General features: G+C 28.9%; 75 protein-coding genes (2 of these 75 only partly in view). 31 read left to right on the top strand and 44 right to left on the bottom strand.

Going from position 1 to position 54,562, the window contains the following annotated elements:
• Positions 1 to 298: the 3' end of a diaminopimelate epimerase gene (dapF, locus tag METVI_RS0102320; RefSeq protein ID WP_004592442.1), read on the top strand. 563 nt of this gene lie to the left of the window's left edge; 298 of the gene's 861 nt are visible here — the last part of the coding sequence; the start codon falls outside the window, past its left edge; its stop codon occupies positions 296 to 298.
• 19 nt (positions 299 to 317) lie between these two features.
• Here dapF and sucD read toward each other — a convergent pair whose 3' ends face one another.
• Complete coding sequence (sucD, locus tag METVI_RS0102315; protein WP_004592443.1) at positions 318 to 1,187, bottom strand: succinate--CoA ligase subunit alpha; 870 nt, start codon at positions 1,185 to 1,187, stop codon at positions 318 to 320.
• Between the two features lie 69 nt (positions 1,188 to 1,256).
• On the opposite strand from sucD, the gene METVI_RS0102310 reads away from it, so the two are divergent.
• Complete coding sequence (locus METVI_RS0102310; protein WP_004592444.1) at positions 1,257 to 1,946, top strand: ZIP family metal transporter; 690 nt, start codon at positions 1,257 to 1,259, stop codon at positions 1,944 to 1,946.
• On the top strand, positions 1,946 to 3,139 hold the full coding sequence (gene trpB / locus METVI_RS0102305; RefSeq protein ID WP_004592445.1) for a tryptophan synthase subunit beta: 1,194 nt from the start codon (positions 1,946 to 1,948) through the stop codon (positions 3,137 to 3,139). The genes METVI_RS0102310 and trpB overlap by 1 nt, the downstream gene beginning before the upstream one ends.
• Positions 3,140 to 3,141: 2 nt before the next feature.
• On the opposite strand, the gene METVI_RS0102300 is transcribed toward trpB, so the two are convergent.
• The 4 genes from METVI_RS0102300 to METVI_RS0102285 form a co-directional block, all read right to left on the bottom strand.
• On the bottom strand, positions 3,142 to 4,392 hold the full coding sequence (locus METVI_RS0102300) for an ABC transporter substrate-binding protein (protein ID WP_017981000.1): 1,251 nt from the start codon (positions 4,390 to 4,392) through the stop codon (positions 3,142 to 3,144).
• Between the two features lie 86 nt (positions 4,393 to 4,478).
• On the bottom strand, positions 4,479 to 6,467 hold the full coding sequence (locus METVI_RS07135; RefSeq protein WP_017980999.1) for a cohesin domain-containing protein: 1,989 nt from the start codon (positions 6,465 to 6,467) through the stop codon (positions 4,479 to 4,481).
• Positions 6,464 to 7,243 carry a hypothetical protein gene (locus tag METVI_RS0102290; protein WP_017980998.1) on the bottom strand — a complete coding sequence of 260 codons (780 nt, stop codon included), beginning with the start codon at positions 7,241 to 7,243 and terminating at the stop codon, positions 6,464 to 6,466. The genes METVI_RS07135 and METVI_RS0102290 overlap by 4 nt, the downstream gene beginning before the upstream one ends.
• Positions 7,244 to 7,783, bottom strand: a complete 540-nt coding sequence (locus tag METVI_RS0102285; RefSeq protein ID WP_004594878.1) for a cohesin domain-containing protein — start codon at positions 7,781 to 7,783, stop codon at positions 7,244 to 7,246.
• Positions 7,784 to 7,888: 105 nt separating this feature from the next.
• Between METVI_RS0102285 and METVI_RS0102280 the strand changes: the two genes are divergently transcribed.
• The 3 genes from METVI_RS0102280 to ade all read left to right on the top strand — a co-directional run bounded on the left by METVI_RS0102280 (position 7,889) and on the right by ade (position 14,383).
• Positions 7,889 to 9,268 (top strand): ABC transporter substrate-binding protein, encoded by a 1,380-nt coding sequence (locus tag METVI_RS0102280; RefSeq protein ID WP_017980997.1) that lies wholly within the window; start codon positions 7,889 to 7,891, stop codon positions 9,266 to 9,268.
• Positions 9,269 to 9,377: 109 nt separating this feature from the next.
• Positions 9,378 to 12,668, top strand: a complete 3,291-nt coding sequence (locus METVI_RS0102275) for a CARDB domain-containing protein (protein ID WP_017980996.1) — start codon at positions 9,378 to 9,380, stop codon at positions 12,666 to 12,668.
• 77 nt (positions 12,669 to 12,745) lie between these two features.
• On the top strand, positions 12,746 to 14,383 hold the full coding sequence (gene ade / locus METVI_RS0102270) for an adenine deaminase (protein ID WP_004589984.1): 1,638 nt from the start codon (positions 12,746 to 12,748) through the stop codon (positions 14,381 to 14,383).
• Here ade and METVI_RS0102265 read toward each other — a convergent pair.
• The 8 genes from METVI_RS0102265 to METVI_RS0102230 are packed head-to-tail and all read right to left on the bottom strand — an operon-like array spanning position 14,363 to position 17,987.
• The gene (locus tag METVI_RS0102265) at positions 14,363 to 15,406 is read right to left on the bottom strand and encodes a radical SAM protein (RefSeq protein WP_004589983.1); all 1,044 of its coding nucleotides are present in this window, start codon (positions 15,404 to 15,406) and stop codon (positions 14,363 to 14,365) included. The two genes, ade and METVI_RS0102265, sit on opposite strands and share 21 nt — an antisense overlap.
• Positions 15,403 to 15,828: a DUF2666 domain-containing protein gene (locus METVI_RS0102260; RefSeq protein WP_004589982.1), complete on the bottom strand. Its 426-nt coding sequence runs from the start codon at positions 15,826 to 15,828 to the stop codon at positions 15,403 to 15,405. Before METVI_RS0102260 ends, METVI_RS0102265 begins: the two co-directional genes overlap by 4 nt.
• Before the next feature lie 45 nt (positions 15,829 to 15,873).
• Positions 15,874 to 16,092, bottom strand: coding sequence for a 50S ribosomal protein L18Ae (rpl18a, locus tag METVI_RS0102255; protein ID WP_004589981.1), 219 nt, complete (start codon positions 16,090 to 16,092; stop codon positions 15,874 to 15,876).
• Entirely contained in the window at positions 16,074 to 16,331 is a 258-nt protein-coding gene (locus METVI_RS0102250; RefSeq protein WP_004589980.1) for a KEOPS complex subunit Pcc1, read from the bottom strand. Before METVI_RS0102250 ends, rpl18a begins: the two co-directional genes overlap by 19 nt.
• Positions 16,331 to 16,843, bottom strand: a complete 513-nt coding sequence (locus METVI_RS0102245; RefSeq protein ID WP_004589979.1) for an rRNA maturation protein — start codon at positions 16,841 to 16,843, stop codon at positions 16,331 to 16,333. Before METVI_RS0102245 ends, METVI_RS0102250 begins: the two co-directional genes overlap by 1 nt.
• Positions 16,844 to 16,845: 2 nt before the next feature.
• The gene (locus tag METVI_RS0102240; protein WP_004589978.1) at positions 16,846 to 16,986 is read right to left on the bottom strand and encodes a DNA-directed RNA polymerase subunit P; all 141 of its coding nucleotides are present in this window, start codon (positions 16,984 to 16,986) and stop codon (positions 16,846 to 16,848) included.
• Between the two features lie 6 nt (positions 16,987 to 16,992).
• A complete protein-coding gene (gene rpl37A / locus METVI_RS0102235) occupies positions 16,993 to 17,268 on the bottom strand; it encodes a 50S ribosomal protein L37Ae (protein WP_004589977.1) in 276 nt (91 codons plus the stop codon).
• Between the two features lie 11 nt (positions 17,269 to 17,279).
• Complete coding sequence (locus METVI_RS0102230) at positions 17,280 to 17,987, bottom strand: ribosome assembly factor SBDS (protein WP_017980995.1); 708 nt, start codon at positions 17,985 to 17,987, stop codon at positions 17,280 to 17,282.
• 104 nt (positions 17,988 to 18,091) lie between these two features.
• Here METVI_RS0102230 and METVI_RS0102225 point away from each other — a divergent pair, with 104 nt between their 5' ends.
• From METVI_RS0102225 to METVI_RS0102195, 7 genes are read left to right on the top strand one after another with little or no spacing between them, the layout of a single operon-like run.
• A complete protein-coding gene (locus METVI_RS0102225) occupies positions 18,092 to 19,189 on the top strand; it encodes an amidohydrolase family protein (RefSeq protein WP_004589975.1) in 1,098 nt (365 codons plus the stop codon).
• A complete protein-coding gene (leuB, locus tag METVI_RS0102220; protein WP_004589974.1) occupies positions 19,182 to 20,180 on the top strand; it encodes a bifunctional 3-isopropylmalate/3-methylmalate dehydrogenase in 999 nt (332 codons plus the stop codon). The genes METVI_RS0102225 and leuB overlap by 8 nt, the downstream gene beginning before the upstream one ends.
• The gene (locus METVI_RS0102215) at positions 20,173 to 21,345 is read left to right on the top strand and encodes an aspartate aminotransferase family protein (protein ID WP_004589973.1); all 1,173 of its coding nucleotides are present in this window, start codon (positions 20,173 to 20,175) and stop codon (positions 21,343 to 21,345) included. Before leuB ends, METVI_RS0102215 begins: the two co-directional genes overlap by 8 nt.
• 7 nt (positions 21,346 to 21,352) lie before the next feature.
• A complete protein-coding gene (pstK, locus tag METVI_RS0102210) occupies positions 21,353 to 22,078 on the top strand; it encodes an L-seryl-tRNA(Sec) kinase (protein ID WP_017980994.1) in 726 nt (241 codons plus the stop codon).
• A 5-nt stretch (positions 22,079 to 22,083) separates the two neighbouring features.
• Positions 22,084 to 22,566, top strand: a complete 483-nt coding sequence (locus tag METVI_RS0102205; protein WP_004589971.1) for a multiprotein bridging factor aMBF1 — start codon at positions 22,084 to 22,086, stop codon at positions 22,564 to 22,566.
• A gap of 6 nt (positions 22,567 to 22,572) precedes the next feature.
• On the top strand, positions 22,573 to 23,319 hold the full coding sequence (locus METVI_RS0102200; protein ID WP_004589970.1) for a hypothetical protein: 747 nt from the start codon (positions 22,573 to 22,575) through the stop codon (positions 23,317 to 23,319).
• A gap of 1 nt (position 23,320) precedes the next feature.
• Positions 23,321 to 24,118 carry a sugar phosphate isomerase/epimerase family protein gene (locus tag METVI_RS0102195; protein WP_004589969.1) on the top strand — a complete coding sequence of 266 codons (798 nt, stop codon included), beginning with the start codon at positions 23,321 to 23,323 and terminating at the stop codon, positions 24,116 to 24,118.
• Here the strand turns inward: METVI_RS0102195 and METVI_RS0102190 are convergent.
• From METVI_RS0102190 to mobB, 20 genes are all read right to left on the bottom strand, one after another.
• Positions 24,111 to 24,707 (bottom strand): EMC3/TMCO1 family protein, encoded by a 597-nt coding sequence (locus METVI_RS0102190; RefSeq protein WP_004589968.1) that lies wholly within the window; start codon positions 24,705 to 24,707, stop codon positions 24,111 to 24,113. The two genes, METVI_RS0102195 and METVI_RS0102190, sit on opposite strands and share 8 nt — an antisense overlap.
• Positions 24,708 to 24,720: 13 nt before the next feature.
• Positions 24,721 to 25,296, bottom strand: a complete 576-nt coding sequence (locus tag METVI_RS0102185; RefSeq protein WP_017980993.1) for an adenylate kinase — start codon at positions 25,294 to 25,296, stop codon at positions 24,721 to 24,723.
• A 5-nt stretch (positions 25,297 to 25,301) separates the two neighbouring features.
• On the bottom strand, positions 25,302 to 26,615 hold the full coding sequence (gene secY, locus METVI_RS0102180; protein WP_040682706.1) for a preprotein translocase subunit SecY: 1,314 nt from the start codon (positions 26,613 to 26,615) through the stop codon (positions 25,302 to 25,304).
• A gap of 156 nt (positions 26,616 to 26,771) precedes the next feature.
• Complete coding sequence (locus tag METVI_RS0102170; protein WP_004589966.1) at positions 26,772 to 27,203, bottom strand: uL15 family ribosomal protein; 432 nt, start codon at positions 27,201 to 27,203, stop codon at positions 26,772 to 26,774.
• Between the two features lie 10 nt (positions 27,204 to 27,213).
• A complete protein-coding gene (rpmD, locus tag METVI_RS0102165; protein ID WP_004589965.1) occupies positions 27,214 to 27,678 on the bottom strand; it encodes a 50S ribosomal protein L30 in 465 nt (154 codons plus the stop codon).
• A 22-nt stretch (positions 27,679 to 27,700) separates the two neighbouring features.
• Positions 27,701 to 28,354 carry a 30S ribosomal protein S5 gene (rpsE, locus tag METVI_RS0102160; RefSeq protein ID WP_004589964.1) on the bottom strand — a complete coding sequence of 218 codons (654 nt, stop codon included), beginning with the start codon at positions 28,352 to 28,354 and terminating at the stop codon, positions 27,701 to 27,703.
• Positions 28,355 to 28,364: 10 nt separating this feature from the next.
• Complete coding sequence (locus tag METVI_RS0102155) at positions 28,365 to 28,952, bottom strand: 50S ribosomal protein L18 (protein ID WP_004589963.1); 588 nt, start codon at positions 28,950 to 28,952, stop codon at positions 28,365 to 28,367.
• A gap of 20 nt (positions 28,953 to 28,972) precedes the next feature.
• Positions 28,973 to 29,419, bottom strand: a complete 447-nt coding sequence (locus tag METVI_RS0102150; protein ID WP_017980991.1) for a 50S ribosomal protein L19e — start codon at positions 29,417 to 29,419, stop codon at positions 28,973 to 28,975.
• On the bottom strand, positions 29,385 to 29,831 hold the full coding sequence (locus tag METVI_RS0102145) for a 50S ribosomal protein L32e (RefSeq protein WP_004591415.1): 447 nt from the start codon (positions 29,829 to 29,831) through the stop codon (positions 29,385 to 29,387). The genes METVI_RS0102150 and METVI_RS0102145 overlap by 35 nt, the downstream gene beginning before the upstream one ends.
• Positions 29,832 to 29,844: 13 nt before the next feature.
• A complete protein-coding gene (locus tag METVI_RS0102140; RefSeq protein ID WP_004591413.1) occupies positions 29,845 to 30,399 on the bottom strand; it encodes a 50S ribosomal protein L6 in 555 nt (184 codons plus the stop codon).
• 9 nt (positions 30,400 to 30,408) lie between these two features.
• Positions 30,409 to 30,801 carry a 30S ribosomal protein S8 gene (locus METVI_RS0102135; protein WP_004591412.1) on the bottom strand — a complete coding sequence of 131 codons (393 nt, stop codon included), beginning with the start codon at positions 30,799 to 30,801 and terminating at the stop codon, positions 30,409 to 30,411.
• A gap of 22 nt (positions 30,802 to 30,823) precedes the next feature.
• Positions 30,824 to 30,985, bottom strand: a complete 162-nt coding sequence (locus tag METVI_RS0102130; protein ID WP_004591410.1) for a 30S ribosomal protein S14 — start codon at positions 30,983 to 30,985, stop codon at positions 30,824 to 30,826.
• A complete protein-coding gene (locus METVI_RS0102125; protein WP_004591408.1) occupies positions 30,985 to 31,545 on the bottom strand; it encodes a 50S ribosomal protein L5 in 561 nt (186 codons plus the stop codon). Before METVI_RS0102125 ends, METVI_RS0102130 begins: the two co-directional genes overlap by 1 nt.
• A gap of 10 nt (positions 31,546 to 31,555) precedes the next feature.
• Positions 31,556 to 32,290, bottom strand: coding sequence for a 30S ribosomal protein S4e (locus METVI_RS0102120; protein WP_004591406.1), 735 nt, complete (start codon positions 32,288 to 32,290; stop codon positions 31,556 to 31,558).
• A gap of 9 nt (positions 32,291 to 32,299) precedes the next feature.
• Positions 32,300 to 32,662 carry a 50S ribosomal protein L24 gene (rplX, locus tag METVI_RS0102115; RefSeq protein WP_004591404.1) on the bottom strand — a complete coding sequence of 121 codons (363 nt, stop codon included), beginning with the start codon at positions 32,660 to 32,662 and terminating at the stop codon, positions 32,300 to 32,302.
• 10 nt (positions 32,663 to 32,672) lie between these two features.
• Entirely contained in the window at positions 32,673 to 33,071 is a 399-nt protein-coding gene (locus METVI_RS0102110; protein ID WP_004591402.1) for a 50S ribosomal protein L14, read from the bottom strand.
• Positions 33,071 to 33,421 carry a 30S ribosomal protein S17 gene (locus tag METVI_RS0102105; RefSeq protein ID WP_004591400.1) on the bottom strand — a complete coding sequence of 117 codons (351 nt, stop codon included), beginning with the start codon at positions 33,419 to 33,421 and terminating at the stop codon, positions 33,071 to 33,073. The genes METVI_RS0102110 and METVI_RS0102105 overlap by 1 nt, the downstream gene beginning before the upstream one ends.
• A 72-nt stretch (positions 33,422 to 33,493) precedes the next feature.
• Positions 33,494 to 33,778 (bottom strand): ribonuclease P protein component 1, encoded by a 285-nt coding sequence (gene rnp1, locus METVI_RS0102100; protein WP_004591398.1) that lies wholly within the window; start codon positions 33,776 to 33,778, stop codon positions 33,494 to 33,496.
• Positions 33,779 to 33,853: 75 nt separating this feature from the next.
• Positions 33,854 to 34,162, bottom strand: a complete 309-nt coding sequence (gene yciH, locus METVI_RS0102095) for a stress response translation initiation inhibitor YciH (RefSeq protein WP_004591397.1) — start codon at positions 34,160 to 34,162, stop codon at positions 33,854 to 33,856.
• Positions 34,163 to 34,244: 82 nt separating this feature from the next.
• Positions 34,245 to 34,943 (bottom strand): molybdopterin-guanine dinucleotide biosynthesis protein B, encoded by a 699-nt coding sequence (gene mobB / locus METVI_RS0102090; RefSeq protein ID WP_004591395.1) that lies wholly within the window; start codon positions 34,941 to 34,943, stop codon positions 34,245 to 34,247.
• An 87-nt stretch (positions 34,944 to 35,030) separates the two neighbouring features.
• Here mobB and cfbA point away from each other — a divergent pair, with 87 nt between their 5' ends.
• Positions 35,031 to 35,438, top strand: coding sequence for a sirohydrochlorin nickelochelatase (gene cfbA / locus METVI_RS0102085; RefSeq protein WP_017980990.1), 408 nt, complete (start codon positions 35,031 to 35,033; stop codon positions 35,436 to 35,438).
• Here cfbA and METVI_RS0102080 read toward each other — a convergent pair.
• On the bottom strand, positions 35,413 to 36,153 hold the full coding sequence (locus METVI_RS0102080; protein WP_004591392.1) for a YkgJ family cysteine cluster protein: 741 nt from the start codon (positions 36,151 to 36,153) through the stop codon (positions 35,413 to 35,415). The genes cfbA and METVI_RS0102080 overlap by 26 nt on opposite strands.
• Before the next feature lie 61 nt (positions 36,154 to 36,214).
• On the opposite strand from METVI_RS0102080, the gene METVI_RS0102075 reads away from it, so the two are divergent.
• Both METVI_RS0102075 and purF read left to right on the top strand, forming a co-directional pair.
• Entirely contained in the window at positions 36,215 to 36,931 is a 717-nt protein-coding gene (locus METVI_RS0102075) for an ABC transporter permease (RefSeq protein WP_004591390.1), read from the top strand.
• Between the two features lie 12 nt (positions 36,932 to 36,943).
• Entirely contained in the window at positions 36,944 to 38,356 is a 1,413-nt protein-coding gene (gene purF, locus METVI_RS0102070; protein WP_017980989.1) for an amidophosphoribosyltransferase, read from the top strand.
• On the opposite strand, the gene METVI_RS0102065 is transcribed toward purF, so the two are convergent.
• Genes METVI_RS0102065 through METVI_RS0102055 form a run of 3 tightly spaced genes read right to left on the bottom strand, consistent with a single transcriptional unit; the run spans position 38,353 to position 39,798 of the window.
• The gene (locus METVI_RS0102065) at positions 38,353 to 38,628 is read right to left on the bottom strand and encodes an EMC6-like membrane protein (RefSeq protein WP_004591389.1); all 276 of its coding nucleotides are present in this window, start codon (positions 38,626 to 38,628) and stop codon (positions 38,353 to 38,355) included. The genes purF and METVI_RS0102065 overlap by 4 nt on opposite strands.
• A 5-nt stretch (positions 38,629 to 38,633) precedes the next feature.
• On the bottom strand, positions 38,634 to 38,873 hold the full coding sequence (locus METVI_RS0102060) for a hypothetical protein (protein ID WP_004591387.1): 240 nt from the start codon (positions 38,871 to 38,873) through the stop codon (positions 38,634 to 38,636).
• Between the two features lies 1 nt (position 38,874).
• Positions 38,875 to 39,798 carry a manganese-dependent inorganic pyrophosphatase gene (locus METVI_RS0102055; protein WP_004591383.1) on the bottom strand — a complete coding sequence of 308 codons (924 nt, stop codon included), beginning with the start codon at positions 39,796 to 39,798 and terminating at the stop codon, positions 38,875 to 38,877.
• A 93-nt stretch (positions 39,799 to 39,891) separates the two neighbouring features.
• On the opposite strand from METVI_RS0102055, the gene METVI_RS0102050 reads away from it, so the two are divergent.
• Entirely contained in the window at positions 39,892 to 40,083 is a 192-nt protein-coding gene (locus METVI_RS0102050) for a 4Fe-4S dicluster domain-containing protein (protein WP_004591381.1), read from the top strand.
• 3 nt (positions 40,084 to 40,086) lie between these two features.
• On the opposite strand, the gene METVI_RS0102045 is transcribed toward METVI_RS0102050, so the two are convergent.
• A complete protein-coding gene (locus METVI_RS0102045; RefSeq protein ID WP_004591379.1) occupies positions 40,087 to 40,326 on the bottom strand; it encodes a HypC/HybG/HupF family hydrogenase formation chaperone in 240 nt (79 codons plus the stop codon).
• Between the two features lie 70 nt (positions 40,327 to 40,396).
• Between METVI_RS0102045 and METVI_RS0102040 the strand changes: the two genes are divergently transcribed.
• From METVI_RS0102040 to METVI_RS0101990, 11 genes are all read left to right on the top strand, one after another.
• Positions 40,397 to 41,260: a damage-control phosphatase ARMT1 family protein gene (locus METVI_RS0102040; protein WP_004591378.1), complete on the top strand. Its 864-nt coding sequence runs from the start codon at positions 40,397 to 40,399 to the stop codon at positions 41,258 to 41,260.
• 32 nt (positions 41,261 to 41,292) lie between these two features.
• Complete coding sequence (locus tag METVI_RS0102035) at positions 41,293 to 41,718, top strand: Lrp/AsnC family transcriptional regulator (RefSeq protein WP_004591376.1); 426 nt, start codon at positions 41,293 to 41,295, stop codon at positions 41,716 to 41,718.
• 15 nt (positions 41,719 to 41,733) lie between these two features.
• Entirely contained in the window at positions 41,734 to 42,357 is a 624-nt protein-coding gene (locus METVI_RS0102030) for a DUF2067 family protein (protein WP_004591374.1), read from the top strand.
• Positions 42,326 to 42,616 (top strand): DNA-directed RNA polymerase subunit L, encoded by a 291-nt coding sequence (locus tag METVI_RS0102025; RefSeq protein ID WP_004591372.1) that lies wholly within the window; start codon positions 42,326 to 42,328, stop codon positions 42,614 to 42,616. Before METVI_RS0102030 ends, METVI_RS0102025 begins: the two co-directional genes overlap by 32 nt.
• A 59-nt stretch (positions 42,617 to 42,675) precedes the next feature.
• Positions 42,676 to 43,575: a formylmethanofuran--tetrahydromethanopterin N-formyltransferase gene (gene fhcD, locus METVI_RS0102020; protein ID WP_017980988.1), complete on the top strand. Its 900-nt coding sequence runs from the start codon at positions 42,676 to 42,678 to the stop codon at positions 43,573 to 43,575.
• 30 nt (positions 43,576 to 43,605) lie between these two features.
• Entirely contained in the window at positions 43,606 to 44,280 is a 675-nt protein-coding gene (locus tag METVI_RS0102015) for a hypothetical protein (protein WP_004591370.1), read from the top strand.
• Positions 44,281 to 44,471: 191 nt separating this feature from the next.
• Positions 44,472 to 44,975 (top strand): pyruvoyl-dependent arginine decarboxylase, encoded by a 504-nt coding sequence (locus METVI_RS0102010; protein WP_004591368.1) that lies wholly within the window; start codon positions 44,472 to 44,474, stop codon positions 44,973 to 44,975.
• A gap of 5 nt (positions 44,976 to 44,980) precedes the next feature.
• On the top strand, positions 44,981 to 45,352 hold the full coding sequence (gene speD / locus METVI_RS0102005) for an adenosylmethionine decarboxylase (RefSeq protein ID WP_004591365.1): 372 nt from the start codon (positions 44,981 to 44,983) through the stop codon (positions 45,350 to 45,352).
• Entirely contained in the window at positions 45,342 to 46,211 is an 870-nt protein-coding gene (speE, locus tag METVI_RS0102000; protein WP_004591363.1) for a spermidine synthase, read from the top strand. The genes speD and speE overlap by 11 nt, the downstream gene beginning before the upstream one ends.
• 66 nt (positions 46,212 to 46,277) lie before the next feature.
• Positions 46,278 to 46,916, top strand: a complete 639-nt coding sequence (gene psmB, locus METVI_RS0101995; RefSeq protein WP_004591362.1) for an archaeal proteasome endopeptidase complex subunit beta — start codon at positions 46,278 to 46,280, stop codon at positions 46,914 to 46,916.
• A 94-nt stretch (positions 46,917 to 47,010) separates the two neighbouring features.
• Entirely contained in the window at positions 47,011 to 48,915 is a 1,905-nt protein-coding gene (locus tag METVI_RS0101990) for a beta-CASP ribonuclease aCPSF1 (protein WP_004591360.1), read from the top strand.
• On the opposite strand, the gene METVI_RS0101985 is transcribed toward METVI_RS0101990, so the two are convergent.
• From METVI_RS0101985 to METVI_RS0101965, 5 genes are read right to left on the bottom strand one after another with little or no spacing between them, the layout of a single operon-like run.
• Positions 48,908 to 49,384 (bottom strand): DUF2115 domain-containing protein, encoded by a 477-nt coding sequence (locus tag METVI_RS0101985; protein WP_004591358.1) that lies wholly within the window; start codon positions 49,382 to 49,384, stop codon positions 48,908 to 48,910. The genes METVI_RS0101990 and METVI_RS0101985 overlap by 8 nt on opposite strands.
• Entirely contained in the window at positions 49,374 to 50,378 is a 1,005-nt protein-coding gene (locus METVI_RS0101980; protein ID WP_004591357.1) for a homoserine dehydrogenase, read from the bottom strand. Before METVI_RS0101980 ends, METVI_RS0101985 begins: the two co-directional genes overlap by 11 nt.
• A gap of 11 nt (positions 50,379 to 50,389) precedes the next feature.
• On the bottom strand, positions 50,390 to 50,866 hold the full coding sequence (locus METVI_RS0101975) for an ACT domain-containing protein (RefSeq protein WP_004591355.1): 477 nt from the start codon (positions 50,864 to 50,866) through the stop codon (positions 50,390 to 50,392).
• Between the two features lie 3 nt (positions 50,867 to 50,869).
• Entirely contained in the window at positions 50,870 to 51,382 is a 513-nt protein-coding gene (locus METVI_RS0101970; RefSeq protein WP_004591353.1) for a CDP-2,3-bis-(O-geranylgeranyl)-sn-glycerol synthase, read from the bottom strand.
• Complete coding sequence (locus tag METVI_RS0101965) at positions 51,379 to 51,924, bottom strand: 2-oxoacid:ferredoxin oxidoreductase subunit gamma (protein WP_004591351.1); 546 nt, start codon at positions 51,922 to 51,924, stop codon at positions 51,379 to 51,381. The genes METVI_RS0101970 and METVI_RS0101965 overlap by 4 nt, the downstream gene beginning before the upstream one ends.
• A 75-nt stretch (positions 51,925 to 51,999) precedes the next feature.
• Between METVI_RS0101965 and METVI_RS0101960 the strand changes: the two genes are divergently transcribed.
• A complete protein-coding gene (locus METVI_RS0101960) occupies positions 52,000 to 52,491 on the top strand; it encodes a hypothetical protein (protein ID WP_020486686.1) in 492 nt (163 codons plus the stop codon).
• Positions 52,492 to 52,493: 2 nt separating this feature from the next.
• On the opposite strand, the gene METVI_RS0101955 is transcribed toward METVI_RS0101960, so the two are convergent.
• Positions 52,494 to 52,697 (bottom strand): histone family protein, encoded by a 204-nt coding sequence (locus tag METVI_RS0101955; RefSeq protein WP_004591349.1) that lies wholly within the window; start codon positions 52,695 to 52,697, stop codon positions 52,494 to 52,496.
• A gap of 192 nt (positions 52,698 to 52,889) precedes the next feature.
• Between METVI_RS0101955 and METVI_RS0101950 the strand changes: the two genes are divergently transcribed.
• Positions 52,890 to 54,392, top strand: coding sequence for a radical SAM protein (locus METVI_RS0101950; protein ID WP_004591347.1), 1,503 nt, complete (start codon positions 52,890 to 52,892; stop codon positions 54,390 to 54,392).
• Positions 54,389 to 54,562 carry the 5' end (the start) of an NCS2 family permease gene (locus METVI_RS0101945; protein WP_004591345.1) on the top strand. It continues 1,131 nt past the right edge of the window, so only the first 174 of its 1,305 coding nucleotides appear in the window; it begins with the start codon at positions 54,389 to 54,391; the stop codon falls past the right edge of the window. The genes METVI_RS0101950 and METVI_RS0101945 overlap by 4 nt, the downstream gene beginning before the upstream one ends.

Here is a 54,562-nt window from a genome sequence, read left to right as displayed (position 1 = left end):
AGAAGAAATAGAACACCATAATCTTTTCCCTGAGAGAATAAATGTACATTTTGTTAAGACAATAAATAATAATGAGATTAAGATAATAACATGGGAAAGAGGTGTTGGCTATACAATGGCCTGTGGAACAGGAGCTACCGCTTCAGCTGTTGTAGCTAATAAATTAGGCAAAACAGGAAAGAAAGTTGTTGCTCATTTAGATGGAGGAAAATTAGAAATAGAGATAAAAGATGATGGAGTTTATATTATTGGAGATGCTGAAATGATTTTTGATGGAAAACTTCTGGTAGATATATAAATATTAAAACTTCATTTTCTTATATTTCTTTTTTTACTTCCATTAATATTTTTGGTATATCTGAAATATTATTAGCTATATAAGCTCCTACATTTTTCAAAGCTTTTATTTTGCTTTCAGCAGTTCCCTTTTCCCCTTCTATTATTGCCCCAGCATGTCCCATTCTTTTACCTTTAGGAGCTGATTTACCTGCTATATAGGCAATAACTGGCTTTTTCATCTTTTTAATATATTCAGCAGCTCTCTCTTCAGCAGACCCTCCAATTTCTCCTATCAAAACTACAACCTCTGTTTCACAATCATTTTCAAACATCTCTAAAATTTCTCTAAATCCTAATCCTACTATAGGATCTCCCCCTATACCTACACATGTTGATACTCCAAAACCACTGTTTTTTATTTGATTTGCTATCTCATATGTTAATGTTCCACTTCTTGAAACTATACCAATATCTCCTTCTTTTAAAACTTCCATAGGTATTATTCCTAATTTACCCACTCTAGGTGAAGCTATCCCTGGAGTGTTTGGTCCTATTATTTTTACTCCAAGCTCTTCAGCATAATTAACAAATTCCATTGTATCGTGTATTGGGATGTGTTCTGTTATAACTACTATTAATTCTATTCCCGCATCTATAGCCTCATAAACTGCATCTTTAGCATGTGGTGCAGGAACAAAAACTACTGAAGCATTAGCATCATGCTCTTCAACAGCTCTTTTTACAGTATCATAAACTTTTACCCCATGAACTTCTTTTCCTCCTTTTCCTGGAGTTACTCCTGCAACAATTTTTGTTCCAGCTTCTAACATTTTTTTAGTATGAAAGCTCCCCTGTCTTCCAGTGATCCCTTGAACTATAGCCCTAGTATTTTCATCTAACAAAATCATATTATACCCCCTATAAAATTAATATTAATTATTAATGTTAATTAATAAAAATTATCTGGAGGGATTTTTATGTTAGTAGTGATATATATAGCAATCCTTAGTTTTTTTATTATGCTTATTGGTAGTGTTTTAGCTTATTATTCTATATCCTTAAAATATAGAAAGGAAGTTGAAGCCATATCATTAGGATTCATATTTGGTGTAGCTACATTAATATTATTAGTTAAAGGGTATTATAAAACCTTCTTTCTTCCTTTATCTTTAGGAATATTAACAGTTTATATAATAGAAAAGTTTCTAGCCTACTGTCCTATGTCAAAAAATTACTGTGTAGAGTGTAAAAACTTAGAAATGTTTAAAGTAAAATACATTTATCCTATATCTTTCTTTATTCACACTTTTATAGATGGTTTAATATTAGCTATATCTTATTTAGGTAATATTGGATTACCTCTATATTTAGCTATAATAACCCACAAGATACCAGCAGGTTTTGTTTTGTTATCTCCATTGAAGTGGGTGTATAAACAACCACTATTAATTTGTTCAATAATATCTTTTGGTACAGTTTTAGGAACAATTTTGGGATTGATATTACTTAAAAATCTCCCTATAAAACCACTTCTATCTTATTCAGCAGGGATATTTTTGGGAACTTTTATAACATTATATCCACACATGTATCATCATAAGGAAGATGTTATATTATATATTATAATAGGATATATAATAGTTGGCTTAATAGGAATGGTGAGATAATGGGTATTAAAGGCTTATATCCTGATAAAAAAGGAAAATATGGAGAATATGGTGGAAAATATGTACCTGAAACACTTATGCCTGCTATAGAAGAGTTAGAAAATGCATTTAATAGATTTTGGTTTAAAAATGAAGGTAATTTTAAGGAGGAATATTATAGGCTGTTAAAAGAGTATGTTGGAAGGCCTACACCTCTATACTATGCTGAAAGATTAAGTGAATATTTAGGATGTAAAGTTTATTTAAAAAGGGAGGATCTTTGTCATTTAGGAGCTCATAAAATAAATAATGCAATAGGCCAAGCTTTATTAGCAAAAAAAATGGGTAAAAAAAGAGTTATAGCTGAGACTGGTGCAGGACAGCATGGAGTAGCTACAGCTGCAGCATGTGCTAAGCTCGGGCTTGAATGTAATATTTATATGGGAGCTAAGGATGTTGAAAGACAGAAGTTAAATGTCTTTAGAATGGAGTTGATGGGAGCTAAAGTTATTCCTGTATATGGTGGATCTCAAACATTGAAAGATGCTGTAAATGAAGCTTTAAGGGATTGGACAACAAATGTTAGAACTACTTATTATTTACTTGGATCAGCTTTGGGACCTCATCCATATCCTTTAATAGTTAGAGAATTTCAAAGAGTTATAGGAAAAGAAATAAAGGAACAAATATTAGAGAAAGAGCAAAGTCTTCCAACAGCTATTGTAGCATGTGTTGGAGGAGGTAGTAATGCTATAGGAGCTTTTTATGAGTTTTTAGATGATGATGTTGAACTTTATGCAGTAGAAGCTGGAGGAGATGGAAAAAGACATGGAGCTTCTTTATGTAAGGGGGATGTAGGAGTTTTACATGGAGCAAAAATATATGTTCTTGAAGATGAATATGGACAGATAGAAGAAAGCTATAGTATATCTGCTGGCCTTGATTATCCAGGAGTAGGTCCAGAATTAAGTTTTTTAAAAGATATAAAAAGAATAAAACCTGTATTTGTAACAGATTACGAAGCTTTGGAAGGTTTTAAACTACTTTGTAAATTAGAAGGAATATTGCCAGCTTTAGAAAGTTCCCATGCAGTAGCTTATGCTCTTAAATTAGCTGAAAATTTTGACAAAGATGATATTATTGTTATCAATCTTTCAGGAAGAGGAGATAAAGATGTGCAGACAGTAGCTAAGGCATTAGGTAGAAATTTATAGATTTATTTAACTTTATGATAATATTTTAAATCATTATCTCCATTTGGGAATTTTTCAGGATGCAACATTTTAGCAAAGTCTTCCATCATTCCTATTGGGTCTTTAGCTTCCCATATATAATAATCTGGTCTGGATATATAAAACCTACCATTTTTGTAAGCCTTCCACTCTTTTATATTTCCTAAAAATGGATAATAATTCATTATCTCATCAGCAGTAGTTATGTTCTTAAACTGTCTAAATATAACAACATCAGCATTTTTAGCTTTTTCTACAAACAATTCAGTATCTATTTTTTGACTTTTAGTTCCTGGGATATAGGAGAATATATAATTTCCTCTAAAATCATTTATCCATGAGGCGTAGTAATTTTGTCCTTGTGGAATATAGACTTTACCAGAAGTGAATGCTGAGAATGTCACTGCATTTATATAATTTGCTCCATAAGTTTTTCTTTTTAGATCCATATATTTTTTCCATGCATTTTGGAAATAATTATTGGCTTTTTCATATACATTATGTCCCCAAAAAGCTGCAGCAAATTTTGCCCATTCTATTCTACCTAAAAATGTAGGTTCAATATAGGTATAGAATCTAGACACAGTTAAATTTAATTCTTTCAATTTTTCTTCCATAGCATCATGTTGTGGCCAATCACCTAAAAACACAATATCAGGAGATATATTTAAAACTATATTATAATCAATACTTGTTGAGGAGCCTATATCATAGACTTTTCCTTCATTATACCTATTTTTTAGATCAGAGGAATATTTTAATATATACTTTGGCACCCCTTTTATTGTATCATATATCCAATTTTCTTTTAATATATCGGCTGTAGAAACAATTGGACAGTAAAAGATGGTAACTATTTTTTTAACCGGTATCTCTATTTTTATAGTTCCAGGAACTGATATATCTGATCTATTTGTTAACAAAAATTTATGACCTTTTGAATCAGTCACTATACAATAACCTTCATTCCAGTGTTGATCTATTTGGAAATACTTAGCAAAAACTACAGGCTCTCTAAACTTATCATAATTTCTAAATAGATAAACAACATCTGCGATATCTACAGAGTTATCACAGTTTAAATCTCCATCTGTTAATGGAACGTCTCTATGTTTAAATAGGTAAATGACATCTGATATATCAATATATCCATCTTTGTTAATATCTCCAACTTTACTTCCAAAAATTGCTGGTAAGCTTATTATTAGTATGATTAATAATAATATTTTCCTCATTATCCTCACCTTGTTAATATTATAGTAAAATAAATAAATACTCAATTAATAAAAAATGTTAAAAAATATATAAATCTTATTAATATTTATTTATTAGAATATACAAGAATAAATCCTAAAATAAAACTAAAAATAGTAGTGAATATATAAACAAACAAAGATTTTTTAGAGAAAGTTTTAACAGACTTTGTTATATTATAATTCTTAACTAAATAATTTTTATTAATTTTTATAATAATTTTTGATGAGTTTAAGTTTAATGTTTTATTTATATTGTAACTCAATATTTTTGTACTTTCTGATATATTAGATGTTAGTTTCCTTTCATAATTCCAAGTATAATATAAAATTTCAAATTTTTCATTTTTTTTGTTTTTTATTATTGGATAATAAATAATATTATATTTAATTACATCATCAGAAATATTGATTGGTATTGATAAATTTAAGGTTTCATTTGGTTTGAGATAAAAATTATAGTTTTTATTATAAACACTAATATATCCTAAAATTTTAGTTTTAAATGGATTTATTAAAGATATATTTAAATATATTGTGTTATTAGTTATATTAGATAAGCAATACTTCAATACTGGAGTATAGTTTTTGATTTCTAAAATACCTTCTACTTTTGCTGATGCATTTAAGCTATCTTTTACAATACATTTAACCAAATAATAAGAAAAATTTTTATAAACATGTATTGGGTCTTTAATTGTTGATGTGCTATTATCTCCAAAATCCCAGAAATATTTTAAACTATCATTATCTGAATCATAAGCTAAAGCTAAGAAATGAACTTCTTTGTTATTATAAATATAACATGCTATTTTTAACTTTGGTGGATGATTTAATTTTATAGGTCTTTCTATTATATTAATAGTTAAATTTTTATAAGGCAATATGACTGGTTTAGAAAAATTTTTATAGACTGAAAGATTTTTAATATAAATCAATGTTGATATATTTTTATTTATTTTTGGATATATATAAAATCTTAATATACCAAATGTACCATTTGTGCTATTAAAAGAAATATTAAAGTAGAGATAGTTATCAGTTAGGGAAATATTGTAATGTTTTAATTTATGTTTGTAGTATATTACTGATGATTCAGGGATTCCATAATTATAAACATTTAATATTGATCTGTTAATATATATATAGCCACTAATATTTGTAATATTTTCTTTAATATTATTGGCTAATAGCAAGATTTCTTTTTCATGACCATATGTTAAATTGATTTCATCAGCTAAATTGTCTGTATAAAAAGTTAAACCACTATAGTTTGTAACATTTATTTTGTTTATATTGTAGAATATTTTAGATAATGAAAGATTTCCATTTATATATATATACATAGTTATGTTTGGATTATTAGACAAATTTATAGGAATTTTCAATAAATCAAAACCAGATTTTTCTTCTTTTGGAATTATAAAAAATTTAATATATGAAGAGTTCCAATGGCAATTGAAGCTGTTATAGGGTATTATTGGTTCAGGGTTGTTTAGTATAGAAGCATTTTTAAATGTTATATTTCCAGAAACATTTTCTATTAAAGTATGGCTATATACACTTAGAATAGCTTCATTATCTTTTAACGTTAGAGTAGATATAGGTTTTTGATAGGAGGATATATTTATACTGCTTTCATATATTCTAGATGGGGTTAGTCTATAACCTTCAGGACTTGAGAATACAACGTTACTTAAATTAACTACATCGCTACCACTATTAACTGCTTTAAATGTTAATGTTGCCAATGTTAGATTTCCAGAAATATCCTTAGATAGCCAAACACTTACGAAACCATTTGAAATATTTATTTTTATTTTATTAGCATTTTCTAAAACTACCTTACTTAAGGTTATATTTTTTAATTCTAAGACGTTTTTATCGTATGTAACATAAAAATCAAAACCTTCACATAGAGGCAAGTTATTAACAGTTACATTTACGTCAAAATTATTTCCAATATATGTATTTACACTCTCAGGTAATAATTTTACTGTAAAACAGTGACAGACATTTAAAATTAATAATATAAAAAAAATCTTTCTCGGGCTCATATTCTCACTACATTTTTAATAATTATTCCAAAAACAACTCCTGATAAAATACTACCTAAAAAAACACAAAATAATAATTTAATATCTAAATTATCTTCCTCTTTTATGAAAATTGTTATGTTAGGTTTTGTTTCAGATATATTTATTTCTTTAATAATAATTTTTGGTGATTTCTGATTAGCAGTTATGTTTACATTTACATTAATAATATTTGAAGATGTTTGATAAATGTTTGTTATAGATTCATTTAGTTTTTTCTCTCCAGAATAATTAATAGATTTTTTAATAATTATCTCAGAGCCATAAAATAATGTTTTTGGATATTTAACTCCATTGTAATTATAACCATCATATTTTAAACCCTCTTTAGAGCTAACAACTCCTGAAATATTGATATATGTGATACCTACTTTTTTAGGAACAAAAGTTAAAGTCCCTAAAATAAAATCTTCATAGATAGGATTATCAAATAAAATAGATAAGTAAAAAGAACCATTATTGAATTTAAATTCTTTAATTTTTTGATTTTTACAAATATCACTCCAATTAAAGGTTACTGGATCTAAAAACTCAGGAGAATAGTTTATATATAAATCTACCCCTCCACATCCTCCATCACCATTAAGGCTATCTTTTCTGGGAATATTTTCTACAGATATGTTCAAATATAATAAACTTCCGTTATTTTCAACCTTTTCTGGAATTAGTTTAACTATAATATCATCAGCGTAGCAACAAGATAGAATTAATAGGATTAAAAAAATTAAATTCTTCATTTAATCACCAAATAATAATTTTATGAAATTTAAAATAGTCTTTAATAAGACATCAAAGAAATTTTCTTTTTCTGATTTATTACCTTCAGAATTACCTCCTATAATTTTAATTTCAATTTCCTTATTTTCCCTAAATATACAGTTTCCGTCATCATCAGAAGCTACTGCATTTATAATTATTTTAGCATCTCCTGACCTTATAGCTCTTAGTTTTAAATTTAAAAGCCTAAAATTACTATTAATTGGTTTATCAAATAATGCAAATTTTACAAAAGCTTTAGAATTAGAAAAATTTGAAAAATAAAAATTTCCAGCTTTATTTTTTATTGTTTTATTATCTTCAATGCTAATAATTTTTATTTTATCTTTAGGTATAGTTATAAAACATTCAAAACCAGATATTTTTTTATCATTAATAACATCAATGGTTAAATTGAATTCTTCACCAACTTTAACATTCTTAGGAGTGTCTATTTTCAGATTTACTGCATATAAATTTGTTAATAATAAGAATAACATAACAATAGCTATTTTTTTCATCTTCTCACCAAACATAAAATTTATATATTAATAAAGTTTTTTTTATAAAAATTAAGTAATCTTTAATTAATGTAATAAATATAAAATTATTGGTGGTGATATATTATGATAAATAATAAAAAGTTTTTGGTTTTATTAATAATAACTTCATTATTTATAATACCAATATTTGGAGAGAGTATAGATTATAAACATAGGTTAGGAGACATTAACAAAGATGGATATATTGATATATCAGATGTCATTTACCTATTTAAACATAGAGACGTTCCATTAACAGATGGAGATTTAAACTGTGATAACTCTGTAGATATCGCAGATGTTGTTTATCTATTTAGAAATTATGATAAGTTTAGAGAGCCTGTAAAATATGCTAAAAATATTAAAATTAAGTATTATGACCCATATGGACATGAAGTTAATCCTTATGAAGGAGATAAATATGCTTATAAAGTTTTAATTGATGCTAAAGATCAAAAATTTGTATTAATAAATAGATCAACCCCTCAAACTGAGGCTGAGAATTATATAAAATTAGCTAAGTCACAGTATGGAAATGATGTGAAAGTTCTTTATGTTCCCCTGAAAAGAGTAGTAATTATGAGTTCCACCCATATAGCATTAATGGAACCATTAAATAATGATGGTTCAGTTATTTCTTCAGTTAAAGGAATTATGTGGGGAGGAGGATATACATGGTATTTTAATGATATAAAGAAAGGTTTAGAGAATGGATCAATTATTGATGTTGGTTCTTCATGGAATCCAAATTGGGATAAAATTATTAATTTGACTCCAGAAGCTATTATAGTATATCCCGGATATTCTGGTGATGCTATAATTGAAAAATGTAAAGAGCTAAATTTAACTTATATAGCCGATTCAGAATATTTGGAAAATAGTTTTTTAGCAAGATTTGAATGGATAAAATTTTTTGCAGCTTTATACAATAAGGAAGATGTAGCTAAAGAATACTTTACTAAAGTAGAAAAAAATGCACTAAATGTTAGAAGAATCACAAGAAATGGAGATTATGTATTAGTAGCATGGGGTAAAAATTACCCATCATATGGAGGAACATATGTTCCAAAAGCGCAATCTTATGTAGCTAAGGGAATTATGGAAGATTGTCATGCAGATTATATATTTAAAGATATTCCAGGTACTGGATCAGCATGCATAAACTATGAGACATTTGCTGATAGAGCAAAGAATGCAGATATTTGGGTAATTCCTTCTAACACAAAATGGTTAACTACATTTAAAAATGACCATCCAGGATATAAAGATTTTAAAGCAGTTAAAAATGGTAGAGTTTTCTGCATTAGTGATGATTATTGGCAAATAGGTTTAATGAAAACTGATGAGCTATTATATGATTTAGCGACTATTATTCATCCAGAACTATTTAAAGGGAGAACTACTCACTTCTTTTTAAAATATAATCCAGAAGATAATACAGCTAAACCATATACAGCAAATTAGATATTTTTATTTTTTAATATTTAATTAATTTTTGATAATAAATTATAACAAAAATTTTATATTTGTGAGTAAAAATTATTAAGAATTGAATAATTATAGTGGTGAAAATATGAGGAGAGGAATATTGATATTAACATTATTATTAATGTCACTATTAACTGCAGGAGCTGCAACAGTTCAAATAGTACCTAAGTATAAAGAAGTTTATATTGGAAATAATTTTGACGTAAATGTAACTGTTAATAACTTGCCTCTATGTGAAGGTTTTGATTTTTATGTTACATACGATAAAAACGTCTTAGAATTAAAAAATATAACCTTAAGTAAGGTAGTTTTAGAAAATGCTAATAAAATAAAAATAAATATTTCAGATGGTTTCGTAAGTGTTTGGCTATCTAAGGATATTTCTGGAAATCTAACATTGGCAACATTAACATTTAAAGCAGTTAATAGTGGTAGCGATGTAGTTAATTTAAGTAACGTTGTATTCTCAAGTCCTGAAGGGCAACATATTGAAAATATTAGTGTAGAAGGTTGCTCAATTGTTATTAATTATAAACCTATAGCAGATATTATAGTTCCAGATAAAATTAATGGTGAATTATATAAAAACTTAGTATTCACCACTATTATAAAACCTAAAGAGAATATTACCATAAAAAGTTTTGAAGGTTATATTATATATGATAAAAAGATGTTAAAATTAACAAATATTACTTCAAATGTTTCAATAAAATATAATGACAGTAATGGAATGTTTATAGCAGATAATTTAAACTCTACAACTCCTGTAGAGATAAACTTTACATTTAATATAATAAATGTTGGAAATACTACAATAGAGTTAAAGAATGTTAAATTGGCTGATATTACAGGAGCTTATGAAATAAAAAACTCTAATGTAACAAAAGTTATAATTCCTGGACCAGATTTAGTTATAGAAAATATAACACTGAATCAACCTATAATCTGTTATCAAAATAATAGCATAAATGTAAAAATTAAAAATGTTGGTGAAAGAAATATAACTGATAATTTCACAGTATCTTTATGTGCGGATTCCCAAATTGTAGGGAAAAAGATTATTAATGGGCTAAATGTTGGAGAAAGTAAAAATATAACATTTGATTTTATGCCAATAGATATAAAGAATTATACAATAACAGCTATTGTAGATAGTGAGAATAAAGTTAAAGAAATAAATGAGAATAATAATTATTTAGTTTTAACTAACATCATAGCTACAGAAAATCCAATAGTAATTAAGATAAACCCATCTAAAAACTTAATTAAAACAGATCAAACATTTGTAGTAAATATTAGTTTAGAAAATATATCACCAAAAAGGCCAGTTAAAGCTATTGAAGGAAAAATCTTTTACAATAAAAATGTTTTAAAATGTGAAAACTTTAGTTTCTTAATAACTCCAATAAGTGAAAACTTAACTAATATTAGTATAAATGATGGTTATATATATTTCTCAATAGTTGATGGGAAAATAAATACTTCAAAACCAATAGCTCAAGCAATATTTAGAGCTGTAGATGTTGGATATTCTGAAATAAGTCTTGGAAATTTAGTAGTATCTGATGTTAATGGATATAAATTTAATAAAATTATAACTAATAATGCATCCATAGTCGTACAAGGACCAAATATTAAAATTGCTAGTGTCTCTTTGCCTAATAAAATTTATTATAGAATTCCTGCAGAAATAAACATTACTATTGTAAATGATGGACATCAAGACATTATTAATAAGTCATTTGACATTAACTTATATGCAGACAGTGAAACTATAGGATCAATTACAATTAATAACTTAAAAGTAGGTGAAAAGAAAACAATATCATTTGTTTGGAAGCCTAAAGAATTGAAAAATTATGTTTTGGTAGTTTTAGTAGATAAATATAATATAATTAAAGAAGAAAATGAAAGTGATAATAAATTAGTTAAAATAGTGAAAGTTAATGAAATACCAATATATGTAGATACAGTGAAGAATAATACTACTGTAAAAATATATGTTAGAGGAGTACCTATAGAAAGAAACTGTTCTGGTTATGATGTATATATTAAATTTGATAATGTGAATATATCTAACATAAGTGCTATAGGAGTCTATAACTACACAATAAAAAATAATATAATATTCCTAACTGGATATAATTTCACAAAACATGGTAATTTTGTTATAGCAAATATTTCAGTGATTAATATTTCTAATAAATCCTATATAGTAATAAAAAATATAAAATTGTCTGATGGTGATGGTTATCCATATAATTTAGTATTCGTTAATAATACATTACTTCCAGAAAAAATAAAAATAGCGTTAGAAGGAATTAATTTAGATAGTGAAGTATTAAATAATACTTATATAGATAAAGTAAAGATGGAAAAAATAAAAGATATAAACTTAACAATTATTCCTACAACCATTGATACATTAGTAATCCCTAAACTAGAAAACACATCTATAAACATTACTAAATACGTAATTAAAAAGATAAAAGATATAAAAGATATAAATAATGATTTAATGAATATTAAGATTTCCTCAGAAAAAGATATTGAAAAAATCATTAGTGAAATTAAAGTAGAATCAGTAATTTCTTTAGGATTTAATATAACAAATATAACAAAAAAAATATCCAAGAAGGTTAATAATAAAATTATTTCTGAAATTAAGTTTAATGTTAGTAATCTATCTAAAAAAGGATTTTCAATTATCTATATCCCAATAGGGCATTTAAAAGTCGAGACTATAAAAGTAGATAATAAAGAATTAAGGCCGTTAGGTGATCCTAATGTTAATGTATCATTAGGGTGGTTTAAAATAGATAATGGAATTTTAAAAATAACATTAGTTAAAGATCCAATTGTTAATGTTTTATTAGTTACTGAATTGCCTACAACTACAACTTACTACAGTAGTGGTGGGGGGCATCACAGGGCAATTGAGCAATACCCAGGAGTTGCTGAAGATATAAAATCAGAGAAGATAAAAGAGTTAGTATATAAATCTAAAGTTATAGTAGGTAATGATGTCGATTTAAACTTATCAGCTAAGTATTTAAAAGACGTTGTAGATATCATAAATAGATCATTAGAAATAAAAGAAGATTGTATATTAATCGGAGGTCCTATAGCAAATCCAGTAGTTAAGAAATGGCTATGGGCATTCCCAGTTAAAGTAACTAATGACTATCCAGGTAAGAATAGAGGGGTTATTGAGAAACAGATAATAAATGGCCATATAGTTATTTTATTAGCAGGTTCAGACAGATGGGGAACAAAAGCGGCTGTAGAGTACTTCAAGACATTAGATGATATCCCAGATGAGCCAATATTCGTAGAATGGAAAGATGGAAAGGCTGTTAAAATAGAGAAGCCTTAAATTTTATATATATTCTTTTTTTATTTTTATTATATAATTTAAAGATAACTAATAATCTATTTTGGAGGTTTTTATTTATGATATTAAAAAATGCTAAAATCATAAATGTTTATACAGGAGAAATTTTAGAAGGAAATGTATATTTTGATGAAAAAATAAAATTAATAGATTTTGATAATAATGAGATTAAGAAAGATGATAAAATTATTAACTTAAAGGGAAAATACCTCTCCCCAACTTTTATTGATGCTCATATTCATATAGAATCATCTCATCTCATTCCTTCAGAATTTGAAAAATTAGTTTTAAAGTCAGGAGTTTCTAAGGTTGTTATAGATCCTCATGAAATAGCTAATGTATGTGGTAAAGATGGAATTTTATTTATGTTAAATGATGCAAAATATTTGGATGTTTATGTTATGCTTCCTTCATGTGTCCCTGCTACAGAATTAGAAACTAATGGGGCTAAGATAACAGCTAAAGACATAGAAGAGTTAATAACATTAGATAGGGTTTTAGGTTTAGGGGAAGTTATGAATTATAAAGCTGTTATAAATAATGAAAAAAGTATTATAGAGAAAATAAACATAGCTAAAAAATATAAAAAACTAATTGATGGACATTGCCCAGGTTTAAGAGGTGAGGAGTTAAATAAATATATTGAAAAAGGAATCATGAGTGACCATGAAGCTTTTGAAATTGATGAAGCTTTAGAAAAGCTTAGATTGGGATTAAAATTAATGATTAGGGAAGGAACAGTGTCTAAAAATATTTATCTACTGGAAGTTGCTAAAAAAGTTAAAGATAAAAGAAATATTATATTAGTAAGTGATGATGTTTCAAAAGATCTTGATTGTTATATGGTAAAGATATTGAGAAAGGCTATAAAATATGTTTCTCCAATAGAAGCCATACAAATGGTAACTGCTAATCCTGCAAACTATTTGGGCATAGATATAGGAATAAAACCAGGAAATGAAGCTAGTTTTATAATTTTTGATGATATAGAGAAATTTAAAATAAATAATATTATAATTAAAGGGAAATTTTTGAATGATATTTTAAAGGACTTAAATAATAGTAAAAAAAGAATCCCAAAAACTTTATTAAAAACTGTTAATTGCAAAATTAAAAAGGAAGATTTTTTAATAGAAGGGATTGATTATAATAAAAAAGATGGTAAGGTAAGAGTAATAAAACCATTAAAAGACTGCCTAATAACAAAAGAAAAAATTTTAAATGTTAAAAAAGCTAAAGAACTTTTAGAAGCTAATAAACTTAATAAAATCTTTGTAATTGAGAGGCATAAAAATACTGGAAATGTTGGTAAGGGTTTGATAGAGTTTTTAAATAAAGGTACATTAGCATCAACATATGCTCATGATTCACATAATATTATAGCTATTGGAAATGATATAGATGATCTATATTTGGCTGTTAGTGTTTTAAAATCTATTGGAGGAGGGTTTGTAGCAGTGTTAAATGGCAAGGTATATAAAGTTCCATTAAGAGTTGCAGGCATTATGGGAGATAGTTTAAAAACTTTAGAAGAAATAGAAAAGCTGAATAAAATTATAGAAGGGTGGTGCAATTTTGAAGACCCTTTTTTATCTATGAGCTTCTTCTCCCTACCAGTAATCCCTGAGTTAAAAATAACTGATAAAGGATTAGTTAAGAACATGGAGCTTGTGGATCTATTTATTAACTCTTTTTAATACACTATTAACATAACTATTGATCTTTTTATCTATTTCTCCTTTTAAACCTTCTACTTTCTCTTTATTTTTTTCATTAATTTTTATATCTTCATCAATATAAGGAGTTTCTTTTAATTCTTTAGCTCCCATTAAAACCTCTAAATCTGTAAAAGTTCCCAAAAGTTTTGCAACTGTTTTTATCTCCTTTTCAACCCAATAAGCATACTTTGTTCCATATATTGAAAATACAGGAAATTTTGTTATTACATTTGATCCTGAACAAATTAGAGGGCTAATCATAGAAATCTTGTCTACCCAAACTCCAGTAGCTATTTTTATCTTTGGAAATGCCAATCTTACAGAGGATACCCAATTCATATATTCTAAAGTTGTTACAGTGGGTTTATTTTCATAAATAGTTCCTTTTTGTGGATTTAATGAGTAAAATATTACCTTATCTAAATCTAACTCTTCTATTAAATCCAATAATTTACTTATATCTTCTTCCTTTTCACCTAAACCTAATATTATAGTTATTCCTGTTTTTAAATCTCTTTCTTTAGCTTTTAATAAAAATTCTTTTATCCTCTCTAATGGCTTTCCAGGGCAAATCTCATCTCTATTTTTAACAACAGTTTCCACAGCCCCAGTAACTCCTTCAATGATATCTAAATTTATTTCATCTAAATTAATAACTCCTGTATTTAAAAACTGCTTACATTTTTGAACATAAGCCACCATTTCTGCTATGTTATTTATTTCTTTTTCAGAAAATCCATAACCTGAAGAGATAAATTCTAATTTCCAACCAATTCTTTTCATTAAAATAGCTTCAGCTAAAATAGAAGATAAACTTCTTTTAGCTTTTTCTGGATTTTTTATTTTATTTTTCTGTGTGCTCATATAACAAAACTTGCATGGATGTTTTAAATTACAATACCACCCTAAAAATAATGCTCTTTCAAAAGATACATAGTTAAAATGTCTTCTTGTAATTTTATAAGCTTTTCTAACATTTTCTAATATTTCATCAACAATCATATCTCTCCCAAGTTTTTCTTTTCTATATATTTTTCTATTAATTTAGCAGGAACTTTTGTTTCAATACCTAATCTTTTTAAAACTATATTGTTTAACATTATCTTTAATATTTCCTTTCCTTCTTTTGAAGCATCAATTTCATTTAATTTCTTTGTTGTTGCAGGAGACTTTAATTTTTTTAAAGCATTTATTATATCCTCTTCCTTTATTTTACCTTTCTTTTTTTGATATATAGAATCTGCTATCTCATAAAGCTTATTTACATCAAAAGGTAAATATTCTATAAACTTATTATCTACTGTTTCACCAATTGAGGCTAGTAATCTTGCAATTTCAATATCTTCAGTATGCTCATCTATCTTTAATTTTTTTACAACAAACCAATTTTTATGCTTAGCTAAGAATTCAATTTTTTCTTCCAATTTATCACCTTATTTAAATGTATTAATAAAAGATTTTAAAATTTTTTAAAATATTAAAGCTTTTAAAATAGGATCAGTAACTTCTTCTGGAGGGATTTCTTCAACTTTTTCTATCTTTATTTTTGATCTTTTAACCTTATAGAGTCCACCAAACTCAGAATATAACAACTCAATAGCATGTTCAGGTTTTAAAGCTTTATACTCTTTTCTGAAAAACATGGGTTCCTTTTTTAATACCTTACCTGTTATTCTATAGAATGGCATTCTCTCACCTTTCTATATATGTTTTGTGCTGCAGATATCCACCTAAGGTAAGAATATATTGAAGCCTTTAAAATAGATATATCTGGTGATTCTACATGTATTTTTATAACATTTCTTTCTAACTTCATTTCAGCTCTTGATCTTATCTGAGATGATATATGTTCTAAATAAATAGCATTATAAATAATTTTTGCCTCTTCTTCAGAATCAAAAGTTAATATTAACTTAAACCTGTTCATTATTCCACTAATTTATCAAATAGTTTTATTGATTTAATCCTAATTAATGGGCCAATTTTAACTCTATTTTTATAAAACTGCATAGCAAATAGGTATTTTGGATCTTTTTCTAATCTTAAGACAATTTCAGATTGATCATCAATATTTAGATGTTGAAATAAAAATTTATCATATATATCATAAAATTCTTTAAAATTCTCATCATCCTCTAATCTTTTATCTACTTTAAGTTTTATACCATCTTTATTATATATCTTCTCTCCACAGATTTCTCTTTGGAGTTTAACAGAAATAAAGCTCGATAACTTTTTTTCTCTTTCCACATCATAAACCATTAATGTTCCAGGATTTCCTTTAAATTCTCCTATTAAAAGGATGTGTTTATCCATTTCAAATAACTCTTTTAAAGATAATTTACCTCTTTGAATATATGGAATATTTAATGTTCTTTCAAGATCCCTTAAGAAACTTCTTGTTCTTTGAGAAGGTTTTCTTGAGCTAGTTAATATCATAGTTATCTTGCCTTTAAGTGTTTAACTACTTTTGGTCTTAACTTTATTAAAATTTTATAACTACAGTATGGGCACCTTGCCCTATTTCCTAACTCCTCATAAGAAATAATTTTTTTACAATTTAAGCATTTGTATTCAACCATAATTCATCACTCTTCTTTCTCCAATATTCTCCTTATAGCTTTCATAACAGCCTTTCCTGCACCAGTTTCTGGAGTGTATGCTCCTCCAGCAACTTTAGCCCCACACTTTTCACAAACCCAAATAGAAGTTGAAGCTCTTCTCAACTTTTGGAATCCGCAAACAGGACATTTGTATTTTTGTTTTGCTTTAACTTCAACATCTCTAACTCTTGCTCTTATTTTTAAACCATATCTTGGCCCAAATCTTCCTGCAGGTCCTACCTTTTTTGTATGACTAAACATAATTTTTCACCTCATTCACTATATCTTTTTAAAACTTTTGCTTGGAAATTACCTTTAGTTATTTTATTTAGTTGGGTGTAGAAATCTGATTCTACCCCACTGGGGATTTCTATTAAGACAATTAATGATCCATCATTTGCCCACTCTTCCTGTTTAACAGAACCGAAATGGTGTAACACATTATAAGCCTTACCAGCAAACTCAGGAGGAATTTTAACAGCAATATCCCTTTTTTCAAATTTTATAGGAAGGACTCTTTTAAGTTTTTTAATAATCTCAGGAACTTGTTCTTCAGCAGATTTATAAATGTCAATATTTATCTTAAGCTCTTCTAATGCCTTTTCTATTCTATGAGGAGGATGTGGGGTATCAGTTTGAGGATTAATTGTGTTTTTACATATTATTGTTATAATTTGTTTCTTTTTTTGTTCCCTTATCTCTTCTCTTTGCTTAGCAGTGAGTTGAACATGCCCTTTTAATATGATCTTTTTAGCTATTTCTTTAACATCTGTAGTTCCAAAAACTTTCATTAATAATTCTTCAGGAGCTTTCTCTCCTTTATTAGCATCTTTGAAAACTACATCAATAGCTAAGAGTTCATCCATATCTACATTCAAACCTTCTTTTAATTTAGCAGCTAAATAAGGATCTACTAAAATTTCAAACTTTTCTCCATGTGCTGTTAATCTAGCTATAACAGCTTCTTCCAAGGATACCATATCATATCCCCAATTATATAAATTTTTCGGATAGAAATATTATTTAATATTAGATTTAATAAATTATATTTTTTAAGGATTTAAAAACCTTTTTAGTGATGTAAATGATTATCAGAGGAAAATTTCTATATGGAGAAGATTTTACTCTAAGAGAGGGAAATTTAGTTATTGAAGAAGGAATAATTAAGGGATTTACTAATGAAAGGGAAGATATAAAATTTAATGGCTTAATTATCCCTTCAATTATAAATGCTCACACACACATTGCTGATAATTGTATTAAAGACATAGGGATAAATAAGGATTTAGATGAGCTTGTTAAACCACCAAATGGTTTAAAACACAAGTATTTAAAAATTTTAGATGATAATATTATTATAAAAGGTATAAGATTAGCTATAGATGAAATGGTTAGTTTGGGGATAAGATATTTCTGTGATTTTAGAGAGGGGGGGTTAAAGGGAGTGAAGTTATTAAGGAAAGCTCTTAATAATAGAAGAATAAAAGCTATTATTTTAGGAAGACCAATAAATATAGATGTAAGTGAAATTGAAAAAATTTTATTTTCTGCTGATGGTATAGGATTGAGTGGAGCCAATGAATATAATGATGAGGAGTTGAAGATAATATATAATTTAACTAAAAAATATAATAAAATTTTTTCTATTCATGTAGCTGAACATAGAGGGGCTGTAGAGTACAGTATAGAAAAATATGGTAAAACTGAACTAAAGAGATTATTAGAGTTAAATATAAAACCTGATTTTATCATTCATGGGACACATTTAAGTGATGAAGATATTTATTTATTAAAAGAGAAAAATATCCCAACTGTCTTATGTGTTAGAGCTAATCTATATTTTAATGTAGGTATGCCAAATATTAAAAAATTGATGGAGAATGAAATAATGTTAGGGATAGGTAGTGACAATTTCATGGCAAATTCTCCATCTATATTTAGAGAGATGGAGTTTATATATAAGCTCTATCATATAGAACCAAAAGAGATTTTAAAGATGGCTACTATAAACAATGCAAAAATATTAAAACTTGAAAATGTGGGATTAATAGATGAAGGCTATAAAGCTGATCTAACCTTTATAAAACCTACAAACGCCATTTTGTTTAGTAAAAATATAGTAGCTTCATTGATGAGGGTTGAAAAAGGAGATATAATAAATATATGGTGGAATAATGCATAAGATATGTGTTATACCAGGAGATGGTATTGGGAAAGAGGTGGTGCCTGCAACAGTAAAGATATTAGAAGCTGTAGGAGACTTTGAGTTTGTTTATGCTGAAGCAGGAGATGAGGTTTATAAGAAAACAGGAAAAGCTCTTCCTGAGGAAACTGTAGAAAAGTGTTTAGAATGTGAAGCTGTTTTATTTGGAGCTGCAGGGGAAACTGCTGCAGATGTTATTGTTAAACTTAGACATATTCTTGATACATATGCTAATGTAAGGCCAGTTAAGGCTTATAAAGGGGTTAAGTGTTTGAGAGATGATATTGACTATGTAATTGTTAGGGAGAATACAGAAGGGTTATATAAAGGAATAGAGGCAAAAATTGATGAGGGTATTACAATAGCTACAAGGGTTATTACTGAAAAAGCCTGTGAAAGAATATTTAGATTTGCTTTTGAATTGGCAAGAGATAGAAAAAAACAAGGTAAAGAGGGAAAGGTAACTTGTGCTCACAAGGCAAATGTTTTAAAAATAACTGATGGATTATTTAAGGATGTATTCTATAAAATAGCTAAAGAATATCCTGATATTAAGGCAGAGGATTATTACATTGATGCAATGAACATGTACATTATAACAAAACCACAAACATTTGATGTGGTTGTCACATCTAACTTATTTGGAGATATTTTATCTGATGGAGCTGCAGGTACTGTTGGTGGTCTTGGGTTAGCTCCATCTGCAAATATTGGAGATGAACATGGATTGTTTGAGCCAGTTCATGGCTCAGCTCCAGATATTGCTGGAAAAGGAATAGCTAATCCAACAGCAACAATTTTAAGTGCAGTTCTTATGTTAAGGTATTTAAATGAACATGAAATGGCTAATAAAATAGAGAAGGCATTGGAAGAAGTTTTAGCAGAAGGATTAACCACTCCTGATTTAGGAGGAAATTTAAAAACATTTGAAATGGCAGAAGAAATCATAAAAAGGTTAGAACATGATTGAGTTAGAAAGAAAATATCATTTACAGGTTTATAGGAGATATCCAGTAGTTATTGTTAAAGGTAGAGGTATGGAGGTTTATGACATAAATAATAAGAAATATTTGGATTTTATAGCAGGGATAGGGGTTAATAATGCAGGCCACTGTCATCCAAAAATTGTAGAAGCTATTAAAAATCAAGCAGAGAATTTGATACATGTCTCCAATCTTTTCTATAACATCCCACAAATTGAATTAGCTAAAAGATTGGTAGGGTTGTCTAAATTAGATAAAGCTTTCTTCTGCAATAGTGGGACTGAAGCTATAGAAGGAGTTATAAAGTTTGCTAGAAAATATGCTAATAAGATATTAAATAAAAAAGGAGAAATTATAACTTTTTATAATGCATTTCATGGTAGAACTTATGGAGCTTTATCAGCAACACCTAAAGATAGGATAAGAGAAGGTTTTGAACCACTATTAGAAGGGTTTAAACACCTACCATTTAATAATATTGAAGCTTTAAAAGAGGGAGTTGATAATAATACAATTGCTATTATGTTGGAATTGGTTCAGGGAGAAGGAGGAGTGAATGTTGCTGAAATGGAGTTTGTAAAGACAATTGCAGATATTTGTGAAGATAAAAATATTTTATTAATTGTTGATGAGATCCAAACAGGAATTGGTAGAACGGGCAAGATGTTTGCTTTTGAACACTATGGTATTGAGCCAGATATGGTAACATTAGCTAAAGCTCTTGCAGGAGGTTTGCCAATAGGAGCAGTATTGCTAAAAGAGGAAATAGAGAAAGCATTAAATTATGGAGATCATGGCTCAACATTTGGAGGAAATCCATTAGTTTGTTCTGCAGCTTTAGCAAATTTAAGTGTTATTGAGGAGCTAATAAGGGATAACAAAGTTCTTAAAAAAGGAGAGTATTTTTTAAATAGATTAAAAGAGTTGGATTATGAGTTTATAAAAGATGTTAGAGGTTTGGGATTAATGATTGGTGTTGAATTGGAATTTAATGGAAATAAAATTGTTGAAGAGATGTTAAAAAGAGGATTTTTAATTAATTGTACATCTGAAAAAGTTTTAAGGTTCTTACCTCCTTTAATTGTTGAAAAAGAGGAAATAGATTTACTTGTAGATAATTTAAATGAAGTGTTTAAAAATTATTCTGAGTGAGGGACAAATGTTAATTATTTTAACTGGTTTGCCTGCAGTAGGAAAAACTGAATTCTCAAAAAAATTGGCTAAAGAGTTGTCAAATGATGTAGATGTGATTGTTTTAGGAAGCGATTTAATAAGAGAGAGTTTTCCAATATGGAAAGTAGATTATGAGCCATTCATAAAAGAGAGTTTATTTTATTTGATTGACAAGGCATTAAAGAAATATTGGGTTATTGTAGATGATACAAATTATTATAATTCAATAAGAAGGGATTTGATAAAGATAGCTAAAAAACATAATAAGAGATATGCTATTATCTATCTAAAGGCTCCATTAGATGTTATATTAAAAAGAAATAAAGAAAGAGAAAAAAAAGTTCCTGATGAAGTTATAATCAATATGTATAATAAATTTGACCCCCCAGGAAAGAAATATAAATGGGATGAGCCCTTTTTGGAAATAGATACAACAGAAAATATTGATTATAAGAAAATAGCTAAAATATTAATAGAAAAATCAAAAGAAAAAATAGAAATAAAAAAGGTTATTAAAGAGCAGTCTCTATTAAATAAAATAGACATTGAGACAAGAAAGATTATTAATAGTTATATAAAAAATAAAAATCTTAATAAAGATGAAATTATAAAAATAATTAATCTTAGAAAAGAATTCTTAAAGAGTCTAAAAAATAAAAATATAAATTATGATGAAGCAATAAAAGAGTTTAAATCCCTTATAAGTCGGTGAATTTTATGCAAATGTGTGAACTCTGTGGAAAACTAACTGATAAACTTTACAAAGTTATAATAGAAGGCTCAGAAATGATGGTATGTGAAAAGTGCAAGAAGTTTGGGAAAACTCCAAAAACATATTCAAGAATAGGGAAAAAAATACCTACAAGAGATGTTAAAACAGAAAAAAGAATTGTTAAAAGGCCAAGAAGAGATTTATTTGATAAACTTGTAGAGTTAAGGGAAGATTATGGTGATGTAATCAGAGAAGCTAGGGAAAAATTGGGGTTATCTATTGAAGAGTTAGCAAGAAGATTAAAAATAAAAGCCACAGTTTTACAAAAATTTGAAAGATATGAGCTAGAACCTAATGAAAAAGAAATAAAATTGTTAGAGAAAGAGTTAAAAATTAATTTATTAGCTAATCCACAGGAGGAGACAATTGAAAGTTCTTCAGAGGAGGAGAGTTTTACATTAGGACATTTTTTAAAATTTAAGAAGTGAGATAAAATGATAAAGATAAGAGCTTTAATTGAAGTAAAAGGTAACATTAAAAATATTGTAGATAAAGAGTTTGAGAGGATTAAGGAAGATATTAAAAATTATAACCCAAAATTAGTATTTGAAGAAACAGAAGAAGGGGAGTTTTATACAAAAATTGGAGAATTTGAGATATCTTTTAATAATTTATTAGAATATTTGGAATTTTGTTTAAAATATGGTGCTGATATAGAAGTGGTAAGTCCAGATAAATTAGTGTTGGATGTTGATGAAATCAATAAAGCATTAGCTTTTGTAATATCTTTTTTTAAAAAGATTTATGAGAAGTATAATGTTGTATATAAAATGGATTTAAAAGAGAAAGATATTAATGTAGAAGAATATAAATTGGGTAGATTTGATGAAGATGAGATTTTAGAACTTTCAGAAGAATATATAAGGGTAAAATGTGTCTTTGAAGGTGTGGGAAAAGATGAAGAGACTGTAATAAAGAAACTCATATCTACATTAGACAGTGAAAATATAATAATAAATAAAGTTTTAACTCAAAACTTTGATAAAGATAAATTTAATGGTTTAGTAGCAATTGACATGTTTTGCAAGCCTTTTGAACTTTTTGAGATTGCATATAAGTTTTTACCTATAGCCATTTCTGTTCAAAAGAATAAAGTGGAGATTAACCTTTCAGAGTTGCAAGACATTGGTAATGAGTTGTCAGGAGCGGTGTTTGAGATAGCCCATATTATTAAGGGATAGTATGAGAATTGGATTATCTACACTATTTTTTTGGGAATATCCTATGTTTGAAATTGTTGATATATTTAGAGAGATTGGATTAAAATGTATGGAATTTTTTCCAGAAAATCCAGATTTTTGGGATAACAGGTTTGATTTAGATTATATTTCAGAGTTAAGAAGAGAATTTAAAAAATTTGATATAGGTTTGCATGCACCACATATTGAGCTTAACCCATCATCATTAAACCCATATGTAAGAGAAGCTTCTATAAAGGAAACATTGTGGAGTTTAGAATTGGCTAAATTTTATAGATGTGATGTTATAACAATTCATCCTGGGAAAAGACCTACCACAAGAGAGCCTACTAAAGAGGAGTATGATCATTTTTATAATTATTTAAATATTTGTTTAAAAGAGGCTAAAAAGAAAAAAATAACATTTTGTATGGAAAATCTACCAAAGAAGATTAATAGAATTGGATGGCATCCAAAAGATGTTGAAAATATATTAAAAAATTTTGAAGGGTTATATTTAACCTTAGATTTTCCACATGCTAAAGGTTATTTAGATGAATTTTTAGAATTATATGATTATATCAAACATACTCATATATCAGGAGTTATTAATAATAGAGACCATTGCTCATTAATAAAGTCAGATATTGATTTTTCAAAGTACATTTTGGAATTGTTACATAGAGGGTATAAAGGGATGTTTAATTTAGAACTTGATGATAGAAGATTTGGAAAAAACCTTAGCAAAGAGGAGAAAATAAATATTGTTATAAAAGAGGTTGAATACTTAGAATCTATTTAAGTCCAAAAATTTTTCTTAATACTGTTGATGTTACAAATGAAACCAATATGTACCATCCCAACCATCCTAAGGCATTGTTAGAAACTATTTTAAATCCTCCATGGTAAAGCATAGAACCCAACCAATGCCAAAAATCAACTAATAGTAACTTAGCTAACACTGTTGGGAGATAAACTACAACTCCATTCCAATCAGGGTAAAGGTTTTGGTATATTCCATTATATCCATAAACATGTTTTAGGTAAATAAAAATAAGTATTATAGGTAACCATGTATAAATCATTGGTTTAAAACTCATTTTCATAAATTCTGCATTTAATTGCATCATCTTTTCCTGATCTTTTTTTAACTCTTCTAACTTTTCTGGGTTATTCATATATTTTTTATACTTTTTCTGTATTTCTTGCATTTCTCTTTTTATTTCCCCTAACCTTTCCTGGTCAATTAAAAATTTATTAGCCAATGTAATTATTAAAGAAACTATAAAAGCTATAAATAAAATAGACATTCCTGGATGTAAAATTTTTATTATTGGTAAAAAAATAGCATCTAATGAATTATAAAAAAAGTTTATAATAGTATCAAACATTTTTTACACCCTCTTATCTTAATACCTCTACTAACTCATCAACAGCTTTATCTAATAGATGGTCTCTATTTTTGATAATCTTTATTGTAGCTCCTGTTAAAACTCCATAAGTCATAGCTGCACATCTATTCATAAATATATGTTCAGCTATATCTTCAGTAGATTCAAAGTCTCTTTCTCTTGTCTTATCTTTTAATCTTCTCATTAATATTTCTGAGTAGTCAGCCTCTACTAATACTATAATATCTGGCTTTAATTCTTCCAAAACCCATATGGGCAATCCTGCCAGATACCCTTTTGGAGTCTTTATTGTACTATGTGTATCAACAACAATATTTTCTGTCTTGCCCATCTCAGCTATTTTCTTTCCTGCCAATTTCTGAATTCTCTTCTGTTCTTCAGGAGGTAATTTTCTTAACTGATCCCTATGTTCTACTAACCCCTCTTCCTTAGCAATTTCAAACATAACTGTTCCAAAATTCACAACTTTATAATCAACCCCTTCTTCTTTTAACTTTTCAATAGCTTTACTAGTTACAGTGGTTGATCCTACTCCAGGAACTCCTACAATAACCACTACTCTACCCATTTATATCACCTCATTTTTATTAATTTAGATATGACAGGATGTAGTTCTGTTATTTTTTCCCTTAATAATTGCTCATACATTCTATATACAATAGAAACAGTTAATAAAACTCCTGTACCTCCACCTAAAGCTCCTATAAAGTCAGCTATTGCAGCTAAAAATCCAACAAATGCTGAACTCATGACAGTAATGGCAGGAATGTATCTTTTTAATCTCTGTTCTATTGCTTTCTCACTTTTTCTAAAACCTTTTATAGCCATATCTAATGAGCTTATTCTTTTAGCCATTGTCTTTGGGTCTAGGCCAGTAGTTTCAACCCAGAAGATTCCAAAGAATATACAACATATTATCATTGCTATTAAATAAATAATTGCATGTATTGGATCAGACAGTACTGAGAGTATGCTATATGGTGTTGATAAATAATATGCTATTCCATCTACAGCTTTTCCATTTTGAAAATGACCTAATATTGGTAAACCTACCTTTTGTAAAGCTAATCCCCAAAGTTGTATATTAGCAAATAATGCAGCTGTCAAGATTACAGGCATGTTTGACACATATACAAATTTTATAGGATATTTTGCTATAGCTCCTCTAATTCTCCCATGAGCTAAAGGAATCTCTACCCTTAAACATTCTGAGTAGACAACCATTAAAAATACAATAATTGTTCCTAATATTGGTAAGATATATTCTATGTTTGGAGCTCCTTGTAATAATGAGCTGAAAAACTTCCATAAATAACCTTCAGGTCCAAAAGCTCCAACAAATATAGTTTGTGAAACCCCTGCAGCTATAAATAACCCTATACCTGAACCAATTCCATATTTAGAAACTATCTCATCTAAGTAAATTAACACTATTGAACCTAAGGCTATTTGTAATATTACTAACAATGCAATTAATGGAGATAACGAACCAAAAGCCCCAGTTCCAACAAATAATGTAGCTTCAACAAATGACATAAGTATTGCTAAAAATTTTTGTGTACTCTGAAAAAGTGCCCTGTTTTCTGGAATAGATAGATCAATGTTTATTATTTTAGCTCCAACAAGTAATTGCATAATAATTCCTGCAGTAACTATTGGCCCAATACCAAGTGTTATTAATGTTCCAATCCTTGATGCTGTTATTGTCTGCCAAAACTCAAATATAGCTGGAATCTGAGCACCGGCAGTATAGACATCTATAGTTCCCATTATAAAATACAATACTAAAACTAAACCTGTCCATTTAAGCTTTTCTTTGAAAGATGGCTCTCTTAATGGTAATTCTACATCAGGGATTTTTTCTAATATAGGGATGAGACTTTTCATAATATTTTCCAAATCTATCACCTAATAGTTTTTACAAATTCTAATTTTAATATGTTAAATAATTGCAAAAAAAGTTCATAAAAATAGCTATTATAAAAAATTTTCTTTTCTTCTTTAAATTCAAAAATTAGAAATAAAAAAAAGAGTAAAAATATTTTATAATTCAACAACCTCTCCACCAGCAGCTTCTATTTTTTCCCTAGCTCTTTCTGAAACTTCCACAACTTTAACTACTACAGGTATAGAAATTTTTCCTCTTCCCAATAGTTTCTCATAACCCAATTTAGTTAGATCTACTATATATTTTTCCCCTTCTTTTTCAAATTTATCAGGATTCTTTAAAATTAGCTCTTCCAACTCACCAACATTTATTGTTTCATAATCCTTAACTAATGATGGATGCCTTGAAAAACCATATTTACCAAATCTTTCAGGATCGTATTTAATAACCCATGTCCACATATGGTCAAATCCTCCAGACATTCCTCTTCCTCCTCTGTTTCCAGCTCCTCTTCTCTTTTTATGACTTCCCCCTCCACAGGTTCTAGACCCTCTGTACTTTTTGACTTTTCTTCTCTTTCTAATCATTATTTCACCTTTACATCATCCTTTCCAATAATTCATTTATCTTTTCTCCTCTGTATCCTAAAGCCCCTCCTTCTTTAAAATGTTTTTTTATTCCTCTTCTTTCCCATCCTCTTTTTGGAGGGTGTAACCTAAAAACTGGCTTTATTGGAAGATCTTTGATTTTTATTTCTCCATTAATGATTTTCTCACATAATTCATCAATATCCATTCCAGTTAATTCTTTTATTATTTCTTCATTTACTCTCTTATTTCCAGGTAATCTTCCTCTCTTTAAAATCAATTTTTTTAAGGTTTCTTTGTTTATTTCTCCCCATGTTATATAATCTTTAGCTTTTCTTAACATTCCCTTATAAGTATCAGTCTCGGGAATGATAACACAGTGATTAACTTTATGAAGCCTCAACATTTTTAAAGTGTCAGCAATATCCCCTCTAACTCCTATTCTACCTCTCACTCTAATTACAGCATAAGCCATATTTTTCACCTTAAAAATTTAATTAGAATACTCTACCCTCAGTTATACCTAAAACTTTTTTGTGTTTGTCCATAGTTCTTGTAAAGTTTAAACTCTTTAAAGCTTCAAATGTAGCCATGGCAAAATTATATGTTGTTCTTGTTTCTCCAAATGTTTTTGTCCAAACATCTTTAATTCCTGCTAATCTTAACACAGCTTTAGCAACATCTCCAGCAACTAAGCCAACTCCTTTTGGTGCAGGTAATAAGATAATTGCTGTACTTCCACACTTACCATATCCTCTATATGGAACAGAATGAGCTGTTCCACATCCACACTCCCAAGATCCACAACCTCTTCTAACTCTTATAATATTTTTCTTAGCTTGAGCTATAGCCTTTCTTATAGCTGGCCCAACTTCTTTAGCTTTCCCTTTTCCCACACCAACATAACCATTCTTATTTCCTACAACAACTGTTGCTCTAAATCTTGCCCTCCTACCTGACTTATGCATTCTTTGAACAAGTTTAACATCTAAAACCTGCTCTTCTAAGTCTGGTAGTAATACATCAACAATCTCTGGTTCTAATATTGGTAGATTATTATCTAGAATATAATCAATATCAGTAATTTCTCCCTCTTTAACCATTCTACCTACAGTGGTTTTTGGTTCCCATTCATCTATATTAAATCTCATTTTACCACCTTTAGAATAAGCTATCTATTTTAGCTTTTATCTCTTCAAAATGTTCTGGTAATTTTTCTGGCTCTAAACCTTTTTCTAAGTATTTTGAAAACTGTCTTTTATATTTTTCAGGATCTTCTTCTTTTAGTATTAGAGCATAATTTTTAATATGCTCCCCTCTTATTCTACTTTCATCTGGTAAAATTTCTTCTCCATGTGGAACATCTAACCCAGCATCTAATGCTCCTTTTAATATAGCAAAAACTGCAGCTCCTTTTGTAGCTCTATGTAATCCAATATCTAATACAGCTTCTGTGTAACCTTTTTTTAAGGCTTTTTTTCCTAATAAATAACCTGTTAAATATGCTGAAACTAAGTTACCTGTATGCCCTTTATAACCTAACTTCTCTAACTCTTTTGAATGTGCTGAGACAACAGTTCTATCTCCTTTTTCATCATATTCTATAATTTGGGCTATACAGTGGTTTAGTGTTTTTCTAGCAACTAATCTAGGTTTTCTTGACAGTAGAAGTTTTAATCTTTTTCTATAATCTGTTTTAGCTTCTCTTCTTCTTCTAAATTTTACTCTGTATGTTGGTCCATGAGCCATGTTTCCACCTTAAAAAATTTTTATTTTAAAATCTCATGCTCTTTCATATATAAGAATAGGTGAGCTCTACTTCTAAATGCTCCTCCTTTTGCCATCCTGTATAATTTTCTATATGTTTTTGTGTCTATTTTACCTTCATCTCTAAGATGTTTTAATGTTTTTCTTAAAGCTCTTATGGTAGCCATCCATCTCTCTTTTTGTGGAGTTCTTGCTCCTTTAGCCCCTCTTCTTGATCCAGGCCCTCTTCTTCTCCCTTTCTTTTTCTGTTCTTTTAATTTTTTTACTCTTACATTACTAATACCTTTTTTTTGTAATTTTTTTATGATTCCTTTTTTTATCAAAGCCCTAATATCATCCCTTGTCATTGCCATTTTTACATCTTCTATATGTTCAGGATCTATCCAAACTCTATCTAATCCACATTTTAATATCTTAGCTGCTAACCTCCTCTGTACTGTTAGGTTCATTATTTCCACCTTTTAATGATTTTAATAACTCTTCCTGTTTTTCTTCAGATATATTTAATATCTTAATTCCCAATTCCTTAGCTTTTTTAATAATTTCTATTTTCTTTCTCATTCCTACAGATGAAGCTATTCTTATAGCCTGTTTTTCAGGATTTATCTTTTCAAGATCTTTAACATTATAAACTAAAACATCTTCATAACCACTTGGATGTAATCCTCTTACAGCTTTAGGAGATCTGTAACCTATACTAACAACTTTTGGTTTTTCTTTCCACTTTAATCTCATTTTATTATGCCTACCTCTAGGTCTTCTCCACTTTTCTCCTAATCTTTTATGTCTATGAGCTTCGGTTCTTATAAAGTCAGGTTTTTTTCTCTTAAGTTTAAATCTTAATCTTAACAACCTGTCCATAATTTCACCTTATTTAAATTGGCTTTCCAGCCTTTTCAACAATATATATACCATCTTGGAAAACTCTTGGATCTCTATCTTTTATTTTTGTAGCTTGTTCAATATTAGCAGCAGTTTGACCTACTTTCTCTTTATCTATCCCTGTAACTATGACATCTTCTCCTTGAATTTTAACTGTTACTCCATCCAATATTTTTGCTCTTCTTGGGTGTTTTTCTCCTAAAAAGTTTTCTATTATTACTTCATTATCTTTAACATAAACCTTCATTGGGAAGTGGGCATATCTTATCTTTAATTTGTAAGTGAATCCTTCAGTAACTCCTTTAATCATGTTATTTATATGAGCTCTAATAGTTCCTAACATTGCTTTATCTTTTCTTCTAGGATAGTGGCAATAGATAACAATCTCATTGCCCTCTTTTTTTATGAAAATGTTGTTATTAGGTGTTGTAAAAACTCTTCTTAACTCTTTGTTTCCACATCTAACTATAACTTCATTACCATTAATTTCAACTTCAACATTTTCAGGAATTTTAATTCTCTCTTCTAAATAAGCTGCTACTGGCATAATATCACCTTAGAATACATAAGCTAATAATCTTCCTCCTAATCCCTTTTTCTTAGCTTCTTCATGACTCATTACTCCCTGTGTTGTTGAAACTATTAGTATTCCAAAATCTCTTGCTGGTAAATATCTCTTTTCAAACTTTTCATAACCCATTTTTTTAACAGGAAATCTTGGTTTTATTGCCCCACACTTGTTTATTTTTCCTATAAGTTCTACTTTAAAAACTCCTGCTTTACCATCATCTATAAATTCAAACTGTCCAATATATCCATAATCCTGCATAACTTTTAAAACTCTTCCTATTAGCTTAGAAGCTGGTTTAATATAAGCTACTTTTTTCCCAACTTTCTCACAGTTGGATAAGTGATTTAGAGCATTGGCTAAAGGGTCCATTAAACTCATATTTATCACCTTAAAAAAGTGTTTAATCTAGTTTCTTAAATCCTAATTTGTGAGCAACTTCTCTAAAACATTGCCTACATAGATTTAAACCATATTTTCTTATTAATCCAAATCCTACATGACCACATCTTTCACATGGTCTTACTCCATAACCATATTTCTTTTTCCAAGGTTTTTTAGCCATTATTCCACCTCCTCTTCCCATCTTTCTACTTTAATTCCAAAAGTTTTTTCTATAAATTCTATAGCCTCTTCTTTTGTTAATCTGTGCCTTCTTGGAATCTTAGCTTTACATCTTTTTCTTCTTTTAACTCTAAATCCTGGTCTTTCTAAAGTAACACAAACATCCATTCCAAAAACTCCAATCATAGGATCATATTTCTGCCCAGGAAAGTCAATATGTTCATGAATACCAAAGGAAAAGTTACCATATTCATCAAAAGAATAATCATACAATTTTTTTCCTTCCTTTTTAAAAGCCTCAAATGCATTTCTTAAAAATTCTTCAGCTCTTTTACCTCTTAAAGTAACTTTTAATCCTATAGGTAATTTTTTTCTAATTCCAAATGTAGGATTTGTTTGTTTTGCCCTAGTTTTTATTGGTTTTTGTCCTGTTAGTTCTTGAATAACCTTTTCTCCTTTAACTAACCTATCTCCACTTTCTCCAACTCCAAAATTAACAACAACCTTTTCTATTCTTGGCCTTAACATTGGCTGTTTTTCCCAAAGTTCTTCAAAACTCATTATTTCCACCTTATAATTTAATTATTGGATTTTCATCTCCAATAACAAAAACATAATCCTTTACTGTCTTAAATTTCTCTCCATCTTCAGTTTCTAAAGTAATTATATCTGGATATATTCCTCTTCTTTCAATGTCAACAATTCTTGCAATTTCTCCAACGTGTTTACCTCCTGTAATGTAAGCTAATTTACCTACCTCAAATGGAATATGAGCTTTTATCTCTTGGTCAGGGATTGTTATTAATAAGGTATCAGATGTTTTATAAACATCCTCTACTGGATTTGTAGGGTCTTTTACTCTAATTAAAATATTTCTTCCATCATGTAAATTGAGTTGTATATGCCCTCCTTTAACAACAGTTTTGTTCTTTATTTTACATAACTTAACATCTGGATTTTCTGTTGGTTTTAGTTTAATTCTTCCTTTTCTATCAAACAATACCCTATAATTCTCATTAGCATCTGGTAAAGACACAACATCCATAAATCCTACTGGGAGTTTCTCTTCTTTTCTAACTCTACCATCAACTAACACTTTACCCATTTTTATTATTTTTTTAGCTTCTCTTGCATTATCTGCATATTTTAAAACATCTCTAATTATTAATAGCAATGGCAAGGATTCATCCATTGGATGAGCTCCAGGTAAAGGCCTAACAGTAAATTTGTGTACTTTTCTTGGTAGTTCCCATCTTACTGGTGCAGCCAATCTTTTTAAATGTCTTTTTGGACCTTTTTTAGCCATTATTTCACCTTATTCCTTTTTTATATGTTTAAATCTTCTTTCATCTTTGTCATAGAGCTTAACAATCATAACATTTGATGGATGTATTGGGTAATATACCTCAGTTCCATTTTGCTTTTTTAATGTAGCTCCTTCAACAAATATTCTATATCTTTTTAAATCCACTTTAACAACTTCTCCTTCAAGTCCTTTATAATCCCCTCTCATTATTCTAACAACATCTCCTTTTCTAACAGGCAATGCATTTTTTCCATACTTTTCTTTTAACTCTTTTGATAACATAGCACTCATAACTTTCCTTCTTAAATGCAATGGAGCATTAAATAAAGCTTTTCTTTGTTTTCTTGGCTGTTTTGATTTTGTAAAAGCCATATTAATCACCTTAGATAATTATTTTAGCAATTCTTGCTATCCCTGGCCATCTTTCAGCAGCTTCTTTTGCTACAGGTCCTTTTATATCTGATCCTTTTGGATTTCCATCAGGAGTTACAATAACTACAGCATTATCAAAGAACTTAACTCTTGTTCCATCAGGTCTTCTAATTTCTTTTCTTTGTCTTATAATAACAGCTGGTAATACTTGCTTTCTCATTTCTGGAGTTCCTTTTTTTACTGTAACTATAACCATATCTCCTACTCCTGCTGATGGCAATCTTCTCATAACTCCTTTGTATCCCCTAACAGCTATTATTTCTACTTCTTTAGCTCCTGTATTATCAGCACATACACATCTAGCTCCAACAGGCAACCCTCTGACAGGTTTTGAGGCAATAGCTTTCATTATTCTTCACCCTTAATATCTTTAATATTCCCTAGCTTTTCAACAACTACAAATGATTTTGTCTTACTTATAGGCCTACATTCCATAATTCTAACAATATCTCCAACCTTAGCATTTATACATGGTGGGTTATGGGCATGAAGTTTGGAACTTCTTTTTTCATATCTTTCATATTTTTTTAGGTAGTGTAAATATTCTCTTTTAACTACAACAGTTTTTTGCATCTTGTCACTGACAACTACTCCTACAAAACTCTGCCCTCTTACTGGTAGAGTTCCATGAAATGGACAGTTTTCATCATTACACTCTACTTCTGGAGCTTTAACTTTTATCCCTATATTCCTTGCCATATTATCCCCTCTATAGTTTGTGGCTTAATAAATAAAAATTAGCATATATAACTTTAACGGTTAAAAAAGCTCTTAGTATGGATAGAGAATTTTTATTTTTTTCTTTAATCTTTCCTCAGGTCTTCCAATTAATAATCTTCCATCAACTTTAACCTTACAGTTGTCCAAATGAAATAAAAATATGGCAATATCTTTTGGAATTACTACTTCTTTCCCAGAATCTTTTTCAATTATTAAAGTCTTTCTTGTCTCATCAACAACTTTTCCTTTAATTCCTATCATAGATTTATTTTTGGCATGTACAATTTCAACTTTTAAACCAATAAGCTCATGTCTTAAAATGTCTTTCGGGTTCATTTTATCACGGGGACGGGGTGTGCCCGTAGAGGGCATCCACGTCCCCAATTTTATTATTTAGTGAGAGAAAAGAAATTACCTAATTTCAATAGAGTCCTTTGAAAATCCCATTTTAACAAGGATTTCAGCAACTTTCTTTCTGTGATCTCCTTGTAACTCTATTGTGTTTCCTTTAACTGTCCCTCCACAGGCACACATATCTTTTAATTTTTTGGCAAGATCTTTTAGATTTATAACACTTGTATCAAAACCTTCAATAATGGTCATTAACTTTCCATATCTTCTCTTTGCTACAGATATCTTAATTTTTTGTTCTTCTTTTGCTATTTCCTCACAAACACATAACTCTTTTGGTAGTCCACATTTTGGGCAAATCTCTGGCATTATTGGACCCCTAATGTTAAAGAGGTTTTAAACTAAATAATAAAATTTTGGTATTTAAACTTTTTTACTATTATTTATAAATCTAAATATTTTTTAATTTTTTTGTATCAATAATAATTTTTACATGTTTTGGCTTATTAACACCTTTCAAACACTCTAACATAGCTATTAAACTTCTACCAATAATCTTTGATACAAATGGAACAGTAGGAATAATTTTATTATCTACAATAATTTTTATTCCATTTGATAAAACACATTGATCCCATTTTACTTCATTTTTACATAGAGCTTTAACAAAAGTTTCACAATTATATCCACAGTGACCACAGTTCAAATTCATTGAAGGAATTATAGCCTTTTCTTCAATAATTTTTATTACTTCATCAATATTATAATCTCCTTTAATAACATAAGCTGTTTGTTCATCTATTAACTTATCATCACCATTTTTTAATAAAACTATTTTTGGAATATTAAGTTTTTTTAACTCATCTTTAAAACCTTCTATTATAACAAAATCAATATCATATCCCATCAAAATTCCTAAAATTTCATCTAAATTTAATTTATTTAAGAAAAAAACTGTTTCTTTATCAGAAGATATAATAGATATTTTTGCTCCAGCATCTCTAAATCTATAACTATCTTTACCCTTTAAATCAATATCATCTATTGTATGTTTTATCACAGCTATTTTTTTATCCCAGTTGCTTATAATATCTTCTATAAGCTTAGTCTTACCAGAGTTCTTATAACCTATGACACCAATAACTCTCATATTATCACAGTGCTACCATATAATGGTAAGATATATATAATAATTTTTATGAAATCTATTTGGAAAAATATTAATAAGGTGATGTTGTTGGAGGCTTTAATATTAGTAGGGCATGGAAGTAGGTACCCATACAGCAAAGAGCTTATGGAAAAGATAGCTGAAAAAATTAGGGAGAGGAATTTATTTCCAATAGTGGAGATAGGGATGATGGAATTTAATGAACCCACCATTCCACAAGCATTAAAAAAGGTTATAGAAATGGGTGCTAAAAGGATAATAGTAGTCCCAGTCTTTTTAGCCCATGGGACACATACATTAAAAGATATTCCACACTTATTAGGATTGAAAGAATTAGATGAGAATGATAGCCATCATCACCATCATGATCATGAACATGTTGAAATTCCAGAAGATGTTGAAATAATATATAGGGAGCCCATAGGGGCTGATGATAGATTAGTTGAGATTATTATAGATAGAGCTTTTGGTAGATAAATAACATTTTATCTATCTCTTTTTCCCCTTCTAAAACATTTTTAAACTTTGTTAAATAATTTGCTATTTTTAGTAATATATTAACCTCATCTTTAAAAGTTAGCTTTCTAAAATGTTCTCTTCTATTTAGCTCTAATAGATATCTTATTATCTCCTCTTCATCATGATGTCTTTTTAAATTTATATCAATGTTAAATATCTCTTTGATCTTCTCCCCTAACTCATCAAAGTTCTTCGAGTTAAATAAATATCTCCCCAACTCTTCCCTATATTCCCAAGTTATTCTATTCTTCTCATCAAAATATGTTTTACTACTATATTCCATATTTTCTTTTAAGAAATTATCAAATTTATCAAAATAAAGCTCTTTTATATATTCAATGGCCTTTTTTACAATTTTTTTGTCAATTTTACCTTTTTTAATTCCATTACAATAATGTTTTATTATTAATAAAGGAGTTCCATCCCACTTAACCATGCAACTGAATGGAAAGATTAAGCACATCAATGGTTTGTATTCTAAACCTTTTTCTATATGAACTCTACATAAATTATCTTTTAATAATATACAACCTTTTTCATTAACTTTCAACCTATAGTTAAAAAACCCTTCACATCTTTCAATAGCATAATTGTAATCTTTAAGTTTTATAAGGTCAAAATAATTTAAATATATCCTCCAACCTTTACAGGAACAGCAGTATGCACATCTCATACAATTGTATGTTATCCCATTAAATGTTATTTCCCACATAATAAATTAAACTGGTGATCAAATGTTATATAACTTTTTATTTATAGTCATATCTGCTATTATATCATATATTGAAAAAATAGGTTTGGAAAAGGAGATAATTTTAGTTTCTATCTTAGCTTTAATTCAACTAATTATTTTAGGGCTAACTTTGAAGATTATATTCTCATTGGGTATACTCTTCTCCTTTTTACTACTTACTTTAATGATATCTGCAGCTTCATATTTAGTCAGTAAAGAGGTAAAAATAAAAAATAAAAGTAAGCTATTCTTATCACTTTTTTTATCATATATTTTGACAACTACAACAGTTTTATTTTTCCTTATAATCTCGAAAACAGTGTCTTTAACACCTTCTCAAATAATTCCATTAGCAGGAATGGTTATAGGAAACTCCATGAATACAGCTCATCAAACATTAGAAACATTAATAGATAAAGTAAAAACAGAAAAAGAAGTTTTTTTAGGATATATAGCTTTAGGAGCTAGAGAGATAATAGCCTTAAAGCCATTTATTAGAACTGCTATAAGAATAGCTTTAATACCACAAATAAACAGAACAAAGTCTGTAGGGATAATTTTTATACCTGGGGCTATGGTAGGGTTAATATTAGCAGGAGCTGATCCTCTATATGCTGCAAAGATACAAGTTGTAATTATGTGGATGATTATATATTCATCCTTAGTAGTTTCTATATCCATCTGTTACCTTATGCATAAAGACCTTGCTAAAGTCTGAAGGTGGTAGTTAATGTGTGGTATATTTGGGGCCTATTCTGATGAAAAGAATGTTGCTAAAAGGTTATATTATGGGTTATTTGCACTACAACATAGGGGACAGGAGGGAGCAGGAATTGCTACAACAGATGGAAAAAATATTTATTATCACAAAGATCTTGGGCTAGTTGCTGAAGTATTCAATAATAAGATTTTACAAAATCTCATTGGTTTTATGGGTATAGGGCATGTTAGGTACTCTACAACAGGTGGTAAGAGAGTGGAGAATTGTCAACCATTTATAGTCAAGAGCTCATTTGGATATATAGCTATAGCCCATAATGGGGATATAGTTAATTCTGAAGAGTTAAGGAAAGAACTTGAAAAGAGAGGACATATTTTTATTTCTTCCACAGATTCTGAAGTTATAGCTCAACTACTTGTTAGAGAGTTAATAAAGACTGATGATAAAATAGAGGCTGTAAAAAACACATTAGATATGCTAGTAGGCTCATACTCTTTATTAATCATGTTTAATGACTCATTAATTGCTGCTAGAGATCCTTATGGGTTTAAACCACTTTGTTTAGGGAGAGATGAGGATTTTATTTATATTTCTTCTGAAGACTGTGCATTAACTACATTAGATGCAGATTTTATAAGAGATATAAAACCTGGTGAAATTTTAGAAATAAAAGATGGTGAAATAAACAGCTATAAATTTAAAGAAAGTGATTTTAATGACTATTTTGATATAAATGTTCCTATTATATATAGAGGAGCAACAACATGCATGTTTGAATATGTTTATTTCTCTCGACCAGACTCTACTATTGATGGTATAAGTGTCTACAAAGTTAGAAAGAAAATAGGAAAAACTTTAGCAAGAGAAAAACCTGCATCTGCAGATATTGTCTCCCCAGTACCAGATTCAGGAATTACATTTGCTTTAGGTTATGCTGAAGAGTCTAAGATTCCATATTATGAAGGGCTGATAAAAAATAGATATGTGGGTAGATCATTCATCCTTCCTTCACAGAATGAAAGAGAATTAGCAGTAAGATTAAAGCTTAGCCCAGTAAAGAGTGTTTTAAAAGATAAGAGTATTGTGCTTGTAGATGATAGTATAGTTAGAGGGACTACATCAAAAAGAATAATTGAAATAGTTAGAAAAGCAGGAGCTAAGGAAGTACATTTTAGGATAGGATCACCTAAGATAATCTCCCCATGTTATTATGGAATTGACATGAGTAGAAAATCTGAATTGATAGCTGTTGATAAGAGTGAAGAGGAGATAGCTAAAATAATTGGAGCAGATTCTGTTGGCTATATATCATTAGAAGGATTAATAAAAGCTATTGGTAGAAAAGATTTATGTTTAGCTTGCTTAACAGGAAAATATCCAACAAAAATAGATTTTGAAAAAGTTATTATTAGAGAAAATTAAATAATATTGTTGTATTTTAGAATCCAAACTATTATAGCTACTAAGTAAAAGGGCAACAATCCACAACTAAACCACTGTTTTTGATTTAAACATTTTTCTCCAAAAATTTTAGCTGTTATATGGCCAAATATGACAGCACCAAAAAATAGAAATAACAGTGTAACTATTCCACTGAAAATTCCTAATCCCATAAGATAAATGTAGTTTGCTAAATAACCAAAAATTATTCCACCAAATGTATGTATTGTACAACATTTTCCTTCAATATCCATAAATATCACTCCTTTATAATATCCTCTATAATATATAGTTTAATTTTCTCTTTTGGTCTATTAGAGTCTGTTATTTGATAGTTATCAACAACTTCAACTTCATCATTTGCATAAAATTCTCTCTTTTCTAATAAAACATCACCCTTTTCTAATAAGAAAGCAAATTTTCTTTTAGTTTTTAAAGATCCTTTATCTATATCTATTATTTTTTCTCTAAAAATAGGTTTTATAAAAGAATAGTCCATCTTATCCCTTATAAGCTCTTTCCAATGGAGGAATAACTTGTTTTTTTCTTGACATGACTCCTTCTAAAAATATACTATCTCCATCTAATTTTATATTAAATGCTTTTTCAAACATCTCTTTATTTCCAATAATTAACATTTCAGAGCCTTCTTTCATAATATCTGTAATCATGAAAACAATTAGATCATAACCCTCTTTTTCTAATTTTTCTTTCAATAGTTTATATATTTCCTCTTTTTTATCTTCTATTTCACTTATATCAATAACTTCTACTTGCCCCACACCCACTTTCTTTCCATTAAATTCATAATCTTTAAAGTCCATATTTATTATTTCATTAGCAGAAAGCTTACTTACAGAAGATTTTGCTTTCAATATTTCTAAACCAAATTTCTCAATATCTTCTATCCCAGCTATCTCAGCTAGCTTTTTAGCCATTTCTTTATCAAGTTCTGTAGTGGTTGGAGATTTAAATAGTACTGTATCTGAAATAATAGCTGAAAGCAATAATCCTGCTAAATCTGGTTTCAATTCCTTATTTTTTCCTCCTATAAGATCTAAGCATTTTTTAAAGTATAGTTCAGCTATAATTGTAGCTGTTGACCCTACAGGTTTTGCATAGTATAGTATGGGCTCAACTGTTGTTAAACCTACTTTATGGTGATCAATGATAGCCAAAAGCTTTCCCTCATCCAAATCATCCAAGCTTTGAGATTTTTCGGAGTGATCAACTAATATAAGCTCTTTACCTTTAGCACTCTCTATTAACTCTGGCTCCATTATTCCAAACTTTCTTAAAACAAACTCAGTTTCAGGATTCAAATTTCCCAATCTTGCTGGATAACAATCTAAGAAATAGGCTAAGACTATAGCTGATGCTATACTATCTGTATCAGGATTCTTATGGCCTACAACATATCTCATTTTATCACCTTCTATTATTTAATAACTTAGAAACATTTATATACATTAACTACACAATAATCTTTTCATTAAAAATTTTAGGAGGGGGTATATTTGGGAGTTACTATAGATTACAGCATCTGTAGAGGAGCAGAGTGTGCAGAGTGTTACAACAATTGCCCAATGGAAGTTTTTGAAATAGAAGGGGATAAAGTAGTAGTTGCAAGAGAAGAAGATTGCTCCTACTGTGGAGTTTGTGAAGATGTGTGCCCAACAGGAGCTGTAAAAGTTGAACCAGAAGAATAAAAATTATTCTTCTTCTAAAGCTTTAAATAATTCCTCCCAAGCTTCTAAACTTAGTTTTGCTTCTTCTTCACTTAACTTCTCAATAGCATATCCCGTATGAATTAAGATATAATCTCCTATTTTTACATCTTCTAATAGTGTTAGCTTGGCTTTTTGTTTTACTCCTTTATATTCTGCTATAGCATATTTTTCTCCATCTTCTTCTATAATATCTATCACTTTACAAGGTATTGCTAAACACATTATATCACCACCAACATAAAATTATTATTTAGTTAGAAATATAAAACTATTAAACCTTTAGGGTGAAAGCTTGAAAATAAAACCTGAGTGTGCTATTTGTATTGTTAGGCAAGTAGTTGATGCATCAAAAGAGATTACTGATATTGAGGAAAAACAGTTTTATTTAATAAAAGAAACTTTAAAAGTTATTCAAGAAGTTTATTCTCCTTCAACTGTTCCTGCATGGATGGGGACTGTAGTTCATAGGTATTTAAAAAAGATTAGTGGTTGTAAAGATCCATATAAAAGACTTAAAGAGAAAGCAAATGATGTAGCTTTAAAATACCTCAAATATGCTAAAGAGTTTTGTAATGTTGATAATGACTTAGAAAGGTTAAAGAGAAAGATTATTTTATCAATAGCAGGGAATGTTATTGATTATGGAGCTTACAGTAAAGATATAAATGTTGAAGAGATGCTAAAAAAGACTTTAGATGAGGGATTAAAGATAGATCACACATTAAATTTAATGGAAGATCTAAAGAATAATAAAATAAATAACGTCCTTTATATATGTGACAATGCTGGAGAGATTGTTTTTGATAAATTATTAATAGATGAGATAAAAAGCTATGGAAAAAATGTTGTAGCTGTTGTTAAAGGTGAGCCTATTTTAAATGATGCTACTTTAGAGGATGCTAAAATTGCAGGGATTGAAAATGTGATAACAACAGGTTCTGATGTTATAGGGGTAATTTTAGAAGAATGCTCAAGAGAATTCTTAGACCACTTTAATAAAGCTGATATTATCATTTCCAAAGGTATGGGGAATTATGAGAGTTTAACAGAATATAAGTTAGATAAACCAATATACTTTATTTTAAAAGCTAAATGTAAACCTGTTGCTGACCATTTAGGGGTTAATGTCGGAGATAATGTTTGTAAAAAATTTTAATATTAAATTTTTTTATTAATTATTGTGATACTATGTTAGATGAAAAAGATAGAAAGATATTAGAAATATTGATGAAAGATGCCAGAAAGCCATTTACAGAAATTGCTAAAGAGCTTAACACAAGTGAAAGTTCAATAAGAAAAAGGATTAAAAAAATGGAAGAAAATGGAATAATAAAGGGTTATACTGTTGTAATAGAACCTGCTAAGATAGGATATAATGTCATAGCTCTAACAGGTTTTGATACAGATCCACAGGATGTTTTAGATGTTGCAAAAGAGCTTTGTAAGTTTGAAGAAGTTAAAAAAGTATTCACATCTACAGGAGATCATATGATTATGACTGAAATTTGGGCAAGAGATGGTAGTGAATTAAAAGAGATACTTTTCAACAAGATTGGTAAAATTAAGGGTATTAAAAAAATCTGTCCTGCTATTATTTTGGAGAGATTGAAGTAATTTTGGTGAGATGTTATGAAAAAAAGTTTTTTTGTTAAAGTTAGCTGTGATGATGAACTTTTGGAAATATGCAAAGTTCTGGAGAAAGCCAAAATTGACTGTATTTTAGAATCTAAGGGAAATAGATTAAAGATAGATGTTTTTGGATATGATAATGAATCACTAGAAGAAAATTATAGAACTGTTAGGGCAATATTAGAAAAGATTAAGAGGAAATATAATAAAGATAAAGAAGGATTTTACACTTATATATTATCTGAATTGAAATATCCTGTAAATAAAGATCTTATAGCTGAAACTTTAAAATATCTTGGTTATAAAGTTAAGTATTTAAAAGATGAAAATATTCTAAAAACTGATGTCAATCTTAAAACTTTTGAAAATATATTGAAATCTTTACATGAAATCTCTGAAAGTATTAGATTCTCAAACCTTGGTTCAAAACCTGTGAAAAATTTAGTTATAATGGTTAGCTATATTAAAAAGAAATCTCCTGAAGAGGTTGTAGAAGAAGCTTTAAGAGAAGGATTTTTTAGAGAGGAAGAGGGTAAGGTTGTATTAAATAAAGATATAAATTTAGCTAAAAAATATTTTTTAGGGGATATAAATGGAGATAAAGATATTGGAGAGGAAAGATAATTTAATAGAGATAGAGTTAATAGGAGAAGACCACTCATTACCAAATTTATTGAAAGATATATTATTAACAAAAGAAGGAGTAAAAATGGCTTCTTATAGCATAGAACATCCACTTTTAGATCCTGAAACAGGAAGATATATTTCAAATCCAGTAATAACAGTTATAACTGAAGGTGGTAGGGATCCTTTAGAGGTTTTAAAAGAGGCATTAAAGGATATTATTAAAATGTGTGACACACTATTAGAGGAGTTAAAATAATAAGATATTAATAATATAACTCCTAATAATATTAATTATTGAAATTTTTAGGTGATAAGATGGAAATAAATGGAGTGTATATAGAAGATACATTTGCTGAAGCTTTTCCAATATGGGTATCAAGGATTTTAATAACAGCAGCTACAAAGAGATGGGCAAAAATAGCTGCAACTGAAGCTACAGGCTTTGGAACATCAGTTATTATGTGTCCTGCAGAGGCAGGTATAGAGAAATATGTCCCACCTTCAAAAACACCTGATGGAAGACCAGGATTTATAATTCAAATATGTCATCCTAAAAAGAAAGGTTTAGAAGAACAGATGCTTGAGAGAATTGGACAGTGTGTTCTAACCTGCCCAACCACTGCTGTATTTGATGCTATGGAAGATGCTGATGAGAAAGTTAAAGTAGGATTTAAATTAAAATTCTTTGGAGATGGGTTTGAAGAAAAAGCTGAAATGTATGGAAGGAAAGTTTATAAGATCCCAATCATGGGAGGAGAGTTTATAACTGAATCCACATTTGGTATTAAAAAAGGAATAGCTGGAGGTAACTTCTTTATATTGGCAGATACAAATGCAACAGCTTTATTAGCTGCTGAAGCTGCTGTTGATGCCATAAAAAATGTAGATGGTGTTATAACACCATTCCCTGGGGGAATTGTAGCTTCAGGTAGTAAAGTAGGAGCAAGCAATCCAAAATATAAGTTTATGGTTGCTACAACAAATCATAAGATGTGCCCAACCCTAAAAGGTAAGATAGAAACTGACTTGCCAGAAGATGTTAATGGAGTTTATGAAATAGTTATTAATGGGATTTCTGAAGAAGCTGTAAAAGAAGGTATGAGAAGGGGAATATTGGCAGCTACAAAAATTAAAGGAGTAAAAAAGATTACCGCAGGAAACTATGAAGGTAAGTTAGGAAAATATCAAATAAAATTAAGAGAGCTCTTTGAATAAAAATTTTAAATTTTTAAGGAGGTATTGAAGTTGAAACCAAAACATGCTTTAAGGAAAGACATGATTGGGGAATTTACTCTAAATAAATCTTTTAATACATATAGAGGAAAAATTATAAAAGCTGATTTTAATAGTCCTTTAGAAGGAATAGTAATGAAAAATAAAAAGGATCAAGTCTATTTTTACCCTCTGTTAGCATTACATATGGTAAAACCATTAAATTGCATACCTATAAATGTTATTCCAAAAACTTCCCTACCCACAAATCCAAAAAATATTCATATAAAAGAAGCCCTTTCAAGAATTGTAGGAAGAACTTTAAAAGTGTTTTATGAAAATCCAAAAACCTCTTACCTTGGTAGGTTATTAGGTTTTACTAGAGGGGTGTTTTCTTGGACTTTGGTATTGGAGATACATGGAGAAGTTATTTTACTATTTAATCCTGACTATATAGTTTATTATGGCACAAGATGGGATTTTTTAAAGAACAATCCTCCATATAAGCCACCAAAATTAATGAATGTAACAAAAACAGCAAATTATTTAAAGAGATGTCTTTTAGAGGATGTTATTATAGAACCAGAATATCCAAGGATAAATATTGATAATAAAGTATTTGTTTATCCGTTTGGAGTTATAGGAAAAGATGAATATTTAAGAGAGACAGTAGAAACTATTTTGAAAGAAAAAGAATTTTTAAATTAAAAAATAAACTTTTTTATGAAAAATAAAAATTTATATCTATTTTCTTTCAAAAATAACAATAATTCTTCTTATTCCTAATTACCGAATAATTTATATATGAGTTATCTATAACTAACCTAACAAATTTCTATTTTTAATATTTAAATACTAACAAAAATTTAGAAAAACACTAAAAAATAGGTGATGAGCAAATGAATATTGACATTATTTCACCTAATCTTTTTAAATTGCCAAATACTGTGTCTTTAGTAGCTGGAGCTAGTGAGGGAAAAACAGAGCTTAATGCTTTTGATAATGCCTTATTAAAGGCTGGGATAGGGAATGTAAATTTAATTAGAATTAGTAGTATTATGCCTCCAAAGGCTGAAATTGTTCCCTTGCCAAAACTACCTATGGGAGCTCTTGTGCCTACAGCTTATGGATATATAATTAGTAAAAACCCTGGAGAAGTTATTGCTGCTGCTGTTAGTGTAGCTATTCCTAAGGATGATGAGAAATGTGGTTTAATAATGGAATATGAAGGAGTTTGTTCTAAAAAAGAGGCTGAAGAGAGAGTTAGAGAAATGGCAAAAATTGGTTTTGAAGAAAGAGGTTGGGATATAAAGAGGATAGAAAGTATAGCTGTTGAACATGAAGTAGAAAGAATTGGTTGTGCATTTGCTGCTGCAGCTTTATGGTACAAAAGCAAGAGGTGATAAGAATGTTAAAATTCTTAGGGAAACATTTAATATTAGAGCTATGGGGGTGTGATGAAAAAGCTTTAGATGATATAGAAGGAATAGAGAAGATGTTAGTAGATAGTGTTAAAGCTTGCGGGGCTACATTAATATGTGTTAAAACCCATAAATTTTCTCCACAAGGGGCTACTGGAGTGGCTGTTTTAGCAGAGAGTCATATATCTATACACACATGGCCAGAACTTGGTTATGCTGCTATGGATATATTCACCTGTGGCTCTCATGTAGAACCTGCAAAAGCTCTACCTGTAATAAAAGAATATTTAAAACCAAGACATGTTGAAATATTAGATCTAAAAAGAGGGATAAGATTAGGTGATGCTAGTGAAATTTAATTTATGGTTCACTGAGTATCACAATGAGAACATTTCTCTATCTATGAGAGTAAAAGAGGTTTTATATTTAGAAAAATCAAAATACCAGGAAATAGCAATTATAGAAACTTATGATTTTGGAAGAGTTTTAATTTTAGACAATACATTCCAAACAACAGAAAGGGATGAATTTATATATCATGAACTCATCTCTCACATCCCCCTATTTACACATCCAAATCCTAAAGATGTTCTTGTTATAGGAGGAGGGGATGGAGGAACTGTTAGAGAAGTTGTTAAACATAAGAAGGTTGAAAGAGTAGATTTTGTTGAATTAGATGAAAAGGTTATAGAGGCTTGTAGAAAATATCTTCCAAATCTTAGCTGTGAGATGGATAATGAAAAGGTTAATATAATTATAGCTGATGGTATAAAATATGTTGCTGAAACAGATAAGAAATATGATGTCATCATAGTAGATTGTCCAGATCCTGTAGGTCCTGCTAAGGGATTATTTGAAAAGGAATTTTATAAGAATGTTTATAAATGTTTAAAAGATGATGGTTTAATGGTTCAACAATCTGAAAGCCCTCTTTATGATTTAAAATTGATTGAGAATATATGTAAATATTTAAAGGAATCTGGATTTAAGATAATTATGCCTTACAGCTATCCTATGCCCTCTTATCCCAGTGGATTTTGGAGTTTTACATTAGCTTCTAAAAAATATAACCCATTAGATGTGGATGAAAATAAAATAAGAGAAGCTTTAAAAGAAATTAAAACAAAATATTATGATGAAGAAGTTCATAAGGCTATATTTTTATCTACACCAAAATACCTAAAAGAGCTTGTAAGGAATATAACAAAAAGTTTATAAATATTGGGTTTGTATAATTAAACCATATAAAACTATTTTTTATTTATTTTATTCTTTGGTGAAAAAATGGAAATTATGAAAGGTACCACAACTGTTGGTTTAATTTGTGATGATGCTGTTATCCTTGCAACGGATAAAAGAGCTTCTATGGGTAACTTAGTTGCTGATAAAGAAGCAAGAAAATTGTATAAAATAGATGATTATATAGCTCTAACAGTAGCAGGATCTGTAGGGGATGCTCAAGCTTTAGTTAGGCTATTAACAGCTGAAACAAGATTGTATAAGATGAGAACAGGAAGAAATATAAGCCCATTAGCATGTGCTACATTATTAGCAAATATATTACACTCAAGTAGATATTTCCCTTTTTTAACCCAACTCATTATTGGTGGTTATGATCTTAATGAAGGGCCAAAAATATTTACCTTAGACCCTCTTGGAGGAATGAGTGAAGAAAAGACATTTACAGCAACAGGTTCTGGTTCTCCTGTAGCATATGGAGTTTTAGAAGCAGAATATGATAGAAATATGAAAGTTGAAGATGGAATAAAACTTGCTATAAAAGCCCTCAAATCAGCAATGGAAAGAGATACTTTTTCAGGAAATGGAATAAATTTAGCAATAGTTTCAAAAGATGGAGTTAAAATATTAGAAGATGAAGAAATAAATTGTATAATCAAAAAAAGAAGATCTAAGAAGAAGTAATTATATTATTTTTATTTTTCAAGACTATTTTTCATTACTAGCTTTAATTTTTATTTAAGTATATTTAAATTTATAAAATCAAGGGGGGATTATATTGTCAGCTGAAGAGATTTTAGAAAACTTAAAGAAGGAAATTATAAAACGATCTCCAAAAGAAGCTAAAATTATTGATGTTCAGTTTGAAGGACCAGAATTAGTTATTTATGTTAAAAATCCAGAAGTTTTTACTAATGAGATTGTAAAAAAATTAGCTAAAGACTTAAGAAAAAGAATTAGTGTAAGACCAGACCCTTCTGTTTTATTAGAACCAGAACTAGCTAAGAAAAAAATTTTAGAAATTGTTCCTGAAGATGCAGGAATAGTAAATTGTGTTTTTGATCCAAACACTGGAGAAGTTATTATAGAATCAAAAAAACCTGGTTTAGTTATAGGAAAAGAAGGAAAAACATTAGAAGAAATAAAAAAAGCTATAAAATGGGCTCCAAAGCCAGTTAGAGTGCCTCCAATTCAATCAGAAACAATAAAAGCTATTAGGGCTACACTCTATAGGGAGAGAGATGAGGTTAAAGAGATATTAAGAAGAATTGGTAGAAGAATTCATAGGGATGTAGTTATTAAAGGAGATTATTGGATAAGAGTGTCTTTTTTAGGAGGGGCTAGAGAAGTTGGAAGATCATGTTTATTAGTTCAAACTCCAGATACAAGGGTTTTGCTTGACTGTGGAATAAATGTTGCTTATGATGATAAAACCTTTCCCCATTTTGAAGCTCCAGAGTTTTCTATAGAAGACCTAGATGCTGTGATCATAACACATGCCCATCTTGATCACTGTGGTTTTGTACCTGGATTGTTTAGATATGGATATGATGGGCCTGTATATTGTACAAGACCTACAAGAGACTTAATGACATTACTACAGAAAGATTATCTAGATATAGCTATGAAAGAGGGAAAACCTCTTCCATACTCTGCAAAAGATATAAAAACATGTGTTAAACACACAATACCTATAGATTATGGAGTAACAACAGATATAAGCCCTACTATAAAATTAACTCTTCACAATGCTGGTCATGTGTTAGGATCAGCAATAGCCCATCTTCACTTTGGTGAAGGGTTGTATAATTTAGCATATACAGGAGATATAAAGTTTGAACCTTCAAGACTTTTAGAACCTGCTGTATGCCAATTCCCAAGGTTAGAAACACTGATAATAGAATCTACATATGGAGGTTATGATGATGTTCTGCCAAGTAGAGAAGAAGCTGAAAGGGAGTTATTAAAAGTTGTAAGTGAAACAATAGACAAGAATGGAAAAGTTCTAATCCCAGTATTTGGTGTTGGTAGGGCTCAAGAATTAATGTTGGTTTTAGAGGAAGGGTATAATCAAGGAATATTTAATGCTCCAGTTTATTTAGATGGTATGATATGGGAAGCTACTGCCATACACACAGCATATCCTGAATATCTTTCAAAAGAGATTAGACAAAAAATATTCCATGAAGGAGATAATCCATTCTTATCTGATGTGTTTAAGAGAGTTGGTAGTACAAATGAAAGAAGGAATATTATAGATAGTGATGAACCTTGTATAATTTTAGCAACATCTGGAATGCTAACAGGAGGGCCTAGTTTAGAATATTTTAAAAATCTTGCTCCAGATGAAAAGAATGCTATTATATTTGTAGGTTATCAAGCTGAAGGAACATTAGGTAGGAAAATACAGAGAGGGTGGAAAGAAATACCAATAGTTACAAGAAATGGAAAGACAAAATCCATCCCTGTGAATCTTTCAGTATATACAATAGAAGGTTTTTCTGGACATAGTGATAGAAAACAATTAATAAAATATATTAGAAAAGTTAAACCTTCTCCAGAAAAGGTTATAATGGTACATGGAGAAGAAAGTAAATGTATAGATTTCTCAGAAACTGTTAGAAGGTTATTTAAAAAACAGACTTATGCCCCTAACAATTTAGATGCTATTAGAGTTAAATAGGTTTAGCTACACAAAATTCACATAAAGAATATTCATTTAGTTGCTTTTCTTTAACTGGACAGTAGTAAATATTATTGTCTTTTATTATTTTTAACCCACCAGGAAAGATTAGATACTCAGGATGAAATGGTTTTTTAGCTATAAATAAAAGATATGGGCAAATAATTTTTGATAATTCTATAAACTTCTTCTCTTCTTCAGAATTATATTTTTTAAAACTCTCAATTCTATTGATTAATTCATTTAACTTTTTTTCATCTATCTCATAATCTTCACAAATCTCCTTACTTTTTATTTCATTAAGCGTGTCAATATAATATTTTATCATAGCATTGATATAATCTTCTTTATATTTTTCTGGCAAATATTTAGCATCTTTTTCAATGAAGCATTTTATAGCTATAATATCATAAATACTAAAATTTTCAGCTTTTTCTTTAAGTTTTTTCAGTAATTCTTTAGCTTTCATTTTCAATCATCTTCTTTATACTTATAAGATCACTTAATATAGCTGATGCAGTTTCTTCAGCTCCTGCACCCCTACCTACAACAACGACTTCTTTAGCTAAATCAGTTTCAAACATAGCAACATTTAATGTTCCTTTAACATTCAAAGGGCTGTTTATAGGAATCAATTTTGGCTCAACTATCAAATAACCATTAACAATTTCACCAATTAATTTTATTGTGTATCCTCTTTTATTAGCTAAAAATAAAGCTTCAGGAGTTATCTTTTCTATACCTCTAACTTTGACATCTTTTATAGTTTTGTTAAGTCCCATTATTGCATTAGCTAAAATAACAATTTTAGCAGCAGTATCTAATCCAGAAATATCTTGATATGGATTAGTTTCAGCTATTCCTAGTTCTTTAGCTTCTTTTAACACTGTCTCAAAATCTAATCCTTCCTCCATTTTTGTTAAAATGTAGTTTGTTGTACCATTTAATATACCCCTTATAGATATAATCTTATTCCCGGCTAAAGTTTCTTTGGCTAAATTAATTATTGGCATTGCTCCTCCAACAGATGCTTCAAATTTAAAAATTTTATTGTATCTTTTTGCTGTTTCCATAAGTTCTTTAAAATATAATGCTAATGGTCCTTTATTAGCTGTAACAACATGTTTTCCATGTTTAAAACTCTCTATTATATGGGTTCTTGCTGGCTCTCCTGTGTCTAAGTTAGATGGGGTAACTTCAACAACTACATCAGCATCAACATCTTTAATAACTTCTAAACTACTCTTTTCTATTCCAGGGTAGTTTATAATTTTTCCACTCTTTTCCTTAACCTCTATCGCTCTTTTTAAATCTATATCCTCTCCTATAATGGCTCCTGATCTATCAGCAATAGCTACTACATTAAAATCTCCATAATTTTTTCTTAAAAATTCTCTCTTTTTATAAAGAACTTTTGCCAATCCTCTACCAATAACCCCAAATCCAATAATAATTATTCTCAATATTACCACCTTTAGATTATTGATTTTATAAACAATAAACCTTTTTCCTTTTCCAATTTTTCAAATAAATAAAAGAGATCATCTATTTTATCTTTATCAACTGTGATCCTCATTATAGCTGATGATTCCTTTTCAGGATGTGGCATGATTAAATCGAGATCTTCAACCAATCCAATTTCATTAATTCTATCTATTGTATCTCTTACATCAGTATCTACTACATGCCCTATAACAACAATATCCAGATACACTTTTTTATCCCTACCATCAACTTTTTTTAGTGTAGCTATTTTCTTTAATTCTTCAACAATCTTTTCAACTTTTTCCTCTTCAGCATCAATAACAATCCTTACTGGAACTTTACCCCCTCTCTTTTCTTCTCTTGAGTGAATTATAGAAATTATATTAGCCCCTGCTTTAGCTATTGGTGTTAATATTTTCAACAACTCCCCTGGTCTGTCTTTTAGCTCTAAATCTATTGTTATCATTATTTACCACCAAACATCTTTTATCTTTAACAAATAAGCTATAACATTTCCTAATATATGGATAAATACAGTTAATATTAATATAACTGTAATCTCTTCAAAACTTATTGGTTTTATAATACTTCCAAAAATTATAGCAAAAATAACAAAATCTAACTGATCTAATAAGGGAGCAGGTTTCCCTCTCTCTATATTTATTCTTCTCTTTATAAAACTACCAACAGCATCACCAAATATGGCTCCAAAGGATAATAAAAATGCTAAAATTATATAATCAGTTGTAAAGTTTTTAAAATAAATATAATGGATAATACTTTGAATAATTCCTGTTAAAGTTCCAAAAAGTATTCCAAAAAAACAACCTCTATATGTAACCCCATCACCTAAAATTCTCTTACCATCAAAAAAGTATGCATTGTTATCTAATGGACTACCTCCTCCAAATATACAGGCAGAGGCATTAGCTACATAGGCTGGTAGAATGTACCAAATTGATGATATTATTATATTCTTCAATGTACATCCCCTGCTACTTCATATCCTAATTTAAATGCCAATAAGTTTTTTTCTTCAGTACCTTTAGGAACACTATTTAAAATAGCTTTTTCCATAGCTTCTTTACTAACAATGTTTGTTATTCTAACCAATGAACCAAGCATAACAATGTTTGCTACAATTGGTAGCCCTATTTTTTCAGAAGCTATTCTTGTAAATGGAATTTTATAAATATTAACTTTAACCTTTGGTAGCTCATTTAAAGAAACTAAATCCTCATCTACAATTAGAGTTCCATTCTCTTTAATATCATCTTTATATTTATCATATGCTTGCTGTGACATGCATACAAGGATATCAGGTTTTATAACTTTTGGATAATCTATAGGCTCATCAGATATTACAACCTCAGATTTACTATACCCTCCTCTTGCCTCAGGTCCATAAGATTGTGTTTGCACAGCTTCTTTATTATCATAAAGTGCTGCTGCTTTTCCTAATATTACCCCTGCTAATATAATACCTTGCCCTCCAAATCCAGAAAGTCTAATCTCTCTTCTCATTACTATCACTTTTCACAATTTTTAAATACATTTATTAATAAGATTAATTATATAAAATAATATGTAGGTGATAATATGATTCCATTGGTGCCAACATCTAAGACAGAGATAGATAAATTAGAGCACATATTAATATTAGGTACTCTATTTAGACCTGAGATATTAGAATTAATAAAAGACCCTGTTGAAAAAGTTACATGGGTAGATTCACTTGCTATAGCTGCAGGTGCTTTAGCAAGAGAGAAAGCAGGTTATACAATAAAAGAAATAGCTGATGAGCTTGGTAGAACAGAGCAAACAATAAGAAAACATTTAAAAGGAGAAACAAAAGCAGGAAAATTAATTTTAGAAACTTATGAAATGTTAAAAAGAGGAGAATTAAGTATAGAAGAAGTTGAGAAGTTCTTAGAAGCAGTATCAAGAAGAGAAGAACTCAGTGAAAAATTAGAAATTATTAAGCAGTTAGAAGAAAAATTAGAGAACTTGAAAAATGAAAATGAATCATTAAAAGAGAAAATAGAAAAGGTTAAAGAATTATTAGAAAAAGCTTTAAATGAGCTAAAATAAAATTATTTTTTTAAAGCTAATTTTATATCTTCAACTTTAACAGTCTTTCTTTTTGCATGTTTTGCTAATTCAACAGCTTCTTTAGCTATCTCTAATGCCAGCTCCTCTATAGCTTCAGCTAAATACTCTGCTGCAGCTCTACTTACTCTCTCTGCTCCAGCCTTTTTTAGTATTCTTTCAAATGGTGCAATTGGAAGCTCTCCCATCTTATCACCTCAAAAATCTTTATAAACTATTTTTTAAAATCCTTTATTTAAACTTTTCGGTTTTATTTTGGGATTCTAAGAATTGGTGAGAATAATCATTTAATACTATTATGTAATAAATTTGATCTTATCCCTCAGAGCTCATACGGTTCATCATTACTGTCAGATAAAATTTATCATCATTGGGATAACATGAGAGCATTAATAATTGATGGTTACACTGATGAACCGGCAGGATTGGGAGTTCCACCATATATAGGTATTTATCCAAGATATGCTTATGGAGTTTTAGATAAATTTGGTGTAGAAACAGATTACACCACAATAGATAAGTTTAGAAACATTAGAGGCAAGTTTAATTTAGATAAATATAATATAATTATAGCCATATGTGGATTTCACACTCCAGGAAAATATTTAAGAGCAAATCCTGCAACATTGAAAGAGTTTGTTTCTATATTATATAAATATAATGGAATAAAAATTTTAGCCGGTCCTGCAGCAACAAAATTTGGTTCATCTCAGATTGGAGGGAAAATTGAAGATGAAAAAAAATATAAAGATTTTTTTGACATTGTTATTGAGGGAGATGTAGATGCTGTTATAAAAGATTTTTTAGAATTTGGGTTAGAAAAAGTAGATGAAGAAAGGATGAGAAATTATAGTGAATTAAGGGAATTTGCTATAAGAGGGGCTAAAGTAGTTAAACAGCATCCAGAATATCCATATATAATAGCTGAAATTGAAACCTATAGAGGTTGTCATAGGGCAGTTTGTGGTGGATGTTCTTTCTGTGTAGAACCAAGAAGGTATGGATTGCCTGAATTTAGGGAAGAGAAAGATATTATAGATGAAGTAAAAGCATTAATGAAAGAGGGGGTAAGATATTTTAGAATTGGGAGACAACCATGTATATATTCATATAAAGCCCATGATTTTGATAACCCTAAACCAAATGTTGAAGCTATTGAAAGGTTATTTAGAGGATTAAACTCTCTAAATCCAAAGGTACTACACATTGATAATGCAAACCCATATGTGATAGCTAACTATGAAGAGTCAGTTGAAGTTACAAAGATTTTAGTTAAATACTGCACACCTGGAAATGTTGCTGCTTTTGGAGTGGAGAGTTTTGATGAGAAGGTTATAAAAGCAAACAATTTAAATGCTTATCCTGAAGATGTTATAAAAGCTGTTGAAATATTAAATAAAATTGGGGGCAAAAGAGGAGAGAATGGATTACCTTACTTATTACCTGGGATAAATTTATTATTTGGATTAAAGGGAGAGAGGAAGGAAACATTTAATATTAATTACCAATATTTAAAGGAAATATATGATAGAGGATTAATGTTAAGAAGGATTAATATAAGACAAGTTGTTCCATTTTTTGGAACTGATATAACATTAAAAGACTTAAAAAAAGCTGAAAAAAGAAAGAAATTATTTTTATGGTTTAAAGAGAAAATAAGAAATGACATTGATAACAAAATGTTAAAAAGAATTTTACCAAAAGGTACTGTGTTGAAAGATGTGTTTATAGAAATAAAAAAAGATAATTTATATTATGGAAGACAGTTTGGTAGTTATCCTATATTAGTAGGGATTAAAGATAATGTAAGATTGAGAGAGTTTGTTGATGTTGAAGTTATTGATTATGGAAGGAGATCAATAACTGGTAAGGTGGTTATATGAAGATTATAGAAGACTATTTTGAATTTAAAAAGTATGGGACAAATATAAAAATAGAAATCTTAGCAGGGATAACAACATTTATGACGATGGCATATATAATCTTTGTAAATCCACAAATATTAAGCCAAACAGGGATGGATTTTGGAGCAGTTATGGTAGCAACTTGTATA

It is taken from the genome of Methanocaldococcus villosus KIN24-T80 (assembly GCF_000371805.1).
Taxonomy (GTDB): Archaea; AGJL01; Methanococci; order Methanococcales; family Methanocaldococcaceae; genus Methanocaldococcus; species Methanocaldococcus villosus.
This window is presented reverse-complemented; position numbering and strand designations above follow the sequence as displayed.

Coding starts and splice junctions, on each gene's coding strand:
- sucD (WP_004592443.1), bottom strand. CDS start 1,187: ATGATTTTGTTAGATGAAAATACTAGGGCTATAGTTCAAGGGATCACT.
- METVI_RS0102310 (WP_004592444.1), top strand. CDS start 1,257: ATGTTAGTAGTGATATATATAGCAATCCTTAGTTTTTTTATTATGCTT.
- trpB (WP_004592445.1), top strand. CDS start 1,946: ATGGGTATTAAAGGCTTATATCCTGATAAAAAAGGAAAATATGGAGAA.
- METVI_RS0102300 (WP_017981000.1), bottom strand. CDS start 4,392: ATGAGGAAAATATTATTATTAATCATACTAATAATAAGCTTACCAGCA.
- METVI_RS07135 (WP_017980999.1), bottom strand. CDS start 6,467: ATGAGCCCGAGAAAGATTTTTTTTATATTATTAATTTTAAATGTCTGT.
- METVI_RS0102290 (WP_017980998.1), bottom strand. CDS start 7,243: ATGAAGAATTTAATTTTTTTAATCCTATTAATTCTATCTTGTTGCTAC.
- METVI_RS0102285 (WP_004594878.1), bottom strand. CDS start 7,783: ATGAAAAAAATAGCTATTGTTATGTTATTCTTATTATTAACAAATTTA.
- METVI_RS0102280 (WP_017980997.1), top strand. CDS start 7,889: ATGATAAATAATAAAAAGTTTTTGGTTTTATTAATAATAACTTCATTA.
- METVI_RS0102275 (WP_017980996.1), top strand. CDS start 9,378: ATGAGGAGAGGAATATTGATATTAACATTATTATTAATGTCACTATTA.
- ade (WP_004589984.1), top strand. CDS start 12,746: ATGATATTAAAAAATGCTAAAATCATAAATGTTTATACAGGAGAAATT.
- METVI_RS0102265 (WP_004589983.1), bottom strand. CDS start 15,406: ATGATTGTTGATGAAATATTAGAAAATGTTAGAAAAGCTTATAAAATT.
- rpl18a (WP_004589981.1), bottom strand. CDS start 16,092: ATGCCATTCTATAGAATAACAGGTAAGGTATTAAAAAAGGAACCCATG.
- METVI_RS0102250 (WP_004589980.1), bottom strand. CDS start 16,331: ATGAACAGGTTTAAGTTAATATTAACTTTTGATTCTGAAGAAGAGGCA.
- METVI_RS0102245 (WP_004589979.1), bottom strand. CDS start 16,843: ATGATATTAACTAGCTCAAGAAAACCTTCTCAAAGAACAAGAAGTTTC.
- METVI_RS0102240 (WP_004589978.1), bottom strand. CDS start 16,986: ATGGTTGAATACAAATGCTTAAATTGTAAAAAAATTATTTCTTATGAG.
- rpl37A (WP_004589977.1), bottom strand. CDS start 17,268: ATGTTTAGTCATACAAAAAAGGTAGGACCTGCAGGAAGATTTGGGCCA.
- METVI_RS0102230 (WP_017980995.1), bottom strand. CDS start 17,987: ATGGTATCCTTGGAAGAAGCTGTTATAGCTAGATTAACAGCACATGGA.
- METVI_RS0102225 (WP_004589975.1), top strand. CDS start 18,092: ATGATTATCAGAGGAAAATTTCTATATGGAGAAGATTTTACTCTAAGA.
- leuB (WP_004589974.1), top strand. CDS start 19,182: ATGCATAAGATATGTGTTATACCAGGAGATGGTATTGGGAAAGAGGTG.
- METVI_RS0102215 (WP_004589973.1), top strand. CDS start 20,173: ATGATTGAGTTAGAAAGAAAATATCATTTACAGGTTTATAGGAGATAT.
- pstK (WP_017980994.1), top strand. CDS start 21,353: ATGTTAATTATTTTAACTGGTTTGCCTGCAGTAGGAAAAACTGAATTC.
- METVI_RS0102205 (WP_004589971.1), top strand. CDS start 22,084: ATGCAAATGTGTGAACTCTGTGGAAAACTAACTGATAAACTTTACAAA.
- METVI_RS0102200 (WP_004589970.1), top strand. CDS start 22,573: ATGATAAAGATAAGAGCTTTAATTGAAGTAAAAGGTAACATTAAAAAT.
- METVI_RS0102195 (WP_004589969.1), top strand. CDS start 23,321: ATGAGAATTGGATTATCTACACTATTTTTTTGGGAATATCCTATGTTT.
- METVI_RS0102190 (WP_004589968.1), bottom strand. CDS start 24,707: ATGTTTGATACTATTATAAACTTTTTTTATAATTCATTAGATGCTATT.
- METVI_RS0102185 (WP_017980993.1), bottom strand. CDS start 25,296: ATGGGTAGAGTAGTGGTTATTGTAGGAGTTCCTGGAGTAGGATCAACC.
- secY (WP_040682706.1), bottom strand. CDS start 26,615: ATGAAAAGTCTCATCCCTATATTAGAAAAAATCCCTGATGTAGAATTA.
- METVI_RS0102170 (WP_004589966.1), bottom strand. CDS start 27,203: ATGATTAGAAAGAGAAGAAAAGTCAAAAAGTACAGAGGGTCTAGAACC.
- rpmD (WP_004589965.1), bottom strand. CDS start 27,678: ATGGCTTATGCTGTAATTAGAGTGAGAGGTAGAATAGGAGTTAGAGGG.
- rpsE (WP_004589964.1), bottom strand. CDS start 28,354: ATGAGATTTAATATAGATGAATGGGAACCAAAAACCACTGTAGGTAGA.
- METVI_RS0102155 (WP_004589963.1), bottom strand. CDS start 28,952: ATGGCTCATGGACCAACATACAGAGTAAAATTTAGAAGAAGAAGAGAA.
- METVI_RS0102150 (WP_017980991.1), bottom strand. CDS start 29,419: ATGAACCTAACAGTACAGAGGAGGTTAGCAGCTAAGATATTAAAATGT.
- METVI_RS0102145 (WP_004591415.1), bottom strand. CDS start 29,831: ATGGACAGGTTGTTAAGATTAAGATTTAAACTTAAGAGAAAAAAACCT.
- METVI_RS0102140 (WP_004591413.1), bottom strand. CDS start 30,399: ATGCCAGTAGCAGCTTATTTAGAAGAGAGAATTAAAATTCCTGAAAAT.
- METVI_RS0102135 (WP_004591412.1), bottom strand. CDS start 30,801: ATGAGTTTAATGGACCCTTTAGCCAATGCTCTAAATCACTTATCCAAC.
- METVI_RS0102130 (WP_004591410.1), bottom strand. CDS start 30,985: ATGGCTAAAAAACCTTGGAAAAAGAAATATGGTTATGGAGTAAGACCA.
- METVI_RS0102125 (WP_004591408.1), bottom strand. CDS start 31,545: ATGAGTTTTGAAGAACTTTGGGAAAAACAGCCAATGTTAAGGCCAAGA.
- METVI_RS0102120 (WP_004591406.1), bottom strand. CDS start 32,290: ATGGCTAAAAAAGGTCCAAAAAGACATTTAAAAAGATTGGCTGCACCA.
- rplX (WP_004591404.1), bottom strand. CDS start 32,662: ATGGCTTTTACAAAATCAAAACAGCCAAGAAAACAAAGAAAAGCTTTA.
- METVI_RS0102110 (WP_004591402.1), bottom strand. CDS start 33,071: ATGAAAGCTATTGCCTCAAAACCTGTCAGAGGGTTGCCTGTTGGAGCT.
- METVI_RS0102105 (WP_004591400.1), bottom strand. CDS start 33,421: ATGGCAAGGAATATAGGGATAAAAGTTAAAGCTCCAGAAGTAGAGTGT.
- rnp1 (WP_004591398.1), bottom strand. CDS start 33,778: ATGAACCCGAAAGACATTTTAAGACATGAGCTTATTGGTTTAAAAGTT.
- yciH (WP_004591397.1), bottom strand. CDS start 34,162: ATGCCAGAGATTTGCCCAAAATGTGGACTACCAAAAGAGTTATGTGTT.
- mobB (WP_004591395.1), bottom strand. CDS start 34,943: ATGAGAGTTATTGGTGTCATAGGTTATAAGAACTCTGGTAAGACTAAG.
- METVI_RS0102080 (WP_004591392.1), bottom strand. CDS start 36,153: ATGAGATGTGCATACTGCTGTTCCTGTAAAGGTTGGAGGATATATTTA.
- METVI_RS0102075 (WP_004591390.1), top strand. CDS start 36,215: ATGTTATATAACTTTTTATTTATAGTCATATCTGCTATTATATCATAT.
- purF (WP_017980989.1), top strand. CDS start 36,944: ATGTGTGGTATATTTGGGGCCTATTCTGATGAAAAGAATGTTGCTAAA.
- METVI_RS0102065 (WP_004591389.1), bottom strand. CDS start 38,628: ATGGATATTGAAGGAAAATGTTGTACAATACATACATTTGGTGGAATA.
- METVI_RS0102060 (WP_004591387.1), bottom strand. CDS start 38,873: ATGGACTATTCTTTTATAAAACCTATTTTTAGAGAAAAAATAATAGAT.
- METVI_RS0102055 (WP_004591383.1), bottom strand. CDS start 39,798: ATGAGATATGTTGTAGGCCATAAGAATCCTGATACAGATAGTATAGCA.
- METVI_RS0102045 (WP_004591379.1), bottom strand. CDS start 40,326: ATGTGTTTAGCAATACCTTGTAAAGTGATAGATATTATAGAAGAAGAT.
- METVI_RS0102035 (WP_004591376.1), top strand. CDS start 41,293: ATGTTAGATGAAAAAGATAGAAAGATATTAGAAATATTGATGAAAGAT.
- METVI_RS0102030 (WP_004591374.1), top strand. CDS start 41,734: ATGAAAAAAAGTTTTTTTGTTAAAGTTAGCTGTGATGATGAACTTTTG.
- METVI_RS0102025 (WP_004591372.1), top strand. CDS start 42,326: ATGGAGATAAAGATATTGGAGAGGAAAGATAATTTAATAGAGATAGAG.
- fhcD (WP_017980988.1), top strand. CDS start 42,676: ATGGAAATAAATGGAGTGTATATAGAAGATACATTTGCTGAAGCTTTT.
- METVI_RS0102010 (WP_004591368.1), top strand. CDS start 44,472: ATGAATATTGACATTATTTCACCTAATCTTTTTAAATTGCCAAATACT.
- speD (WP_004591365.1), top strand. CDS start 44,981: ATGTTAAAATTCTTAGGGAAACATTTAATATTAGAGCTATGGGGGTGT.
- psmB (WP_004591362.1), top strand. CDS start 46,278: ATGGAAATTATGAAAGGTACCACAACTGTTGGTTTAATTTGTGATGAT.
- METVI_RS0101985 (WP_004591358.1), bottom strand. CDS start 49,384: ATGAAAGCTAAAGAATTACTGAAAAAACTTAAAGAAAAAGCTGAAAAT.
- METVI_RS0101975 (WP_004591355.1), bottom strand. CDS start 50,866: ATGATAACAATAGATTTAGAGCTAAAAGACAGACCAGGGGAGTTGTTG.
- METVI_RS0101965 (WP_004591351.1), bottom strand. CDS start 51,924: ATGAGAAGAGAGATTAGACTTTCTGGATTTGGAGGGCAAGGTATTATA.
- METVI_RS0101960 (WP_020486686.1), top strand. CDS start 52,000: ATGATTCCATTGGTGCCAACATCTAAGACAGAGATAGATAAATTAGAG.
- METVI_RS0101955 (WP_004591349.1), bottom strand. CDS start 52,697: ATGGGAGAGCTTCCAATTGCACCATTTGAAAGAATACTAAAAAAGGCT.
- METVI_RS0101950 (WP_004591347.1), top strand. CDS start 52,890: ATGAGAGCATTAATAATTGATGGTTACACTGATGAACCGGCAGGATTG.